This is a genomic window from Aquitalea sp. USM4 (genome assembly GCF_004328945.1).
GTDB lineage: Bacteria > Pseudomonadota > Gammaproteobacteria > Burkholderiales > Chromobacteriaceae > Aquitalea > Aquitalea pelogenes.
Genome location: NZ_CP029539.1, coordinates 286,843 through 344,513 on the forward strand (window position 1 = coordinate 286,843; position 57,671 = coordinate 344,513).

At 57.2% G+C, this 57,671-nt stretch carries 45 protein-coding genes, 6 tRNA genes and 1 riboswitch (2 of these 52 only partly in view); of the genes, 26 read left to right on the forward strand and 25 right to left on the reverse strand.

The annotated features are described in order from the left end of the window. The 4 genes from DKK66_RS01295 to hpnC all read right to left on the reverse strand — a co-directional run. Positions 1-671, reverse strand: the 5' portion of a protein-coding gene (locus tag DKK66_RS01295) for an SDR family oxidoreductase (protein WP_131354829.1). It extends 88 nt beyond the left edge of the window; the window shows 671 of its 759 coding nt (coding positions 1-671); the start codon lies at positions 669-671; its stop codon lies off the left edge, out of view. A 20-nt stretch (positions 672-691) separates the two neighbouring features. Continuing rightward, positions 692-1,996, reverse strand: a complete 1,305-nt coding sequence (hpnE, locus tag DKK66_RS01300; RefSeq protein ID WP_131354832.1) for a hydroxysqualene dehydroxylase HpnE — start codon at positions 1,994-1,996, stop codon at positions 692-694. A 7-nt stretch (positions 1,997-2,003) separates the two neighbouring features. Then, positions 2,004-2,849, reverse strand: a complete 846-nt coding sequence (gene hpnD / locus DKK66_RS01305) for a presqualene diphosphate synthase HpnD (protein ID WP_131354835.1) — start codon at positions 2,847-2,849, stop codon at positions 2,004-2,006. Positions 2,850-2,914: 65 nt separating this feature from the next. Beyond that, positions 2,915-3,727 (reverse strand): squalene synthase HpnC, encoded by an 813-nt coding sequence (gene hpnC / locus DKK66_RS01310; protein ID WP_131354838.1) that lies wholly within the window; start codon positions 3,725-3,727, stop codon positions 2,915-2,917. Between the two features lie 130 nt (positions 3,728-3,857). On the opposite strand from hpnC, the gene DKK66_RS01315 reads away from it, so the two are divergent. The 5 genes from DKK66_RS01315 (at position 3,858) to DKK66_RS01335 (ending at position 4,388) form a co-directional block, all read left to right on the forward strand. Continuing rightward, positions 3,858-3,933 (forward strand) — tRNA-Ala (locus tag DKK66_RS01315). A 25-nt stretch (positions 3,934-3,958) separates the two neighbouring features. Then, positions 3,959-4,034: transfer RNA gene (locus tag DKK66_RS01320), tRNA-Glu, on the forward strand. A gap of 21 nt (positions 4,035-4,055) precedes the next feature. Further along, positions 4,056-4,131: transfer RNA gene (locus tag DKK66_RS01325), tRNA-Ala, on the forward strand. A gap of 52 nt (positions 4,132-4,183) precedes the next feature. Beyond that, positions 4,184-4,259: transfer RNA gene (locus DKK66_RS01330), tRNA-Ala, on the forward strand. A 53-nt stretch (positions 4,260-4,312) separates the two neighbouring features. After that, positions 4,313-4,388 (forward strand) — tRNA-Ala (locus tag DKK66_RS01335). A 46-nt stretch (positions 4,389-4,434) separates the two neighbouring features. Here DKK66_RS01335 and DKK66_RS01340 read toward each other — a convergent pair. The 3 genes from DKK66_RS01340 to DKK66_RS01350 form a co-directional block, all read right to left on the reverse strand. Next, positions 4,435-5,097, reverse strand: coding sequence for a hypothetical protein (locus DKK66_RS01340; protein ID WP_131354841.1), 663 nt, complete (start codon positions 5,095-5,097; stop codon positions 4,435-4,437). A 175-nt stretch (positions 5,098-5,272) separates the two neighbouring features. Further along, entirely contained in the window at positions 5,273-5,896 is a 624-nt protein-coding gene (gene ribA, locus DKK66_RS01345; protein ID WP_045847162.1) for a GTP cyclohydrolase II, read from the reverse strand. Positions 5,897-5,979: 83 nt separating this feature from the next. Further along, positions 5,980-6,687, reverse strand: a complete 708-nt coding sequence (locus DKK66_RS01350) for a GAF domain-containing protein (RefSeq protein WP_062789677.1) — start codon at positions 6,685-6,687, stop codon at positions 5,980-5,982. 123 nt (positions 6,688-6,810) lie between these two features. Between DKK66_RS01350 and DKK66_RS01355 the strand changes: the two genes are divergently transcribed. Further along, positions 6,811-7,890 carry a hypothetical protein gene (locus DKK66_RS01355; protein WP_131354845.1) on the forward strand — a complete coding sequence of 360 codons (1,080 nt, stop codon included), beginning with the start codon at positions 6,811-6,813 and terminating at the stop codon, positions 7,888-7,890. Between the two features lie 71 nt (positions 7,891-7,961). On the opposite strand, the gene DKK66_RS01360 is transcribed toward DKK66_RS01355, so the two are convergent. From DKK66_RS01360 to DKK66_RS01375, 4 genes are all read right to left on the reverse strand, one after another. Next, positions 7,962-9,053 (reverse strand): polyamine ABC transporter substrate-binding protein, encoded by a 1,092-nt coding sequence (locus DKK66_RS01360; protein WP_131354848.1) that lies wholly within the window; start codon positions 9,051-9,053, stop codon positions 7,962-7,964. A 194-nt stretch (positions 9,054-9,247) separates the two neighbouring features. Then, positions 9,248-10,126, reverse strand: coding sequence for an Hsp33 family molecular chaperone HslO (hslO, locus tag DKK66_RS01365; RefSeq protein ID WP_045847158.1), 879 nt, complete (start codon positions 10,124-10,126; stop codon positions 9,248-9,250). Positions 10,127-10,128: 2 nt separating this feature from the next. After that, positions 10,129-10,716 carry an MFS transporter gene (locus DKK66_RS01370; RefSeq protein WP_045847157.1) on the reverse strand — a complete coding sequence of 196 codons (588 nt, stop codon included), beginning with the start codon at positions 10,714-10,716 and terminating at the stop codon, positions 10,129-10,131. Between the two features lie 126 nt (positions 10,717-10,842). Beyond that, a complete protein-coding gene (locus DKK66_RS01375; protein WP_239689536.1) occupies positions 10,843-11,673 on the reverse strand; it encodes a L,D-transpeptidase in 831 nt (276 codons plus the stop codon). Between the two features lie 213 nt (positions 11,674-11,886). Here DKK66_RS01375 and rlmD point away from each other — a divergent pair, with 213 nt between their 5' ends. Continuing rightward, entirely contained in the window at positions 11,887-13,473 is a 1,587-nt protein-coding gene (gene rlmD, locus DKK66_RS01380; RefSeq protein WP_131354851.1) for a 23S rRNA (uracil(1939)-C(5))-methyltransferase RlmD, read from the forward strand. A gap of 79 nt (positions 13,474-13,552) precedes the next feature. Then, positions 13,553-14,764 (forward strand): tyrosine-type recombinase/integrase, encoded by a 1,212-nt coding sequence (locus DKK66_RS01385; RefSeq protein WP_131354853.1) that lies wholly within the window; start codon positions 13,553-13,555, stop codon positions 14,762-14,764. Between the two features lie 103 nt (positions 14,765-14,867). Here the strand turns inward: DKK66_RS01385 and DKK66_RS01390 are convergent, their stop codons facing one another. Next, positions 14,868-16,487 (reverse strand): hypothetical protein, encoded by a 1,620-nt coding sequence (locus DKK66_RS01390; protein WP_131354856.1) that lies wholly within the window; start codon positions 16,485-16,487, stop codon positions 14,868-14,870. A 231-nt stretch (positions 16,488-16,718) separates the two neighbouring features. Between DKK66_RS01390 and DKK66_RS01395 the strand changes: the two genes are divergently transcribed. From DKK66_RS01395 to brxL, 11 genes are all read left to right on the forward strand, one after another. After that, positions 16,719-17,621 carry a WYL domain-containing protein gene (locus tag DKK66_RS01395; RefSeq protein ID WP_242673548.1) on the forward strand — a complete coding sequence of 301 codons (903 nt, stop codon included), beginning with the start codon at positions 16,719-16,721 and terminating at the stop codon, positions 17,619-17,621. Next, on the forward strand, positions 17,618-18,208 hold the full coding sequence (locus DKK66_RS01400) for a DUF1819 family protein (protein ID WP_131354859.1): 591 nt from the start codon (positions 17,618-17,620) through the stop codon (positions 18,206-18,208). Before DKK66_RS01395 ends, DKK66_RS01400 begins: the two co-directional genes overlap by 4 nt. Further along, positions 18,208-18,816, forward strand: coding sequence for a DUF1788 domain-containing protein (locus DKK66_RS01405; RefSeq protein WP_131354862.1), 609 nt, complete (start codon positions 18,208-18,210; stop codon positions 18,814-18,816). Before DKK66_RS01400 ends, DKK66_RS01405 begins: the two co-directional genes overlap by 1 nt. Positions 18,817-18,822: 6 nt before the next feature. Further along, complete coding sequence (brxC, locus tag DKK66_RS01410) at positions 18,823-22,497, forward strand: BREX system P-loop protein BrxC (RefSeq protein ID WP_131354865.1); 3,675 nt, start codon at positions 18,823-18,825, stop codon at positions 22,495-22,497. A 91-nt stretch (positions 22,498-22,588) separates the two neighbouring features. Continuing rightward, on the forward strand, positions 22,589-23,266 hold the full coding sequence (locus DKK66_RS01415) for a hypothetical protein (protein WP_131354868.1): 678 nt from the start codon (positions 22,589-22,591) through the stop codon (positions 23,264-23,266). 79 nt (positions 23,267-23,345) lie between these two features. Further along, positions 23,346-26,975: a BREX-1 system adenine-specific DNA-methyltransferase PglX gene (gene pglX / locus DKK66_RS01420; protein ID WP_131354871.1), complete on the forward strand. Its 3,630-nt coding sequence runs from the start codon at positions 23,346-23,348 to the stop codon at positions 26,973-26,975. A 40-nt stretch (positions 26,976-27,015) separates the two neighbouring features. Beyond that, positions 27,016-27,654, forward strand: coding sequence for a DUF3944 domain-containing protein (locus tag DKK66_RS01425; RefSeq protein ID WP_242673611.1), 639 nt, complete (start codon positions 27,016-27,018; stop codon positions 27,652-27,654). Positions 27,655-27,665: 11 nt separating this feature from the next. Continuing rightward, positions 27,666-28,517 carry a hypothetical protein gene (locus tag DKK66_RS01430; protein ID WP_131354877.1) on the forward strand — a complete coding sequence of 284 codons (852 nt, stop codon included), beginning with the start codon at positions 27,666-27,668 and terminating at the stop codon, positions 28,515-28,517. 43 nt (positions 28,518-28,560) lie between these two features. Then, the gene (gene pglZ / locus DKK66_RS01435; RefSeq protein WP_131354880.1) at positions 28,561-31,164 is read left to right on the forward strand and encodes a BREX-1 system phosphatase PglZ type A; all 2,604 of its coding nucleotides are present in this window, start codon (positions 28,561-28,563) and stop codon (positions 31,162-31,164) included. Positions 31,165-31,266: 102 nt separating this feature from the next. Further along, entirely contained in the window at positions 31,267-32,853 is a 1,587-nt protein-coding gene (locus DKK66_RS01440) for a Fic family protein (protein WP_131354883.1), read from the forward strand. After that, positions 32,846-34,870, forward strand: coding sequence for a protease Lon-related BREX system protein BrxL (brxL, locus tag DKK66_RS01445; RefSeq protein ID WP_131354886.1), 2,025 nt, complete (start codon positions 32,846-32,848; stop codon positions 34,868-34,870). Before DKK66_RS01440 ends, brxL begins: the two co-directional genes overlap by 8 nt. Before the next feature lie 1,751 nt (positions 34,871-36,621). Here the strand turns inward: brxL and DKK66_RS01450 are convergent. Further along, positions 36,622-37,041 carry a hypothetical protein gene (locus DKK66_RS01450; RefSeq protein ID WP_131354889.1) on the reverse strand — a complete coding sequence of 140 codons (420 nt, stop codon included), beginning with the start codon at positions 37,039-37,041 and terminating at the stop codon, positions 36,622-36,624. Positions 37,042-37,845: 804 nt separating this feature from the next. Then, positions 37,846-38,145 (reverse strand): hypothetical protein, encoded by a 300-nt coding sequence (locus tag DKK66_RS01455; protein ID WP_131354893.1) that lies wholly within the window; start codon positions 38,143-38,145, stop codon positions 37,846-37,848. Between the two features lie 483 nt (positions 38,146-38,628). Between DKK66_RS01455 and DKK66_RS01460 the strand changes: the two genes are divergently transcribed. The 6 genes from DKK66_RS01460 (at position 38,629) to DKK66_RS01485 (ending at position 45,491) form a co-directional block, all read left to right on the forward strand. Next, positions 38,629-39,270 carry a hypothetical protein gene (locus DKK66_RS01460; RefSeq protein ID WP_131354896.1) on the forward strand — a complete coding sequence of 214 codons (642 nt, stop codon included), beginning with the start codon at positions 38,629-38,631 and terminating at the stop codon, positions 39,268-39,270. Positions 39,271-39,397: 127 nt separating this feature from the next. Next, complete coding sequence (locus DKK66_RS01465; RefSeq protein ID WP_131354899.1) at positions 39,398-39,709, forward strand: hypothetical protein; 312 nt, start codon at positions 39,398-39,400, stop codon at positions 39,707-39,709. Positions 39,710-39,766: 57 nt separating this feature from the next. Continuing rightward, on the forward strand, positions 39,767-40,012 hold the full coding sequence (locus DKK66_RS01470; RefSeq protein ID WP_131354902.1) for a DUF4102 domain-containing protein: 246 nt from the start codon (positions 39,767-39,769) through the stop codon (positions 40,010-40,012). A gap of 102 nt (positions 40,013-40,114) precedes the next feature. Further along, on the forward strand, positions 40,115-41,701 hold the full coding sequence (locus DKK66_RS01475) for a Fic family protein (protein ID WP_131354904.1): 1,587 nt from the start codon (positions 40,115-40,117) through the stop codon (positions 41,699-41,701). Next, positions 41,694-41,834 (forward strand): anti-phage BREX system Lon protease BrxL, encoded by a 141-nt coding sequence (locus DKK66_RS01480; RefSeq protein ID WP_207389835.1) that lies wholly within the window; start codon positions 41,694-41,696, stop codon positions 41,832-41,834. Before DKK66_RS01475 ends, DKK66_RS01480 begins: the two co-directional genes overlap by 8 nt. Positions 41,835-42,028: 194 nt before the next feature. Then, a riboswitch (cyclic di-GMP riboswitch) is annotated at positions 42,029-42,118 on the forward strand. Between the two features lie 61 nt (positions 42,119-42,179). Continuing rightward, positions 42,180-45,491, forward strand: a complete 3,312-nt coding sequence (locus DKK66_RS01485; protein ID WP_131354907.1) for a putative Ig domain-containing protein — start codon at positions 42,180-42,182, stop codon at positions 45,489-45,491. Positions 45,492-45,562: 71 nt separating this feature from the next. On the opposite strand, the gene DKK66_RS01490 is transcribed toward DKK66_RS01485, so the two are convergent. Genes DKK66_RS01490 through DKK66_RS01500 form a run of 3 tightly spaced genes read right to left on the reverse strand, consistent with a single transcriptional unit; the run spans position 45,563 to position 50,063 of the window. After that, positions 45,563-46,927 carry a TolC family outer membrane protein gene (locus DKK66_RS01490; protein WP_131354910.1) on the reverse strand — a complete coding sequence of 455 codons (1,365 nt, stop codon included), beginning with the start codon at positions 46,925-46,927 and terminating at the stop codon, positions 45,563-45,565. After that, a complete protein-coding gene (locus DKK66_RS01495; RefSeq protein WP_131354913.1) occupies positions 46,927-48,312 on the reverse strand; it encodes an HlyD family type I secretion periplasmic adaptor subunit in 1,386 nt (461 codons plus the stop codon). Before DKK66_RS01495 ends, DKK66_RS01490 begins: the two co-directional genes overlap by 1 nt. Beyond that, positions 48,309-50,063, reverse strand: a complete 1,755-nt coding sequence (locus tag DKK66_RS01500) for a type I secretion system permease/ATPase (protein ID WP_131354916.1) — start codon at positions 50,061-50,063, stop codon at positions 48,309-48,311. The genes DKK66_RS01495 and DKK66_RS01500 overlap by 4 nt, the downstream gene beginning before the upstream one ends. A gap of 227 nt (positions 50,064-50,290) precedes the next feature. Here DKK66_RS01500 and DKK66_RS01505 point away from each other — a divergent pair, with 227 nt between their 5' ends. Beyond that, entirely contained in the window at positions 50,291-50,527 is a 237-nt protein-coding gene (locus tag DKK66_RS01505) for a hypothetical protein (protein ID WP_131354919.1), read from the forward strand. A gap of 60 nt (positions 50,528-50,587) precedes the next feature. Here DKK66_RS01505 and DKK66_RS01510 read toward each other — a convergent pair whose 3' ends face one another. The 8 genes from DKK66_RS01510 to DKK66_RS01545 all read right to left on the reverse strand — a co-directional run. After that, a complete protein-coding gene (locus DKK66_RS01510) occupies positions 50,588-52,024 on the reverse strand; it encodes a gamma-aminobutyraldehyde dehydrogenase (RefSeq protein ID WP_131354922.1) in 1,437 nt (478 codons plus the stop codon). A gap of 16 nt (positions 52,025-52,040) precedes the next feature. Further along, a complete protein-coding gene (locus DKK66_RS01515; RefSeq protein ID WP_089082719.1) occupies positions 52,041-52,856 on the reverse strand; it encodes an ABC transporter permease in 816 nt (271 codons plus the stop codon). Next, positions 52,846-53,805, reverse strand: a complete 960-nt coding sequence (locus DKK66_RS01520; protein WP_242673549.1) for an ABC transporter permease — start codon at positions 53,803-53,805, stop codon at positions 52,846-52,848. Before DKK66_RS01520 ends, DKK66_RS01515 begins: the two co-directional genes overlap by 11 nt. 7 nt (positions 53,806-53,812) lie before the next feature. Continuing rightward, the gene (locus DKK66_RS01525; protein ID WP_131354925.1) at positions 53,813-54,829 is read right to left on the reverse strand and encodes an ABC transporter ATP-binding protein; all 1,017 of its coding nucleotides are present in this window, start codon (positions 54,827-54,829) and stop codon (positions 53,813-53,815) included. 60 nt (positions 54,830-54,889) lie between these two features. Next, a complete protein-coding gene (locus tag DKK66_RS01530; RefSeq protein ID WP_131354928.1) occupies positions 54,890-56,044 on the reverse strand; it encodes an ABC transporter substrate-binding protein in 1,155 nt (384 codons plus the stop codon). Positions 56,045-56,310: 266 nt separating this feature from the next. Then, a complete protein-coding gene (locus DKK66_RS01535) occupies positions 56,311-57,243 on the reverse strand; it encodes a LysR family transcriptional regulator (protein WP_242673550.1) in 933 nt (310 codons plus the stop codon). A gap of 99 nt (positions 57,244-57,342) precedes the next feature. After that, a tRNA-Asn gene (locus tag DKK66_RS01540) sits at positions 57,343-57,418 on the reverse strand. Positions 57,419-57,504: 86 nt separating this feature from the next. Next, positions 57,505-57,671, reverse strand: partial view of an Rne/Rng family ribonuclease gene (locus tag DKK66_RS01545; protein WP_131354931.1) — the 3' portion only. Its footprint extends 2,917 nt past the window's final position; 167 of the gene's 3,084 nt are visible here — the last part of the coding sequence; the start codon falls outside the window, past its right edge; the stop codon is at positions 57,505-57,507.

Below are 57,671 nucleotides of genomic sequence, written 5' to 3' on the forward strand. Positions count from 1 at the left end.
GGCATCAGCGTGGCCAGGTCCGCCCGCTCGCTCTTGGCTTCACCCGGGTGGGTGCGATTGCGCTGCGGCGAATTCACCGGGCCCGGAATCAGCTGGTTGACGCGCAGGTTCGGGTAGACGTCCCATTCATCGGCGGCCACCTTGGTCAGATAGTTCAAACCGGCCTTGGACGCGCCAAAGCCACCCCAGTAAGCCGCAGGGTGCAAGGAATGGCTTTCGCCCATGAACAGTACCGATGCATCCGGTGATTCCTTCAGCAGCGGCAGGCAGGCGCGGCTCAGCGCAAACGGGGCCACGGTGTTGATGCGGTACTGGTTCATCCACTCGTCGATGCCCTGGTTGGACAGTGGCGACAAGGCGTAAAAATGCGATGCGCAATGCACGATGCCGTCCAGTCGGCCCAGCGTCTGCTTGATCTGGAAAGCGGCATTGCCCAGTTGTTCGTCAGTCGCGGTCAGCAAGTCCAGCGGTATGGCTGCCGGCTCCTTGCCGCCTGCGGCCACGATTTCATCGTAGACCTTCTCCAGCCCTTTTACGCTGCGCGCCAGCAATACGACATCCGCACCATGTGCAGCAAACGTCAGCGCGGCTTCCCGGCCCACCCCTTGCGTTGCGCCCGTCACCAGAATGACGCGGCCTTCCAGACAATTCTTGGCAAATGTTTGGTTCATTTTGTTTTTTCAGCTGTGAGTTACCTGCCGGCAACTCTTGATGATGGCAAATCCTGCATTAACTGGCGGGCCGCGGTAAGACCGCTGCGCACCGCACCTTCCAGCGTGGCGGGATATTCCGGGCACAGCCAGTCCCCCGCCAGATAAACCGATTGTACCCTGCTACGGCAGTGTGGTCTTGTCAGACCCACGCCAGAGGCAAAGGTGGCGCGCTTTTCCACGATCAGCTGCCGCTCCAGCGGCACCAGCCCGTTGAGCGCCGGCAACAGCACCTCGACATCCGCCTGCACCCGGTCCAGCAAGCTGGCACGATCCAGGTTGCGCACCGCGGGCGGTGGTGCGCTGATAACAGCGGCCAGCAAGCCTCGCTCACCCGACAGCGCCTGGCGGTCGAACAGCCAGTCCAGCGTGCCGCCCTGCAAACCCGTCATGGGGACCGGCATGTTGATGTCGGCATCGTAGCGCAGGTATGCGGTATATATCGGCCAATAATGAAATGCCTTGATCTGACTTTGCAGTTGCGGCTCCTGCAGCAGTTCGGCCGCATGATAAGGTGCCACCGCGACGATGGCAGCATCAAACCGCTCACCATCCACCACCACACCCTGCTCTGCCGGATAAATCTGTGCGACCCGTACGCCGGCACGCCATTGCAGGCCTTGTTCGCGCAGCCAGTCCAAGGCCGGGCCAGGAAACAAGGCAGTCAGATCACTGCGCGGCAACAGCAGGTCGCTATCGGCACGGCGACCGCCCAGGCTGTCGCGCAAGGTGGTGGCCAGAATCTGCATGGAAGCCAGCTCCAGCGGGGTATTGAGCGCCGACAGCACCATGGGACGCCAGAACTGCTCCACCAGATGGGCCGACTGCCTTTGTGCGGTCAGCCACTCGGCAACCGTGATGTCTTGCGCCAGGCGCCAGCCTTGCCAGCGCAAGCCCTGCAAGGCACGAGCCAGTTGCCATTTGTCCCGCCAGCCAATACCGCTTGCCGTCAGCAGGCCGGCCAGCACATGCAAGGGGGCAGGCCAGCGCGGGCATTGCATACGCATGCCGCCCTGGCGCTGCCAGAGCAGCGGCAGCCGCAGCATGGCCTTGGCATCGTCAACGCCCACCTTGCGCATCAGTTGCAGGCAATCGCGGTAGGCACCAATCAGGATGTGCTGCCCATTATCCAGCAGACTGCCAGCACTATTCAGGCGGCGGGCCCGGCCGCCAGGTTCGCGCCCGGCCTCGAACAAGGTCAGCTCGGCCTGACCGGCCAGCTCCACCGCGGCGGCAAGCCCGGCCCAGCCGGCACCGATAATGGCAATCCTCGGTCTGGCCTTCATCACAGCATCAGGCCTTGTAGCCCAGCGTCCAGGTGCGCCATGCCAGCCACAGTTTGCGTACTGGCGTCAGCGACAGGCGCTGGTTCAACACCTTGGCCGGGCCATCCAGCTGGATTTCTTCCAGCGTGGCGCGGTAGATGGCGGCCATCAGCAGGCCGGGACGCTGGCTCTTGCGGTCCACCACCGGCAGCAGCGCCCAGGCGCGGCGGTAATATTCACGCGCGCGTTCGATCTGGAAGGACATCAGCGCGGCAAATTCCGGACTTTCCTTGTAGCTCATCAGGTCGCTGGCCGGCACATTGAAACGCTGCAGCTCTTCTACCGGCAGGTAAATGCGGCCACGGCGCGCGTCTTCACCAACGTCGCGGATGATATTGGTCAGCTGGAAGGCAATGCCCAGTTCATGCGCGTATTTCAGCGTTTGCCGGTCCTGGTAGCCGAAAATCTGAGCTGCCAGCTGGCCCACCACCCCCGCCACGCGATGGCAGTACAACAGCAGGTCCTGGAAGCGGTCGTATCGGGCAAAGTCCAGGTCCATCTGCATGCCGTCGATGATTTCTTCCAGCAGGTTCTGCGGCAGGTCCAGCGCGCTGACATGCGGCTTGAGCGCCAGCATCACCGGATGTTCGGGCTGGCCGTGGTACAGCTTTTCCACTTCACCTCGCCACCAGGCCAGCTTGGCGCGGGCAACGTTTTCGTCGTGACATTCATCCACCACGTCGTCCACTTCGCGGCAAAAGGCATACAGCGCGGTAATGGCATCGCGGCGGTCTTCCGGCAAGAAGCGGAAGCTGTAGTAAAAGCTGGAGCCGCTGCTGGCGGCCTTGTCCTGACAATACTGCTGCGGCGTCACACGCCTCTCCTTTGTTGCCGACGGGTCAGCCTGCAGCTTCCCATCTGGGTAAGTATGGTTATCTGTTATTTGGCGCGCAGCGCACGCCACAGCATGTAAATCCAGTCGCGCCAGGTCAGTACCGGGCGCTGGCGGAACACGTCGCCGCCGCTGTCGTGCAGCTTTTTCAGGATGCGCTCGCCGCCCATGATGACAAGACGCAGCTCCAGCCCCAGGCGGCCCTTGAGCACCTTGCCCAGCGGCGCACCGGCTTGCAGCATCTTGCGGGTGCGTTCAATCTGCGCCAGCATCATCGGCCGCCACAGGCCGGTGGCATCGCGCCCGGCAATCTGCGCTTCGCGGATGCGGAATTTTTCCAGATCATCCAGCGGAATGTAGATGCGGCCCTTGTTCCAGTCCACGCCGACATCCTGCAGGAAGTTGATCAGTTGCAATGCCGTGCAGATGCCATCGGACATGGCCAGGCTGCGCGGGTCGTTTTCACCATACAGTGCCAGCATCAACCGCCCCACCGGATTGGCCGAGCGGCGACAGTAGTCCACCACTTCGGCAAAGCTCTGGTAGCGGGTTTTCACCACGTCCTGGCTGAAGGCCGACAGCAGGTCATAAAACGGCTGCAACGGCAGCTGGTGCTGGCTGATGACGGTAGCCAGGTTGCGCATCAGCGGCATGGCCGGAATACCGCCATCGCGGATGACATCCAGCTCGTCACGCAAATGCGCCAGTTCGCGCAGGCGTTCGTCAGGCAGCTTGTCACCTTCGTCCGCCACATCATCGGCATAGCGGGCAAAATGATAGATGACATGCACGGCGCGGCGCATGCGCCGTGGCAGCAAGATCGACCCGACCGGGAAGTTTTCGTAGTGACCAACCGACATCGGCAATCCAACCCTGTCATTGCAGAACCGGTGATTATAGCGCAGGGGCAGCGCTAAATTTTTTTTCGCAGATCCCTTTACAGCCGCGGACAGCCTGTCTATACTGCGCCCCACTGTGAACGACAGACACGGGGCTATAGCTCAGCTGGGAGAGCGCTTGCATGGCATGCAAGAGGTCAGCGGTTCGATCCCGCTTAGCTCCACCAAAGGTCTTCACAGGTTTTGCCTAGGGTCCCCATCGTCTAGAGGCCTAGGACATCGCCCTTTCACGGCGGTAACCGGGGTTCGAATCCCCGTGGGGACGCCAAGAATTCGATGTAGTACCCGTGGGGGTATAGCTCAGCTGGGAGAGCGCTTGCATGGCATGCAAGAGGTCAGCGGTTCGATCCCGCTTATCTCCACCACAATTCAGATACTGATGATATCGCCTGACGGGTTTCATCAGTCCAGCATTACGGGGGTATAGCTCAGCTGGGAGAGCGCTTGCATGGCATGCAAGAGGTCAGCGGTTCGATCCCGCTTATCTCCACCACTACACAGTCAGCTGACCGATGGCTCCAGACCATCAGACAGACAAAGCAATACGGGGGTATAGCTCAGCTGGGAGAGCGCTTGCATGGCATGCAAGAGGTCAGCGGTTCGATCCCGCTTATCTCCACCAACACAAAAGCCGGAATCACACGATTCCGGCTTTTTCTTTGCCTGCGTCACATGGCTGCCGTCCCCGGCGGCCCCAGCAGCGGCACCAGCTGTGCCAGCCTTGCCTGTACCTGCAACAGCAGCGGATGCTGCGCCATGCCAAAGCCCTCGCCCACCAGCGCCAGCACAAAGCGGATGCCGTGCAATACCAGCACGGCGGCTTCTTGCTCTTGTGGCAGCAAGACATTGTCACCAGGCCGTTGCCGTCGCCGCCGCTCCGCCACCCGCGGCGCAAACGCTGTGGATGGCAGTTCTCCGGCCTGCCTGCTGTACAAGCGATAGGGCAAGGGCCAGTCATCCACCACAACGGGCTGCCGCCCGGTCAGCTCCTGCAGCACCTGTCCCCATTCCTCAACCAGACGCACCAGGCGTTCCAGCCCGCTCCTGGCCTGTCCTCGGCCACCCTGCATCATCTGCTCGCGCAAATGCTGGACGCGCCGCAACAGAAAACGCAGCTTGGCCAGAGCCAGCTGACGCGCGTCTTCATCCCGTCCGCTACCGGCACGTCGTGCCAGATCATCCAGCATGGCCACCCAGTCCAGAAACTCTGCCAGGGCCACGCTTTCCTCTACGCCATCCCGGTCTGGCATGCGCCGTGGCAGTTTGCCACGCCGGGCCTGTGGTTCAGCCATGGTGTTGAACCAGACATTCTGCTTGGCGGTGATTTTCATCGCGATGCCTCACTCAGCGGACTGCCCACCACATTTTCAATAAATATTTGTTTTATTTTAAATCTATCGACCAGTATCGAGAATACTTGAATCGTTGAGCAGCAAACAGCGTAAGCAGCATGAAAAATGCCAGCGCATGGCGCTGGCATCGGGAAGTGCGGCAAAAACGGAATGATCAGGAAAACAGCATGTGGCCCAGCTTGGCGGCCTTGGTATCCAGGTAACGATCGTTATGCGGGTTGCGCCCCACCATCAGCGGCACCCGCTCCACCACGTCGATACCGGCGGTCTTGAGGGTTTCCAGCTTGCGCGGGTTGTTGGTCATCACCCGCACGCTCTTGATATTCAGCGCATCCAGCATGTGGCGCGCCACGCGGAAGTCACGCATGTCCGCCGGGAAGCCCAGTTGCTCGTTGGCTTCCACCGTGTCCGCCCCGCCATCCTGTAATTTGTAGGCGCGGATCTTGTTGATCAGACCGATACCACGACCTTCTTGCCGCAAATAGAGCAAGGCACCACGGCCTTCCTTGGCAATGGCTTCCAGCGCAGCTTCCAGCTGGAAACCGCAATCACAACGCAAGGAGAACAGTGCGTCACCAGTCAGGCATTCCGAATGCAGGCGTGCCAGCACCGGCTCACCATCGGCCACGTCGCCCATGGTGAGCACCACATGTTCGCGCCGGCTGTCCTGCTCCTCAAAGCCATGCATGGTGAACACCCCGAACGGCGTAGGCAGCTTGCAACTGGCCACGTAATCAACAACGGGTTCAATCTGCGGGTTGGGATATTGCGCGGCCATGCTTGCTCCGGAATCTGTTCGGGAAACTTCGCGCTTGCTACGCGAAGCCATGTGGTGGGGAATATTCCGTAACTGAGGGCAATTTACGCCTTTTCAAGCGGCGGCATGGCAGCAAACGGTGCTGCCAGCACAATGGCCAATGCCGCCAGCCATACCTGACGGCTGGCATCAAAGTAGCTCAGCTGACTGGATTCGGCATCCAGAATACCCAATACCCGGTCATGCTCATCCACGATGGGCAGGCAGACTTCGCTCTTCACCTTGGGGTCGCATTCGTAGTAGCCACCACCTTCGGCGCGCCAGGCGGCGACATCGTCAATCAGCACGCCCCAGCCGGTCAGGCCAACGCGGCTGTTATTGCTGCCTGCGGCAAATTCTTCGGTCAGCGGGAATTCAGCCCGGCTGGGCAGGCCCTGATAGGCCAGCTTTACCAGACGGGCATCCTTGCCCTCACCGGCGCGGCGATAAATGCCCAGCCAGTCTGCACCGATCTTCTGGTTGACCGAATCGACCAGTGCATTGAAATTGGTCAGCAAGCTGCGCGCAGCTTCGGTTTCGCCGCCAAACCATACCGACAGGTCGTACGGTTCATCAGCCAGCTCTTCTACCAGCGAGCAGGCACCGTCTTCGCTCAGCTCGGGCACCTGGTAGCGGAACAGATCGCGCTGCACCGGGGGTTTTTCCACATCCAGCACGGCCTGCAAGGTCATGACGGCAATTTGCAATTCGGTTCGATCTAGCTTCAGGCCCTGTTCACGCAGGTAGTCGGTCAGCTGGCGGGTCGGTATCATCAATACTCCTGGCATTGCTTGGAACACAGACAGCCAAACACGGCCAGGCTGTCTGATAAAACGCGTTAGCATACCAATACTGCCAACAAAAGTCGCCCTTCCCTCTGCCTGCATCGCTGCCTCATGACTGCCATCCATATTCCGTTTTCTCCGCTGCGCATCCGTGCGGGTCATCGCACCATCTCCCTGCTCCGACAACACGGCCTGCCAGCCGACCGGGTTGGCAGCCTGCCCGGTGCTGCCGGAGGCCCCAAGGCGATTGGCTTGTGCGGGCTGGATCAGGCGGTGTTCGGCTGGCTGGCCGACAGCCCGCGCCCGCGCGAGCTGGTGGGGGCATCCATCGGCAGCTGGCGCTTTGCCTGTGCCATGCAGGCAAAGCCGCAACAAGCGCTGGCCCGGCTGGCCGAACGCTATACCGCGGAATGCTATGCCGACGATGTCGACATCGCCGTCATTACCGCACAAACCCGGCAGATGCTGCAGGACATCCTCGGCCCGGACGGCCTGCAAGCCATCCTGCACCACCCGCATTACCGTTTGTCCTTGCTGCTGGTGGCATCGCACGGTTTGTTAAGGCATGAGGCACCGGCCTTGCTACTGCCCGGCCTGGCCTTTGGCGCCACGCTCAACGGCCTTCGCCGCAGCTTGCTGCGCCACTGTTTCAGCCGGGTGATTTGCCACGATGCCCGCAGCAGTCTGCATTTTGTTCCGCACGATGGCCTGCCCACCCGTTTGCTTGCGCTGGGTGAACATAATCTGGCTGCCGCGCTGATGGGCAGCGTGGCCATACCGGGGGTATTGCACGGGGTAAGCATGCCGGGCGCGCAAGCTGGCGTATACCGGGATGGCGGCTTGCTGGATTACCACCTGGACCTGCCCTTTGCCAGTCAGGATGACATCACGCTGTATCCGCATTTCGGCCCGCGCATCGTGCCGGGCTGGTTCGACAAATTCCTTCCCTGGCGTCAACACCAGCCGTCCAACCACAGCAATACCCTGCTGCTTTGCCCTTCCGCCGACTTTCTGGCGCGACTGCCTGGCGGCAAGCTGCCGGACCGCAGCGACTTCAAGCGCTTTCGCGGCCAGGACAAGCTGCGGCAGCAGCAGTGGCGCACCGCCTGTGCCGAAAGCCAGCGCCTGGGGGACGCCTGGCTGGAATGGCTGGCGCGCGGCTGCCCGCTGGATGTGGTGGAAGCGCTCTAGCGATTGCGGCTGGATGACCAAACAAAAAGCCCCCGAACGGGGGCTTTGGCTTGCAGATACGGCAATCAGGCTCAGCCGGCACGGCCCAGCTTGAAGTTCTGCCACAGGCGGGAATAGATGCGCAGGGTTTTCGGGTCTACCGACTTCATGATGAAGCCCTTCTTCACATCGTCAGCCGTCGGGAAAATGCTGCGGTCAGCCAGATACTTCTTGTCGATGAAAGGACGTGCAGCCAGGCTACCCGGTGCATAGGTCACCTTGTTGGCATTGGCTGCAGCAACATGCGGGTCCAGCGTGTAGTTGATGAAGGCCAGTGCGTTGGCAACATTGGCGGCATCCTTCGGAATGGTCATGCTGTCCACCCAGAAGGCAACACCGGACGACGGCATCAGTACCTTGATGTTGACGCCGCGCTTGGCTTCTTCGGCACGACGCTTGGCGATGTTCAGGTCGCCACCGTAACCCATGGCCAGGCAGACGTCGCCGTTGGCGATGTCATTGATGTAGCCGGAGGAAGAGAACTGGGTGATGCTGCTGCGGATGGCCGCCAGTTGCGGGGCAACGGCCTTGTAATCAGCCTCGTTGTTACTGCCCGGCTGTTTGCCGTAGTAATGCAGCACCTTTGGCAGTACGTCGGAGGCGGAATCCAGAATGCTCACGCCGCAGGACTTCAGCTTGGAAGCATATTCCGGCTTGAACAGCAGGTCCCATTCATTGGCCGGCAGCTTGCCACCCAGGGCCTTCTTCACCTTGTCTTCGTTGATACCCAGGGTAATCACACCCCAGAAGTAAGGCACGGCAAACTTGTTGCCCGGGTCGGATGCTTCCATCAGCTTGAGCAGGGCCGGGTCCAGGTTCTTGTAATTGGGGATCTTGCTCTTGTCCAGCGGCTGGAACAGACCACCCTTGATGCCTACTTCCAGCACATTGTTGGACGGCACGGTGATGTCGTAGCCGGAGTGACCGGTCACCAGCTTGGCATTCAGCGTTTCCATGCTGTCGTAAACGTCGTAACGCACCTTGATGCCGGTTTTCTTGCTGAAATCCGGTACGGTGGTCGGTGCAATGTAGTCAGACCAGTTATAGATGTTTACGACCGGTGCGCCGGCCTGAGCTGCCAGTGCAGTGGCGGCCAGCAGGCCACCGATAATCATTTTTTTCATTGTTTCCCAACTCCTTCGGTACAGGTTTGTTGCATCATGCCTGTTTAGCATATCAGTACATTTGTGATCAAATCTACCATTTCCTTAAACAGCCTTCATCCGCTGCTTGTGGAAAATGCCATGCAGAATGCAAAAAGCCGCCAAATATGGCGGCTTTCACGCGTACAGGCAAGTGTAGTCGGCCTGTGTTCAACTTAATGTCGCGCTTCGCGCACGGCGGCAACCAGGTCGTAATCGAACAGCTCGTTGGCGTCCTCTTCATCAAACACATAGTGCTGGTTGCAGTAGTCGCAGACAATTTCCACACTGCCCTGCTCCACCAGCACCTCACCCACCTCCTGACCGCCCAGCATCTTCAGCATATTGCCCACGCGCTCGCGGCTGCAATTGCAGGAAAAGCTGACGGCTTCGGGTTCGAACACCCGCACGGTTTCTTCATGGAACAGGCGGTGCAGGATGTCGGCTGCCGGCAGGGTCAGCAACTCGTCGGCTTGCAGTGTGCCACCCAGAATGCGGACGCGGTCCCAGCCTTCCGGCTCGCCATGGCCGTCGGGCAGGCGTTGCAGCAGCATGCCGGCTGCGGTGCTGTCATTGCTGGCCAGTACCAGACGGGTATCCAGCTGCTCGGAACGCAGCATGTAGTTTTCCAGCATCTGGCCGATGCTGTCGCCTTCCAGCGCCACAATGCCTTGCCAGGTTTGCGACTTGTCCAGCTTGGGTTCGAGCGTGATGACAAACTGTCCGGCACCACCCAGCAAATCCAGAATGGGAGCTTCGGGCAGGTCGCCATCCCACTTGGCAGTAGCGCGCACCGTGCGGTCATGGTTGCACTCCACCACGGCCAGGCGCAGCGGGCCGCTGCCATGCAATTGCAGGATGAGGGCACCGTCAAATTTCAGGTTGGCCGACATCAGCTGCGCAGCTGCCATCATCTGGCCCAGAATGTTCTTGAGCGGTGCGGGATAGGCACGGCGGGCCAGCACCTGTTGCCAGGCGCCATCCAGACGGACCAGTGCGCCGCGCACCGGTGCGCCATCAAACAGGAATCGTTGCAAAGTATCGTGTTGGCTCATGTTTATTCCTTGGCGGTGTCTTCTGCCACTTCTACGGTATAGACGGTCATCGGCAAGCAGGAATTGACGTCGAATTCACAACCGGCACGTACACCCAGCTCGGCAATTTCACGCGCGGTCAAATCCTGCTCGTAAGCGGCAAACATCGCGCCCATGGCGAATTTGCGTCCCGAGCCTATCGCCCAGAAACGCGAAAACTGGTAGATCTCGCGCATGGGGTAAACACCGAAAATACCGTGGGGATTGGCAATCACCACCATCATCTGGCTGGATTCATAAGGGTCTTCCTCGTCCTCTTCCGGACGCAGGTAAAACCCGTCTTTCAATTTGGGATGCAGCTTGCGAAAGGTATCGAAAATGCCTTTGCGGCTGGAGAAATCCTTTTTCTTCAGTTCCTTCAGCGCACCTTGCAGCACCAGGTCATGGGCGGCAGAACCGGAAATGGCAAGATAGCTGTCTCCATGCTGGAAAATCTTGTTATGGAAACAGTCGTAGTTGGCCAGTAGTTTCTGGTCGTCACCAAAGGTGGTCTGGCTGTCGGCGGCAATGGCAATCTGCCCGCCTTTTCTTACTGCCACAATGGTTGTCATTGCCGGATGCGCCTGCTTGCAAGGGAAGGGGCTAATATAGGGCCGCATGGCAAAAATGCAAGCCTGCCGCGCAACAGGCAACAAGCCGACTTGCGTCGGCCTGTAACCCTGACTGCCCAGCCCTGCTTACAGCACCACGGCGGGCTTTTTCACAGGCTTGAGCTTGTTACCGGCTGAATTATAGGACTGCGGATTCGTCACATTCTGCGGCTCGGCCTGCTGCTCCACTGGCATGCCCTCCTTGGGCGGCAGGGATAGCCAGCGCACGGCGGCCAGTTCACCCGGCACACCGGGCTGGTGCTTGCAGGTGAGGCACACCGGTTTGCCGCTGCGCTCTTTCAAGGCCTGATCCACCCGACGCCCCACCACGGCAACGCCGTGGGTGCGCTGCCACTCCAGCAGGCTGTCGGCCAGATGAGGGAAGGACGGGTCATCCTGCTTGTAATGGTTTTTATAGGCGGTGAGCCACAAATCGCCGGCCGGGTCCTGATTCAGCAATACCGTCTGATAGGCAATGGTGACCGCCGCGCCCTTTTGCACGGCATCGGCCAGGCTGAGAGCATCCGGGTTCTTCAGACGGATGCAGCCATGGCTGCGAAAACCGGGAACGGAAGCCGGCGCATTGGTACCGTGAAAACCCAGCCCCAGACGAGCCTCGCCAAAGCGGATGAACACCGGGCCCAGCGGATTATCCGGCCCCGGCGGCACCACGGTGAGCACCGGCTTGCCCTGGTTCTTCTGCTCTTCCTGAATGGATTTGGGCACATGCCAGCTGGGATCGCGGTACACCCCGGTAATGGCATAGCTGCCAATCGGGGTCTGGGTCAGCATCTTGCCGACCGCTACCGGATAAATCCTTTGCAACTGGCCGTCCTGATAAAAAAACAGGCGAGCCTGCGGCAGATTCACCACCAGATGCTGACCGGCCTGACTCAGCTGGATATCAGGCTCGGGCATGCTGGCAGCCATGATCGACGCAGAGGAGGACACCCAGACAGCAGCAGGAACAAGAAAGGAAAGCGACAACTTCATTGCGCACCAGACCCATGGTTTTTCACGAAAAACATGATAACAGAAATCAGCAAATCCCCGCCCCGGCAAAAACCCCTGCGCAGCAGCGCATATTTTGAGAAAATCCCGGTTTTACGCCTGATTTCCCACATCAATACAATGACTCAGCAACAGACCATTGCTCTGGTCGAATCCCTTGACCACGAAGGCCGCGGGGTCGCCCACGTCGACGGCAAGACCATTTTCATCGACGGTGCATTACCTTATGAAAAGGTAATATACAGCGCATACCGCAAAAAACCCACGTACGAAAACGCCGACACCACCAGCGTGCTGAAGGAAAGCTTCATGCGCACCACGCCGCGTTGCCCGCACTTCGGGACCTGTGGCGGCTGCTCGATGCAGCATGTGGAATTCACCGCCCAGGTGGCCATCAAGCAGCGCGTGCTGGAAGACAACCTCAAATTCATCGGCAAGGTTAAGGCTGAGCGCATTCTCACCCCGATTGCCGGCCCCACCTGGCATTACCGTCACCGCGCACGCCTGTCGGCCCGCATGGTGCCGAAGAAAGGCGGCGTGCTGGTGGGCTTCCACGAAAAGCATTCCAGCTATATCGCAGAAATGCGTGAATGCCATATTCTGCCGAAAAACATCTCCGACATGATCATGCCGCTGCGCGAGATGATCGCCAGACTGTCGATCAACAGCCGCATGCCGCAAGTGGAAGTGGCGGTGGGCGACAAGGTGGACATCCTGGTATTCCGCAATATGGATGCCATCAATGCCGCCGATGAAAAGCTGCTGCAACAGTTTGCCGACACCCATCGCCAGCCCGATCGTCCGGTACAGATCTGGCTGCAACCCGGTGGCCCGGACACCTGCTACCCCATCTACCCGCTGGATGCACCGCGCCTGACCTACAGCCTGCCGCAATACAGCGTGGAAATGCCGTACTACCCCACCGAATTCACCCAGGTGAACCCGCAAATCAACGCGGTGATGGTGTCACGCGCGCTGGGCTTCCTCGACCCGCAGCCGGGCGAACGCATTGCCGACATGTTCTGCGGCATCGGCAACTTCACCCTGCCCATTGCCCGCTCCGGTGCCACCGTGCACGGCATGGAAGGCAGCCAGGCACTGGTGAAGCGTGCGGTGGAAAACGCCACCCACAACGGCCTGCAGGACAAGGTGAGCTATGAAATGGCCAACCTGTTTGAAGTCACGCCGGAAAGCTTTGCCGCACTGGGCAAATTCGACAAGATGCTGGTCGACCCGCCACGCGACGGTGCCATCCAGCTGCTCAAGGCCATGACCGACGACACCGCGCCGCAGCGCATTGTCTATGTGTCCTGTAACCCGGCCACGCTGGCACGCGACGCTGGCGTACTGGTGCACACCAAGGGCTACACCCTCAAGGCGGCAGGCATCATTAACATGTTCCCGCACACCGCCCACGTGGAGTCCGTCGCCTGGTTCGAAAAAACCGGCCCGGCCAAGAGCCTGAAGGAAGTGGCTGACATGGAAGCCGCGGAAGAAGCCATCCGCGAAGCCAAACGTCAGGCCCGCAAGCAGCAGGAAGCCGAGGCAGAAGCCCGTAAACAGGCAGAACTGGCGGAAAAAGCCGCTGCCAAGGAAGCCCGCCGACAGCACTATCTGGCCAACAAGGACTACTACGACGCCCGTAGTGCTGCCCAGCAGCAGGCACGAGATGCCGCTGCCGCTGGTGAGGATGGTGGCGAGAAGTAAGGGGCAATAAGGGAGAAAAGAGCCGTTTTTTGTGTAACCAGTTACACAAAAGTTACACAAAAACGGAGCTGAAAACCCTATGCAATCGCCCCTTTCGGACGCATTCATCCAGCGGCTTACGCCCGCAGAAAACGGCCGACGTTACGAGGTCAGGGATACAAAATTCCCTGGCCTCGTTTTGCTGGTAGGCAGGCTCAAGCGCACCTTCTACCTGCATACAAAACTCAATGGCAAACAGGTCAAGATGCGCCTTGGTGAGTTCGGCGCCCTGACCGCAGGACAAGCAAGAATAGCCGCACAACAGGCGCTGGAACGCCTGAACGAAGAAACACTCCCCCGCTCTCATCCCCTCACCCTGCAAGCCATCTTCGATGAGTATCTGGCAGCACGCAGACTGCGGCAGGACTCAGTTGATTCCTACCGCAAGATTGCCAGGCTTTACCTTTCCGACCTGATGCCACTTGCCATCAACAAGATTACCCCTGGGATGTGTCTGGAACGCTATGTGAAGCTGCGCAATGACAAATCGCCATCGAAAGCCAATGATGCACTGCGTGTCCTGTCCATGCTGTTCAACTACGCGGCTGCCGTGCATGAAATGGTGCTACCCAACATCCGCAAACGCGTGGTGATTGCGGGCGCCTATCAAAAAACACCAGCCCGCTCCTCAATGCTGGATGAACGTAACTTGCGAGCCTGGTTTGATTCACTCAAACCCCGCCCATTGCATTACCGGGTCATGCTGTTTCTGGCGGTGACCACTGGGCTGCGCCGGGCTGAAATCGAACGGCTAAAATGGCGAGATATCGATACGAGAGAGGGCCTGATCATTGCCCGGGAAACCAAGAACCACCGAGACCACATACTTCCAATTGGCGAAGGACTGACTACCATTCTGCGCCGGTATTGGGAGGTGCAAAATCGGCCAAGTCCTGAAACAGCCGTATTTGGAGCACGACCAGATCGCTGGGCTGACCTTGCATCACGCAAAGGAGGGATCAAATTCTCCTTGCACGCACTGCGCAGGACTTTTGTCTCTTTAGGAGTCTTAGTGACCGGCAATATTTCATTGGTCAAACGCTTGGTGAACCATGCATCCAGCAATGTCACCGAGTTCCACTACGTCCGGTTTGTAGATCATGACCTCAGGAAAGCGATGCAGAAAATCGAAGCCCGCTTCCTTAGGCATGTAAATCTTGAGGAGCTTCTACCAGAGTTATTGCTAAACCTGATATCCAATCCCTGTCATCTGCAAGTTGATCACCCTCTTGTCGAAGATCTTACTTCCTGACTGGTTAATAAATGATGGCAGAAGATACACGCAGCCATTGAGCCTAGCCGCAATGCAAGTGGGAATAGCACGAGCAATTCCCACTGCTAGCCAGTCCAACCGACTAAGACAAAGACTCCGCCTTTATCAGTCGCACTCGGATTTCATTGATGATCTGACAAATGGCTTGAAGATGTATTTCCGCACCTGCGCCTTCAGCACTCTCCCATTTCAAAGCCCGTTGATGAATGAAGGCAGCAATACGCAGTGAGTCCAGATCCGCCAGTGGCAAGCCATGCCTTTGGATACGATCAGCGATCAAAAGGCAGTCTTCTATTGTTCGGAAACCGTCATAGCCGTCATAGGAAAGGCAGAATGGAAGCAACTCAGCCTCTTCGGTGGTGGCTTCAGGTAAATCTGCCAATCCCAGTTCACCGTTGGAGATCAATGGCCAACCGGTATCAGAGATGACCGGATTGCTGAATACATTGAAAGCTGGGGGCCAAGGTGTAACGCCGTCATCGGGGAAGCCATTCTGGTAAAAAGCCGGTAACTCCCCATGCTCGGCCCTGCCGAGCACATCGGTGAACCAGCCGGCATAAGCCCAGTCCTGCCCCTCGATACGGCCAGACAGCTCAGGAAAACGCTCCAGAACCTTGCGTGCAAGAGCACGTGCATCGTCGTGCTGGCAGTCATCCCAGCCAAAATAGGCCTGTCCTTGTGTGGACACATACTCGGGCCATATGCCATGCCCTCTCCAGCCATCAATACCAGTCGAGCTGGCTGGAAGCAGACGACAACGCCATTCCGAGCCATCCGCAGACCAGCCTGCACTGATTCGTAGTTGCTGATAGCCAGCCTTATGCAACTCATGAACTGCCGCCAGCAACCTCGCGCCGCGTCGAGCGACAGGCTCAGCAGGCGCAGCCTCTGATATCAGTCGCAAGCTGGCCTGATGTGCAGCATCACCAGACTCTGAAACTGCCTGGGCCTGTGAAAGGACAGCAGCGATAAGGGCAGACAACTTACGATGACCATCAAATGGGCTAGAGGATGAAATACCAGCGGCCATAGCCATAAACTGACTTGCTGACTGCTCACTTTGCAACAGCTTTGCAATCGACTGTGGGCTGATCACCATATGCTTTGCCGCCTGAATTGCCTGGAAGGTCGCCCATCCCTCTTCCACGTCGCTATTCAGTTGGTCAGCCATTCGGCTGAATGCTGTGGGTGAAAGGTATCCCGGTGGGGGCTCGACACGCCGCCTAACTCCTGATGACAGCTTAACCAAGCTCCAGATCGAATCATCTTCTGAGCAATTGTTAAATGCATCTGGCAGGTAACCCGACTCAAGTGACTGCTCCAGTGCATCCAGCCAACTGCCCATTTCTGGCGATACATCGCCCTCGCAAGCTTGCCTCAGCTCTTCAGGCACACTCGCCATAATCGCCATGGCCAGTTTCTTGACCGACACATTTTGGTGTAGATAGCCACCGCTATGATCAGCCAGAAAGCGAAAGCCATTGGCAGTGCTGTATCTATACAGAACCCAGCCCATGTCACCCTGTAAATGGTATTCACACCGCCAGTGACATCCAGATGGAGAGGCGTAAGGCAGAATCAGCAGCCGACCATAGCCATGACGAATCAGCCAGATGGCTACCTCAATCACTTTACGGGCAGCCTTCATGGTTTCACCCATTGGGAACGCCCGGTTTACTTCCAGCAACTCATCTTGTTTCATAACGCATCCGGTCAGCAGGCTCTTTGCCAGCAATTCACCCGGCACAGCAAACGGCCAGGCATGCTTGACGACAATCAACCGTGGTCAAATTATTCATATCAGATATTGCCATCATACTGCTTCAATGCGATCATTCCTACGACCTTAAAGTAAACTTTTTGATCTGCGCATTACGATCATTTTGATTACTTAAATGGTATCATCCACGCCCCACCCAACCCGGAGCCTACAGTGCCATCCTCATCCCGGCCCACCGCTGAGGCAGTGGAGATATCGACTGCACAGAAAGAGCGACTGGCTTATCTGGAGATCAAGGTTTTCTTCTGTGGCATCCTGCGCCGAGCGGACCTTGAATCACGGTTTGGCATTGGTTCTGCCGCAGCCACCAGAGACTTGGCGGTCTACCGCGAACTGGCTCCGGATAATCTGCAATACGACCACAACCAACGCGTATATCAGCCCGGAGCTGTGTTCCAGGCAGTTTTCCCGTTTAACAGTGAACGCATCCTCAGCTGGCTATTGCAGGGCTTTGGCGATGGGCTGAATGGCCCACGCAAATCCATCCCTTGTGAAGGCCCGAACAATCTGGTGGCTCCGGATCTGCACCAGCTTGCAGCCATCACCAGAGCCATCCATGCCGGCAAGGCCATAAAGGCAGACTACCTGTCACTCAGCACCGGCCCCAGCCAGCGCGAGCTGGTGCCGCTGGCCCTGGCCGACAACGGCCTGCGCTGGCACTTGCGCGCATACGACCGCAACAAAAACGCCTTTCAGGACTACGTGCTCACCAGGCTGTGCAATGTGGAGATGCTGGAGAGCAAAAGCAGCGAGGCAGAACAACTTGCTGCCGATGAGCAATGGCAGCGCATTGTCGATCTGGAGCTGGTGCCGCACCCAGCCATTCAATGGCAGCAGGCCGTTGCTGCTGATTACGGGATGGTTGATGGCCGTCTGCGCCTGAAAATCCGTGCGGCACTGGCAGGCTACGCTCTGCGTCGCTGGGCGGTGGATTGCACACCGGATGCCCGCCTATCCGCACTGGAGCACCACCTCTGGCTGAACAATCCGCAAACGCTTTACGGTGTGCGCAGTGCCAGCCTTGCCCCCGGATACCAGCCAGGGGGGCCGGTATGAGCCTATACAACGCCGAAGTGTCCGCCGGGTCACTGCTGCCCAATGAAAGCCGCAAGCTGGCAGAACTGCTGCTGACAGAGCCGGATAGTGCTACCTGGACGCATGCCATCAAGGTGGACAACATCCTGCAAAAAAACAGCCCGGCTACTGCCATGCGCATGGCTCGGCTGATCCGTAACCGACTGGAAACGCTGGATGCCAAGGGCTGGCTGATGATTGCTGATGGCACGCCAGAGCTGCGTCTGCAAATGCTGCTGGTGGCCGCCATTCGCCACAGCCGTCTGCTGGGCGACTTCATGATTGACGTCTATCGCAGCCGTCGCCGCCGCATGGAAACCGAACTCAGCCCAGGAGATTGGGACGCATTCCTGCATGAATGCATGCAGCGTGACCCATCGGTCGAAGAATGGAGCAGCAGCACGCAGATCAAGCTGCAACAAGTGGTGTTACGCATTCTGGCCGAAGCTCGCTACATCGACAGCACCCGCACGCTGCACCTGACGCCCCCTTTACTACATCCGCGTGTAATCAGTTATCTGGCAGCACAAAAAGACTACTACACGCGCGAAGCTATGGAACTTGCCTGATGACCGAACTGGAAAAGCAACGCTTTCATGACCGCCTGAACCAGATCCTGCCCAGGCTCACCTCGGACGACCTGCTGAAAAATCGTGGACTGGGCAATGAAATCGGCTTTCACGTATTCGATTACCCTGCCGAATGCGAAGAAGAAATGCGCGATTTTGTCAGCACGGTCATCGAGCCCAACCTTGCCAAACAGGGACTGCGTTTTCACACGGTCAATCTGTTCGACCTCAGCATCCAGTTGCTGCAAGAGCGCAAGCTGCTGGATAAGGCCATTACCATGCAGCGGGAAAAAGGCAACGACGCCGCCATGCCTGGCCTGCGTTCGGTGCTGAAAGAAGACAAGCTGGCTAAACATCTGACAGAGAAGATTGATGTCGGCCAGCAGGATCTGGTGCTGATGACGGGAGTTGGCGCTGCCTACCCCATGGTTCGACTGCATACCTTATTGAGCGCACTACATGCGCATATGAGCGATACCCCGCTGGTTATCTTCTATCCCGGTCGTTACGACGGGGTCAGCCTGCGTCTTTTTGGACTCTCCGCGGAACGCAATGACGCGAATGCCGCGTATTACCGTGCGTTCCAGCTACTCAAATCCGGAAACTAACTGATCATGATTATCCGCGAGCTTTTTGTAAAACAGATCGACCGTCCCATCAATGGCGTCATCAAGGCTGATGACCGCGAAAGCATCTGGCAGGAGCTGGATGAATACGTTGTCACTGGCCAGCTTACCGGCTACATGCGGCAATTTTTCGATGCCTATCTGGCAGGTATCGACAACCCCGGCAACCCGGTTATCGCCAGCCACATGGGGGTTTGGGTATCCGGCTTCTTTGGCTCCGGTAAGTCCCACTTCATCAAGATTTTGTCTTACCTGCTGGAAAACATTGAAGCGACTAACCCAGACACCGGAGAAACACGTCGTGCAGTCGGTTTCTTTGACCAGAGCAAGATTCCGGATGCCATGTTGCTGGCCGACATCCAGCGTGCCGTGCGCAACCCGGCCGATGTCATCCTGTTCAATATCGACGCCAAGGCCGACAGCAAATCCGACCGTGACGTGATCCTGCAAGTCTTCCTGCGCGTATTCAATGAAAAGCTCGGTTTCTCCGGCGATGCACCGCACATTGCCAATATGGAACGCCACTTGGTGGAGAAAGGTGCTTATGACACCTTCAAACAGGCCTTCCAGGACAGCTATGGCAGCCCGTGGGAGCAAGAGCGCGATGCCGTAGACTTCCTGCGCGACAATGTGGTGGAAGCCCTCTCCAAAGCGCTGGGCATGACCGAGGAGTCTGCCGGTGCCTGGTTCGACTCTGCCCGTGATACCTACCGCATCAACATCGAGAGCTTCGCCAAGCTGGTCAACGACTATCTGGCCACCAAGCCCGACAATCACCGCCTGATTTTCCTGGTGGACGAGGTGGGTCAGTTCATTGGTGACAACACCCAGCTCATGCTCAATCTGCAAACCATCACCGAACAGCTGGGCACGCTGTGTGGTGGCCGAGCATGGGTGGTGGTTACCAGCCAGGAAGACATCGACGCTGCCATCGGCGAAAACAACAAGTCCAAGACCCAGGACTTTTCCAAAATTCAGGGACGCTTCAAGACCCGCCTGTCGCTGGCCAGCTCCAATACCGATGAAGTAATTGGCAAGCGCTTGCTGGCCAAGACAGAAGCCGCCCACGTAGAGCTGCGCGATGTCTTTGCGGCAAAAGGCGACATCATCAATAACCAGCTGGCGTTTAGTGGTGACACCGTTTCACTGCGCCACTATCGCGATGCCGCTGACTACGTCAACAACTACCCCTTCCCACCCTACCAGTTCTTCATGCTGTCCAAGGTGTTTGAAGCCATTCGCCGTAACGGTGCTACCGGCAAGCACTTGTCCAAGGGTGAACGCTCCTTGCTGGATGCCTTCCAGAGTGCTGCCACGCACCTCGCCAACGAAGCCATTGACGCCCTGGTGCCGCTGTATGACTTTTACCCGTCGATCGAAAGCTTCCTCGACAGCACGGTGCGGCACAGCATCGACAATGCGGAAAAGGAAATTGGCGGCGCACTGGAAGCCTTTGACCACCAGCTCCTCAAAACCCTGTTCCTGATCCGTTACATTCCGGAAATCGTCAAGGGCAGCGTGGACAACCTCGCCACCCTGTGTGTGGACGAAATAGACTGCGACAAGCTGGCGCTCAAGCGGCGCATCCAGGAAAGCCTGGCACGGCTGGAAAAACAAAGCCTGGTCAGCCGCAATGGCGAAGAATGGATGTTCCTCACCAATGAGGAACAGGACATTGCCCGCGAAATCAGCAATGAAGCCGTCAGCCATGACGACATGAACCGCAAGCTGGGTGAGCTGGTCTTCGATCAGGTATGGCGTGGCAATACCAAGGTAAGACACCGCGAAAGCAAGGCCGATTACGAATTCAACCGCATGCTGGATGGGCGCTTGTATCGCAACACCAGCCACGAGCTGAGCCTGCAAGTCATCACCCCGCTGTTTGACGACTATAGCCTGTTCAATGACAGCAAATGCCGCCTGCTGACCGCCCAGCCCGGCCTGGCCATCATCCGGCTAAACGATGCAGATCGCCTGTATGCCGAGCTGCAAATGCTGAAAAAGATCGACAACTACATCGAGAGCAAATACGAGTCCGCCAGCCTGGCAGCCAAGAAGATTCTCGGCTTCAAGAAGGACGAAAACCGCACCCGCGAAGAGCGCCTGCGCGAACAGATCGACACCCTGCTGTGCGATGCCGTGTGCTATGCCATGGGCGAAGCCATTACCATCAAGGCAGGCAGTGCCGGCACGGTGCTGGATGAGGTCATCAATTATCTGGTAACCAACACCTACAACAAGCTCAACTTCCTGCAACCTTGCAACGATGCCTTCGAGCAGATCCGGGCAACCTTGCAGGCAGACTCGGTAGAACAGCAATCCTTGCTGTCCAGCACGGATGTGCCGAATGCAAAGGCACTTGAAGCCGTGCGTGAATTCCTGCTCATCAAGGCCAGCAGCACCCAGGTGATTCTGGAAGATGTGGTCACCCACTTCAGCGGCATCCCTTATGGCTGGAAACCGACCTGGGAAATCGTGTTGCTGATTGCCCGCCTGTTCATGGCCGGTGAAATCAAGCTGATGATGGATGGTGACGACCTGGAACCACGGCAGGCCGTTGAGCCACTGAGCAAGGCCATCCGCTTCAGGAATGTGTCCATTCTCAAGCGCAAGGTCACCGGTGCGCTGGAGTTGAAAAAAGCGCGTGACCTTTACAAGCAACTGTTCGCCCAACTGGCACGGGAGGACGAAGACGGCCTGGTGAGCGACTTCCGCACCCGCCTGCAAAACTGGGCAAGCGAGCTGGCCACTTATCAGATCCAGGCCAAGCAGCCTCACCATCCTGGCGCGGACGATATCGACAAACTACAGGCACAGATCAAGAAGCAACTGGCCATCCGTGATGCCTTTGCCTTTATCGAAGCGCTGAACGAGGACAAGAACAGCTGGCTGGATGCAGAAGAAGACCTGCGCGACCTGCAAGACTTCTACAAAGCCGATGGCCAGATCCAGACCTGGAGCAGACTGCTCAAGGGCTTGCGCGTCTTCGAACAGAACAGCGACAAGCTGCGCTCCGATGACAAGGCCAGCCCCGCACTATCCAAGCTGGAAAGCATCCGTAACAACACCCGCCCCTACGGTCAGATCAAGGATATTGATGCCCTGCTGGCCACCGTGGATGCCGTAAACCAGCAATTGATTGATGACAAGCGCCAGCATGCACTTGGCAAGATCGAAGAGCGTATCAACAGCGTGCAAGCGGATCTGGATGCCATCCATGCACCAGCTGATTTGTGCAACCGGGCGCTGTTGAAATTGCAAAAGCTGAAGGCCGAGGTGCAGGCAGAGACCGGTATTCCCAGAATTCTCTACCTGCAAGGCCAAGCCGCCACCTTGCAATCAGAAGCAATCGACCTGATTGCCAACCATCAGCAGCAACTGCAACGCCAGCAGCAGCAAGCACTTGAGCAAGAGAAAAAACGTGCGGCTGAAGCAGGCAGCAAGGCCGCCACGGCCAACACAGCCCCGACCGCAACGGTAGCGGAAGCTCCAGCACCCCAGACAGTGATCAAGATCGTGAAAACGGTGAAATCGGTGCATGCCGCCAGCCTGCTCAGCAGCGACTTCCTGGAAAGCGAAGCCGATGTCGATGCTTACCTGAGCAAGCTGCGCAGCGAACTGCTGAAGGTGGTGCAGTCCGGGCAACGCGCGCGGGTGGAATAAAGCAAAGTTAGCCGTTACTCCCCATGCCGCTGCCGCTGTCTGACAACCGGTATGGGGAGCACATGAAATCATTATTGGGAAAGAGTGTGTCATGACCGTGCAGATCATTATCGAAGACCATGTAGTTCCCCAGCTGTTCACCTCCGCCATCGAGGCTTACGAGTTTGAACACAAAACGCACAAACGCGTCAAAGGCAAAACCGGGCTGGAAACCTATGGCCTGCTGTGGGGCTATGTGCTGCCAGAACGTAATGGTCAGGCCACCCGCGTGGTGGCCACCCTAGCCACCATTGAAACATCTGCCCTGCGCCATGAAGACTCAGTAACACCGGATCTGGAGTCCCTGCGCATGAAGCGCGACTTCTTCCAGCAATACTGGCCGAATCTGGAGCTGGTAGGCACCTTCCACTCCCACCCTTATGACAACCTGCCGACGGTGCAGGAAATCAAAGGCTGGCGTGCCAGTGTGGGCGACAAAGAACACTGGCCTTGGGTTCACCAGGAGCTGGCACCGGAACTCCCCCACATGGCACACCTGATTGTCACCATCACCGGGCTGGAACGCCGTGGCCGTGCTGCCCCCAAGGAACTGGACAATGGCGAGGCCGGCACCGGCTTTGTGCTGTCGTCCGACTATCGCAAGTTCTGGATCAAAGGCTATGCCACCGAGGCTGTCATGGATGAAGACGCCGTAGAAGCTGACTACAGCTTCAACACCCTCGATGACATCCAGCTGGACATTCCTTCGCTGGTCAAACGCTTCCAGTAGGGCAATAGCCTGATCAGCCCCAAGCCGATTAACGAACTCTCAGGCCAGGCAACACGGCACTGGCCTGCAAGCAAATACCATGAACAAATCTGCTCTTAAAACCTACGCCCCTCAGGCCCGTCGTGACTTCATCGACATGGTGACCAGCCGTGCCGCCCAGCTTGGCCTGGCCGATCACAAAGGCGTGCTGATGGTAGACCCCTGCACCGTGCAGGGCGATGTCGCCATCATCGCTGGGCAAGCCTTTCCGGCCAAATACCATGGCCTCCGCCAGCAGCTGATCAACCGCCTGCAACGCGATGGCTTTGCGGCGACCATGGAGGCCATTGCCTACACCTGGTTCAACCGCATGGCCGCGCTGCGCTATATGGAGTTGCAGGATGGCTTCCTGCCCCACGGCGTGCGCGTGCTCAGCAGCAGCACCCCGGATGGCCTGCCGGACATCCTCAGCCACGCGCTGGAACTGGCTGGCAGCGGTGAGCTGCCCGGCATCAGTGCCGAACTGGTTGGCCAACTGAAGCTGGCCGGCAAGGATGGCGAACTCTACAAGCGCCTGCTGGTGGCACAGTGCAATGCGCTGTCCAGCGCCATCCCCTTCCTGTTTGAACGCATTGACGACGAAACCGAACTGCTGCTGCCGGACAACCTGCTGCGTAGCGACTCGGTAGTGCGCAAGCTGGTCAACAGCATTGAAGAAGCCGACTGGCAGCAGGTGGAAGTGATTGGCTGGCTCTACCAGTTCTACATCAGCGAAAAGAAAGACCAGGTCATCGGCAAGGTGGTGAAGAGCGAGGACATCCCCGCCGCCACCCAGCTGTTCACCCCCAACTGGATCGTCAAATACCTGGTGCAGAACAGCATCGGTCGCTTGTGGCTGCAAGCCAACCCCGGCTCGACACTGGCCAGCGAATGGGCCTATTACATCCAGCCCGCCGAACAAAGCCCGGAAGTGCAAGCCGAGCTGGAGCAACTGATCCAGACCCGCATCGCCGAAGACGGCGACACGCTGAACCCGGAATCTATCACCGTGCTGGACCCGGCCTGCGGCTCCGGCCACATCCTGGTGGAAGCCTACGACCTGCTCAAGGCCATCTATCAGGAACGCGGCTACCGCCTGCGTGACATCCCACGGCTGATTCTGGAGAAAAACCTTTACGGCCTGGACATCGACGACCGCGCCGCCCAGCTGGCTGGCTTTGCGCTGCTGATGAAAGCCCGCGCCGACGACCGCCGCCTGTTCGACGAAACACCCAAACTCAACGTCCATGCGCTGCAAGACAGCCACCAACTGGATACAGCTGCACTTGCCGACACCATCCTGGCCAGCGCCCTGCAACAGGTAGGCAGCAATGGTGGCGACCTGTTTGGTGGTGGCTCAAGCCAGCAACAGCACAGCAGCGGCATTACCAGCCACGACCTGCGTGAGCTGATCGACTTCTTTGCCTACGGCAAAACCTTCGGCTCCCTGCTGACCCTGCCTGCCGCCTTGGCAAACAAGCTGCCCAAACTGGCGGCCCTGTTGGAACAGGTAGCCCAAGACATCAATAGCACCGGTGGGAATAGCGCAGCGGAAGTAATCCAGCACTTTCTGCGCCCAGCCCAAGCACTGGCGGCACATTACGATGGGGTAATTGCAAATCCTCCGTATATGGGTGGCAAGGGTATGAATGCCCCAGTCAAAGAGTTCGCAAAAAAGAACTTCCCTGACAGCAAGTCCGATCTGTTTGCCATGTTCATTGAGCGCGGATTTGACTGGTGCAAATCATCCGGCTTTAACAGCATGGTTACGATGCAAAGTTGGATGTTCCTGTCGTCATATGAGGCTATGCGTGAAAAGCTACTGTCAGAACGCACTCTCTCGAATATGGTTCATATGGGTAATGGTGTGATGGGTATTGCCTTCGGCACCGCCGCATCCGTTTTCTGGGGTAAACACGTAAGGGATTACGAAGGTAGCTTCTCCTACTGTGAAAGCGACGACGTGAATGAGAACGGTGCACCGAGAGAGTTTCCGGCAAGAAATGAACGCCTTAAAAATGCCAAACCGGATGACTTCAAGAAAATTCCAGGAAATCCTATTGCATACTGGGCGGAGACGGGCATAAAAAATGCATTTTTCAAAAACATGAGCCTATCTACACAAGCGACCCCCAAGCAGGGCCTAGCCACAGGAGATAACAATAAATTTCTTAGAAACTGGAGCGAAGTTTCATTTCATAAAATAAATTTTAACATCTTAAGTTACAAAGAATCTATTTCCGAAAAAATAACATGGGTTCCATACAGCAAAGGCGGAGGCGAAAGAAAATGGTTTGGATTTAATGACCACATCGTGTTCTGGAAAAATGGAGGAGAGCAGATAAAAAATTTCAAAGACGAAAATGGCAATGAGAGATCTAGATTTCGGGGATACGATTATTACTTCCAAAATGCGGCCACTTGGGGATTAGTAACATCAGGAAATTTCTCTTGCCGCTACAGAAACAACGGCTTTGTTTTTGACATAGGAGGGATGTCACTCTTCTCCGAAAACAACCAAAGTCTATACTTCCTAATTGGCTTCTTAAATTCGAAGATAGCCTCAAAAATGCTAAAAATAATAAATCCAACATTAAATTTCCAAGCTGGGGACATAGGAAGACTACCGATCCCCAGCAAGACCAACAACAAGGAGCACATTGCGGCCCTGGTCGAAAAATGCATTGCAATTAGCAGACAAGACTGGGACTTATCTGAAACCTCATGGAATTTTAAATTCCACCCATTTATAGAACTAAAACGCAACAACATAAAATCATCATGGAACGAACACAACAAAGAACGTAAAAAATATCTTACAGAATTAAGACTACTAGAAGAGGAAATTAATCAGGAATTCATTGAATCATACGAACTACAAGATGAACTATCTCCAGAAGTGCCAGAAGAACAGATCATCCTCACTCGCGCCGACCGCGAAAAGGACATGCAACGCCTGGTGTCTTACGCCACCGGTTGCATGATGGGTCGCTACAGCCTGGACGAGCCGGGGCTGATCTACGCCCATTCCGGAAATGAAGGCTTTAACCCTGTGCGCTATGCCACCTTCCCTGCGGATTCTGACGGCATCGTGCCGGTGTCTGACATGGCCTGGTTTGCCGATGATGCCACCTCACGCGTGATCGAGTTTGTCGAGACAGTATGGGGCAAGGAAACCTTGGCAGAGAACCTGGCCTGGCTGGCGGAGAGCCTGGGGCAGAAAGCTGACGAAAGCCCGGAAGAGGCCTTGCGCCGCTACATCGCCGGCAGCTTCTTCAAGGATCACTGCCAGACCTACAAGAAGCGCCCGATTTACTGGCTGTTCTCCAGTGGCAAGCAAAAGGCTTTCGAGGCTCTGGTCTACCTGCATCGTTACAACGAGGGCACGCTGTCGCGCATGCGCGCCGAATACGTGGTGCCGCTGACCGGCAAGATGGCCGAGCGCATCAAGCTGCTGGAAGATGATGCCGACAAGGCCAGCTCCGCCCCAGCGCGTAAGGCGATCGACAAGGAAATCACCAAGCTGAAAAAGAAGCTGGAAGAACTGCGCCTATACGACGAAAAACTGCGCCACTACGCCGACATGCGCATCAGCCTGGATCTGGACGACGGCGTAAAGGTGAACTACGGCAAGTTTGGTGACTTGCTGGATGGGGTAAAAGCCATTACTGGCGGTAACGGAGACGAGTGAGACCCAGACCATGAAACTAAGCAATTTTGGATTGAGCGATATGGAAATCAAGTTCCGGGAAGACGCGGATCTTAATGTGCTGCAACATGCCAGCAATGCAGACTTGCGCACCCTGGTGAAGTATCTGACGCGGGACAAGGATGGCGCTCTGCGCACATCCCAGCAGCTGTTGGACCAGCCTCGCTTCAAGGCTGCGGGGGAGAAGCTGAATCAGGTGTGGGACCTGATTGCAGCCGAACTGCAACTGTATGGCGGCAACACGGTGACCAATCTGTTCCGCAGGACGGGTGTGACTTACCGTGAAATTTTGCTGGATGTATGCGAAAGCCAGTCCATCAAAATCAAACCCAGCGAATCCATTTTTGATATGGAATCACAGCTGATCGAAGGGCTGATTGGCAAGCTGTGGGACAAGCTGAGCCCGGAACAGCGCAAAGAATTTTTCGATACCATTGCGTCGAATATCGCCAATAAGGATCAGTCACTGGCAGACCGAATCATCCAGGCCATCAAGCTGAACCCAACGATTGTCTACACTACGGCAGCCTTGATTGCAGGCCCATCTGGTTGGGCAATGCTATTGCAATCAATTGCCGGTCCTGCATACGAGGTGACCACACCCTGCGTGGTTCACATTGCCTACATCCGCAGAACCCTGACTGAAGTCAACCGCTACTGAGAGCGCGCACAATGGAAACACTGTTCCGAATTGTTACCGAAAAAGTAAATCCCGAAGTGCTAGCAGGCCTTGAATCAGGGAAAATGAGACTTTCAGTCTCGCGTGGACTTGCCTACTGGGCCAAGGGGTCGGGGCATACTGGCGTTGTTCAGCAATTGCCGTTTGAACCGGTCAGCATGCAGGACCCCAGCAATCTGCTGCAATCCGCCCAAGCGCTACAGCAGGGGGCCGTGATGGCCACGGCGATTGGCACCGGGGTTATCCTGGCGGCCATAGTCATTCAGACCGCCTATCTCGCCAAAAAACTGAACAAGCTGCAAAGCACGGTTGACCGTATCTCGCAGGATGTTCATGCGCAGAACATCATCTTCTACATGGAGAAGATTACGCATTACTTCGGTCAGGTAGAGGCTGCACGTGATTATCTGGCATCGCCGGATGCACACGAAGAAGTCAGGGATATCGCTCCAGTCATCCTTGCCAATCTGGCCACCGAGCGTGCCCAGTTGATGCTGTTCATCAACAACATCATGGAATTGGCCAAGAATTCGGATCACATCAGCCAGGAGCATTACACGCTGATCATCGACTTCGTTGCCATGGCTATGGACTTGATCCCCAAGGGCTTGTTCATCGAGAAAGAGCTGTATGTCTATGTGGAAAAATTTGTGCTCGCCGAGCAAATTTCTACTCAAGGCATCAAGCGTTACATGGCCCTGATCCAGGAATACAAGGACTGGTGCAACAACCAGTTCCGCCTGGCATTGAAGGGGGACAAGCGCGCAGCGCTGCTGACCGAGCGGGATCAAACCCTGAAAGCCCTGTTCCAGTCAGAAGAAAACCGCTTGTTGCTGTCCGTCTGACTAATTGTTCCAACCCCGTAACACCAGCCTGAATCCACCAGCCATGACCTCAAAAGTTAGCATTTCACTGGAATCACAATTCCGCGCCACCCGATTCGTGTTCTGGCATGACACCGAATCTCACTACACGGATGAGGTTGAGCAATTTCAACTGCCGGGCGTGCAACTGCTGCGCGTGGATGAGATGCCCGCGCTTGAAATCAAGCGGTTGGTGGAACAGGCCCCGGCTGACAGCAAGTGGCTTTTCTACAGCACCCAGCCCGAACCAATGCCGGAGCATGACTGGCTGCTGGACGTGCGCATGCGCAGTCGCTCCTTCCATGCCGACAGCTTGTCGATTCTGATTGCAGACTGGGGCTTGTCCCCCGCCCTGCGCCCACACCTGCAACAGCGCAGCAAATACCTGGCTGCCAAGGAGAGAGTGGCACGCCTGGGCAAGTTGGTGCTGCCCGGGGACAGTGCCGCAGATCTGGATCGCAAGATGATTGCCGCCTCGGTGCGGGCGGATCAGCCGGACTTCTCCTCCATCCTGCTGCGCTTGCTGACTGCGCTGGAACAGGACGGCAAGGTGGATCTGCAAGCCAGCAGCCGCGGCTGGGACGAGTTGGTCGCCATGGAGCTGGCGCCGGCCTTCTGGCAGCTGGTGGAAGCGGAAACGGGCTACCGTGAAGAAGCGCCGAGCTTGCGCAGCCTGATCATGCACATGCTGGTAAGCGACCTGGCACGCGGCATCCGGGGTGAGCTGCCCTTGTCCTTGCAGCACTTCATGTTGCCGGACCCGGTGAAGGCGGCCACGGTATCAGTGTTCATCAGCCAGTGGCGTGCCAATATCGGCCATTTCGACAGCTACAACGCCATCAGTGCCGAGGTGGCCGAACAGCTGCAACTGGGCCAGGCACTATCAGGCCTGAACACCGAGGCCCTGCTGGATGCCATGACCTTTGCCGAGGTGGAAAAGCTGATCATTGTCGATTTGCGCAACCGCATTCTGTCCGGGGCGGGTGCCGCGCTGGATACGGTGCGCAATGCCTTTACCCGCCGCCGTGACGGCCATTGGGCCAACCCCAAGCTGGCTGCCAACAGCACGATTACCCGCGCTCTTGTAGCCTGTTACGAGGCACTGGAGGCTGCTGCCGACCTGTTTGATCTGCAAGCCCTGCACAAGGGCGGTTTCAGCTTTGCCGATGCCAGCACGGCAGCCAATGCTTACCAGCAACAGCTCTTCCGCTTTGACCAGGACTATCGCCACTTCCATTTTGCCGCGAGTCAGGTGGACACCATGGGCTGGCAGCTGCTGCACACCTTGCGCGACCGGGTGGAAGGCCTTTACTCCGATTGGTTCATTCCGCAGCTGTCCACCGCCTGGGGCAAGGTGCTGGAAGGCGATAGCGGCCTGCTGCAACGCTGGCAGATTCCCGGCAAGGTGAATCAGGAGCAGTTCTTCCAGCGCGAGGTGCAGTCGCTGCTGGAGGGCAGTATCAAGCGGGTGTTTGTGGTGATTTCCGATGCCTTCCGCTACGAGGCGGCTGAGGAGCTGTGCCGCAACATTACCAGCCGTAATCGCTTCAAGGCCTCGCTGGACAGCATGCTGGGGGTATTACCCAGCTACACCTCGCTGGGCATGGCTGCCTTGCTGCCGCACACGGCGCTGTCCTACAAGCACAACGAGCAGCTGGACGTGCTGGTGGATGGCAAACCCACCAGCACGCTGGAGCAGCGTAGTGCCATTCTTGCCGCACGTGACGGACTGGCCATCAAGTGGGAATCGCTGATTGAACTGGGCAAGGAAAAAGGCCGCGAGCTGGTGCGTGACTACCGCGTGGTGTATGTCTACCACGACCGTATCGACATGCTGGGTGACAAGGCGGCGTCCGAATCCAAGACCTTTGAAGCCGTGCGTGACACGGTGCAGGAGCTGGATGAGCTGATTGCTTCGCTGATCAATAATCTGAACGCGTCCACGGTGCTGGTAACGGCGGACCATGGCTTTCTGTATCAGCAATCCAGTGTTGATGCTGCCGACAAGTCCACGCTGGAGGTCAAGCCGGACGGCATCGTCAAATCGAAAAAGCGCTATCTGCTGGGCCACAACCTGGGCAAGACCGACAAGGCCTGGTGCGGCAATACGCAGGTGACTGCCAACACCACCACCGAGGGCAGCGTTGACTTCTGGGTGCCCAAGGGTGCCATCCGCTTCCATTTCGCGGGCGGTGCCCAGTTTGTGCATGGCAGCGCCATGCCGCAGGAGGTGCTGGTGCCCCTGCTGACGGTTAAGGTGAGTGATTCAGAAAAGGCCAAGACCTCGCAAGTGGGTTTTGCACCGCTGATGCTGACGCAGAAGGTGGTAACCAACATCCAGAAGTTTGAATTCATCCAGACCGAGCCGGTAACCGACAAGGTGCTGGCCCGCACCGTGCGTATTTCCTTGCGGGATGGCAATACCCTGATCAGCAATGAGCAGACCGTTACCTTTGATAGTGCCTCCACCTCGATGGAGGATCGCAAGAAAACGGTCATCCTTACCGTGCAGGCAGGTAGCTATGACAAGCTGAAGGATTACTATCTGGTAGGGATGGATCAGGACGGCAAGAGCGAGGTGATCCGCATTGCCTTGAAGATTGACCTAGCGCTGGCCAATGAATTCTGAGCAAGTTTCGGGTGATGATTGCAGCGGCCAAGCGTCGCTGTAATCATTTTTCCGGTTTTGATCTAGAATCTAAGCGTTTATTCGACGGCGTAAGCGAAAATCATGCCCCACATCGGCTATCAATGGTTGGCCAAACACTATGGGATCACTCCGGTGCATCCCTTTGCCGTGCATAGCGAGATTGGTCGCACACGCAGCACCATGGTGACCGATGGCGTGCGCCGTGAAGTATATACCGAGCATTACCGGCCACAGGCCAATCTGGCAGATCAGCTGACCTTCGCCTTCAAATATGAAGGCATCCATCTGGAGTTTCTCGCCCGGCTTGCACAGCTGCCAGGCGTCAAACAGGCACTGGAAGAATGGATCGCGCGTGAGCCAACCGGTGCCTACGCGCGCCGTGCCGGTTTTTACTACGAATGGCTGACGGGTGAGCAGCTGGCCTTTGCCGGGGTCAGCAAAGGCAATTATGTTGACGCCCTTGATGCCGAGCTGTTTGTTACCGGCAGCCCGGTAAATAACGCCCGCTGGCGTGTGCGTGACAATCTGCCGGGCAACCGGGACTTCTGCCCCATCATCTGGCGCAGCCCTGCCGTGCGTGCCGCGGAAAGCTACGACATTCCTCAGCATCTGGCCGCGCTGGAGGCTGATTACGGCATCGACCTGGTGCTGCGCAGCACGGTCTGGCTGACAGTCAAGGAAAGCCGAGCCAGTTTTCTGATCGAGCGGGAGCAAGAACAGGAAGACCGCATCCGGCGCTTTGCTGCGGTGATGGAGACCGAGTGCGGCATACACCCCCAACCACTTGCACCAGACACGCTATCGGCCCTGCAACGAGCCATTCTGGGGGATGCCGCCCTGCGCTACGGGCTGCGCCGTTCTCCCGTATTTGTTGGCCATACCGCACGCTATCAGCAGGTGGTGGACTACATCGGACCGCACTGGGATGAAACCATCCCGATGCTGCAAGGCCTGGCGCAGTTTCTGGACAAAACCAGGACAACATCTGCGCTGGTGCGCGCGGCAGTGGCATCCTTCGGCTTTGTTTACATTCACCCCATGGCGGATGGGAATGGGCGGATCTCGCGCTTCCTGATCAATGATGTGCTGCGGCGCGATGGCATCCTGCCACCACCACTGATCCTGCCCGTTTCGGCCACCATCACGCATAGCACCTACAACCGTGCCGATTACGACCGTGTGCTGGAAAAATTCTCTCGCCCGCTGATGCAACGATATGCCAGCCATTACCGTTTTGCCGAGGCGGTGCAGGCGGAAGACGGTGTGGAATACAACTTCCACTTTGATGCCTACCAGGACGCCCTGCCCGCCTGGCGTTACCCGGACCTGACGCCCCATGTGGCCTATCTGGCAGATATTGTTGACCAGACCCTGACACGGGAAATGCGGCAGGAAGCGCAATTCCTGCATGCCAACGAACAGGCACGCCAAGGCATCAAACAAGTGCTGGAAGCACCGGATGCCGAGCTGGACGTCATCATCCGCAGTGTGCGGGAAAGTGGCAACCGCATCTCCGGCAAGCTGGGCAAACGCTATCCGCTGCTGGCAGAAAAACCTGCGCTGGCAGCACGAATCATCGACGCCATCTCCCGCGCCTTTGGCGATGACACTGCCGAACAGGCCGGAGACGAGCATGCAAGAACAACTGAAGACAACAATCATGACTGAATCCAACGCTGATCTGGACACCCTGCTCAACCAACAATTTGCCGGCAAGGTGGTGCGCAAAGACCTGACCAAGATGATCAAGGAAGGTGCCAACGTCCCGGTTTACGTGCTGGAGTATCTGCTGGGCATGTATTGCTCGTCGGATGATCCGCAGATCATCGAAACCGGTCTGGGCAATGTAAAGCGCATCCTGGCTGAGAATTATGTGCGGCCCGATGAGGCCGAGAAGATCAAGATGAAGATCCGCGAGAGTGGCACCTACAAGGTCATCGACAAGGTGACCGTCAAGCTCAACGAAAAGCGAAATGTCTATGAGGCCCTGTTGTCCAACCTGGGCGTCAAGAATGCCGAAATTCCGGATGGCTTCGTCCGCCAGTTTGAAAAGCTGCTGGTGGGTGGCATCTGGTGCATCATCACCTTGCAATTCCATCACGAAGAGAACCAGAAGGGCTCGCCCTTCATCGTGACCGACCTCAAGCCCATCCAGATGCCCAATATGGACATGCAAGGGCTGTTTGAGGGACGCAAGGCATTCAGTGAGGAACAATGGATTGATGCCCTGATCCGGGCCACCGGCATGGAGCCAACCTGCTTCAAGGAACGGGCAAAGTGGCACCTGCTGGCGCGTATGATTCCGCTGGTGGAGAACAACTACAACTTCTGTGAACTGGGGCCACGCGGCACCGGCAAGAGCCATATCTACAAGGAAATCAGCCCCAACAGCATTCTGGTTTCCGGTGGACAGACAACCGTGGCCAACCTGTTCTACAACATGAGCAGCCGCAAGGTAGGCCTGGTGGGCCTGTGGGATGTGGTGGCCTTCGACGAGGTGGCCGGCATCAACTTCAAGGATCATGACGGCGTCCAGATCATGAAGGACTACATGGCCTCCGGCTCCTTCAGCCGCGGTCGTGACTCAATCAACGCCAGCGCGTCCATGGTGTTTGTCGGCAACATCAACCAGTCAGTGGAGTCACTGGTCAAAACCAGCCACCTGCTGGCTCCCTTTCCCGAAGTGATGATCGACTCGGCTTTCTTCGACCGCTTCCACGCCTATGTGCCCGGTTGGGAAATCCCCAAGATGCGGCCGGAGTTCTTCACCAATCAATACGGCATGATTGTTGACTACCTGGCCGAGTTTCTTCGTGAAATGCGCAAACGCAACTTTGCCGACGCCATCGACAAGTGGTTCCGCCTGGGTAACAACCTCAATCAGCGCGATACCATTGCCGTTCGACGCACCACGTCCGGCCTGCTGAAGCTGATTGCACCGCATGGCGAATACAGCAAGGAAACCGTGCGCCAATGCCTGGAATACGCACTGGAAACCCGCCGTCGGGTGAAGGAGCAACTGAAGAAGATAGGCGGCATGGAGTTCTACGATGTCCATTTCAGCTACATTGACCTGGAAGATGGACAGGAACGCTTTGTCACCGTGCCGGAGCAATCCGGTGGTGCTCTGATTCCGGAAGGTCGCCTGAACCCGGGCACACTGCATACCATCAGCATGGGCAAGAGTGAAATGCCGGGGAGCTATCGCCTGGAAATCCAGACCATGGCTGGTGGTGGCAAGCTATCCGTATCCGGCGCGGCACCAAGAGAGCCGGTCAAGATCGCCTTTGACTACTTCAAGGCCAATGCCTCGCGTGTCAGTGCCGGGATCAGGGCGGGAGAAACCGATTTCCACCTGCATCTGGTAGAGCTTCAACATACCGGCGACCCGGAAACGCTCACCCTGGCCAGTTTTATTGCCTTGTGCTCCGCCGCGCTGGGGAAACCGATCCAGCCGCAGATGGTTGTGCTTGGCGACATGAGCCTGGGGGGAACCGTTGTGCAAGTGAGAAACCTGGCAGAAACCCTGCAAGTGGCTTTCGATGCAGGTGGCAAACGCATCCTGTTACCGATGTCCAGCGTGGTTGATATCCCCAGCGTGCCCGGTGAGTTGTTTGCCAAATTCCAGACCAGCTTCTATTCAGATCCGGTAGATGCAACCTTTAAAGCGTTAGGAATTGAGTAGTTTGTTTCCAACTATAAGGATGAAACCTTGATGTTGAAAAAAATTATCGACACGACCTCCTTACAAGTTTATTTTTTTTCTAAGACTATTGAACCTCCTACAATAGGTTTACATGAATTAATATTTTTATATTAATTCATAATATTAAAAGCCTTCTCTTGGTGAGCTCAACACTCTCCCTAACCCTGCTTTAAGTTAACAGGGTTAGGGGAATGCTCTCACCATACCTTCTCTATGGTTCCATCTCTTGGTTAGTGCATTCTGTTAGGTGTGATCAGGTCCCAAGAGTCAGCACGACTTGATCATCCCCACCGACTACGGCTGCACTGCCTGTTTTCAGGCCACTCTACCGTTTGGGCTTATGTCGGTATCCATCTCAGCCCCGCTACAAAATTGGTTGTAGCTTTACAAATGCACCGACCGTTCAGAGTCCCCGTAGATGCATAGGGCTTTATCAGCAGCCATTAGTATAGACAGGAAATTCTTAATCAGCCGTTTCTAGCTTACTGCACACATCGACACCCCCACATCAAATGTCATTGTGAATGCGGGAGGCTTTCTTGCGATCCGATATGATGTCATGTCATATCACATCATCTGACATCACAGGCTTCGCTCGGAGGGCTTTCTGAGGGCTTTTCTATGCAGTCGTTCGGGCCTGGTGCCGGCCTGTTTGTTGCCTCGTTCAGCTCAGTTGGATTGAGGTAGTGCTTCGGTTGAAAAACTTCGGGTTTTAATCGACTTTTAAAGCCTTATAAATCAATGGCTTATCTGAGGATTTTCAACATGCAAAAAAATCCTCGCACAAGGCGGGGCAAAGAAGGGATGGTTTACCATGATGATGCACTCAGAAATGAGCATCCCAAGTGGTGCATCCGACACCACTCAGGCTGATCACTTGCTATCGGGAATGCGACCGTCACGTAACAGACCGTATAGGATTTGATTCGCTTTTCTGTTTGTCATACTTGATTCTCCGCGTTGTTCACTTCGTCTTGTTGATGGCGGGTGGCCGTTAGGGAGGTGGCATATCGCATTCCTTTCGTCAAAATAATTTAAATACTAAAAATTAAATCTCGCTTCTATCAAATAAAACTATCAACCAAGCAATGAATTACTCGCAACTGATGTTTACTGATAAATCAAATCAGCACATCAAAAACAATAGCAATATTAATCTGGAAAACTGAAATTATGTTATACAACAGAGAACGATTACAAAAATCGTTTGCTCAAATATTAATTTAATTGAGATCATCAAAATAATTGATCAATAGTCAGTAACAGCCAATGCCTGAACGACTCCGGCGCATTCCGTTGGCTGGTGGTGATTTTTACGGTTCAGGAAGGGCGATTTTCACCCTGTTTTTACCCGATCATGCGTAAGCGGGCGCTTTCTTGACCCTCAAACACCCGATTCCCGCCCAGGAAACGGCCCTTGCAGCGATTTTCAGGGGTTTGGATGACCTGTGGTAGCACCCAGCACTGAAAAATCGCTCAAAACGGCTTAAAACGGCTTGCTGGTCTTTGCGGGGTGGTGGTGATGGATGGTGTGCCTGGTGATGGGTTGCCATTCCGGCGTGTCCTGGTCGGATGCCTGACCAGGATGGACTGATTGCCAGACCCTCCCGGAAGCCTTGCCCGGAAGAACCCCGGAAGCCTGATGCAGATGGACTGGTCAAAGCCTGGTTGCCAAGGACTGTGCCTGATGCAAAAAGACGGGCGCTCAGGCCCGTCTGCTTGGTAGGTGGTCAGAAGAAGGTCGAGTTCGACCAGGCGGGCGTCACCGCGTCGCCCTTCCCGCTCTCGAAGTAGTTGATACCGCGCAGCAGGCAGGGCAGCGCGTCTTCGATCGTTGCAAACAGACCGTCATCGACGAATTCACCGTCAGCATTCAGCACGACAGCGAACGGCAGATCAGGGTCTTCGCTCTCCCAGGCGCAGGTCACGTCGATGCTCACGCCGCTGGGCAGCACTTCCACGTATTGCAGCTCGATGCTCACGCCCAGCATTTCATCAGGCCCAGCATTCTCGGGAACACCGGCAGGGGTAAGCGCGCTGACGAGGTCACCAATGAGCTGGGCAGGCGCAGTGCCGGCGGCATCAGCAATCTTCACGGTGAAGGCGTCGGTGCTCGGGTCGTATGCGGTGATGGTCAGTGTGCGGCTCATGGTGCGCTCCCTTCGTTGGTCATGTGTTGTCGATAGGGTGATTGTAGGGACGCAGCCCAGGACTTCCCTCCCGCACAGAAAACTACCTTACCCGACCAGGAAACCGGCGCTCCTCTGTCACGCGCGCGCACGCGTAAGAAACAAACTTGAAGTTAAAAATAGGGTTTTAAAGTTATATATATAAAGGGGATTCAAAAACTACCTTACTTTTTTCCTTACTCCCCTATCCACTGACAGGTGAAAGGAGGCGCCGGAATGGGAAAATTTCTTTCCATTTCAATCATTTATCTTCCACAACGATTTTTTCCTTACTTTTGGGGCTTGACAAACCTTATGACAACATGAAAAATCTGCTACGCAGATTTTTTTACAGTTCCAGGTTCTGCGTCCTCTCCAGCCCCTTCAAAACTACCTTACTTTTCGCCTTACTTACCGACCCCCAAAAACTACCTTACTGGTGTCCAAAATCTTCCTTACTGAACCACCAAACTTCCTTACCATCCCCGGAATAAAACCTTTCCTTGACACCGGTTAGAAAAAATCGACGGCAACCAAGGCATGAACTCACGCACCAACGTTTAATTTTCGTTGTTAATAATGTTCTGGAAGAGTGGCAGATTCCGACCTAGGTAAGATCTGAACAAGTCTCGACATCAAAATACCGGGGCAATAAAATCAATGCGTTACGATGCGCCAAAACTGAAATCTGCCACTTAATCAGACCATCCCTAGATGCATCATGACACATTGATTGTATTTGACCGATGTTTTGACATCATAACTTGTTCAGACCTTCCCTACCGACTAAGGCAATCTTATTTTTACACGAACTCCTTTATACAGAATATTTTTGTCAAAATGCAGACTATCTAGCTTTCCATTAGCCTCTATCGACCATTGGCCTGACACAGCCCAGCTCTTGGCGACATAAGAAGATATATTTACATCCAGCTTCGAAATTCCAAGAACTGTTGTGCTATTTTTTCTAGCCTTACGCCGCATAGCCTTATTACGAATTGAGAATACAGATATTGGTATCAAGAGGATTACCGCCATGCCAAACAACAAGATTCCGAGAAAAACATGAGCTGGAATGCCAATCATTCACTCCCCCCTTCATTGTTAGCAACACAATACGAGACAAAAAACCTACCTTAGAAGTGGCAGAAAACCTTACAAAATTAGCCATAATTTAAACCAAAATTCAATATGACCAAACAATATATATAAAACAGACCATTATCGCTTTGGTTGTCACGTAGCCAATAATCCCCACCTCCTTTTGTATTCTTTTGCATTATCTACTTATAACAAATGCACACTACCGTGCGTCTGAATCATTTTCATCATTCAATACTTAATAATTTATTCTTAAATAAAATTCAAGAAATACTTCAAGCATTCCAGCATTCATAGTAAACCACTATGCGCCCATCCCGCCGAACAAGCTTTTCCTAGCTATACTATTGCTTGCGGGATAGTAAAGAGTAACGCACCGCCCACTAAAGATAAAATTTTTCAATGGAAAAATCTAACAAATTGAAAAAATAAACGACATAAAGAGAGACTACCTAGCGGAGAGTTCATATGCTTATATCAGAACTTAACTTTGAAAATTGCGCACCGATACTTGCGAAATCCAAGATATGGAACCGGAGAGTGGCAAGCATAAAAAATTTAGACTTGAACTTATTCCTTTATTGTCATCGAAATAAAATTTCCGCTGCAATAAAAGAAATTCAGCTTCTGATAAAGCTTGTATGGCATGCAATCCTTGAGGGGAAATGTCAAATTACAGAGATAATGTATTTCAATTTTCCTCAACAGAGAATGTCCATAGAAGATCTCCGACTATGGCTTACAAGAATTGATAGTCACACCCGTCGCAAGGCACTACTATTTGGCTTGGAAATGAACTTATCCTCTGAAGCAATAGTTGAACTGGAGTGGCACCACCTACCAAAGCTATCACTAACGCCATTTGCCAAATCTTTACTTCAATGGCACCCACGCCACTTCAAGCTGCCATATGTATTCTGGGAGGTTTCATCTGGCGGAAAGGTGATCGCACCTGTTTTGGGACTTGCTGACGACGTGTGGAGAGCGACTGATGGGATTGGCTACGACCAGCTGCTGAAGCTCTACCAAGACATGGTGCCGATTGATTCGGAGCTTGATCTGACCGATTTCAGCCTGCATATTGGACAGGTAGCTGCAGGCCACTGCTAGCACTACGCGAGGAGCTGCTTGACCAGAAAATGGTCAAGCAGTTACACAAAACGGTTACACAAACGGCTAAATAACCAAATTTTCCTTTATCGTTCATGGTGTTGAGGCTCAACCAAACATCATTAACATGTTCCCGCACACTGCCCACGTCGAGTCCGTCGCCTGGTTCGAAAAAACCGGCCCGGCCAAGAGCCTGAAGGAAGTGGCAGACATGGAAGCGGCGGAAGAAGCCATCCGCGAAGCCAAGCGTCAGGCCCGCAAGCAGCAGGAAGCCGAGGCAGAAGCCCGTAAACAGGCGGAACTGGCCGAAAAAGCCGCTGCCAAGGAAGCCCGCCGTCAGCACTATCTGGCCAACAAGGACTACTACGACGCCCGTAGTGCTGCCCAGCAGCAGGCACGCGATGCCGCCGCTGGCGAGGAATCTGCCGCGAAGGAATAAGCTGTTTTAGGTGTTTGCCTGTAGCGTTGGACCCCAGTTGTCACCCCGGAGCGAACCATGCAGGCGCACCTGACCGACAGCTATATAGCCAGAATCAAGACCCCGGATTCACGTGTTGAACTCAAGGACACGCGGATACCGGGGTTTACTTTGCGCGTAGGAAAGCGCGCCAAGGTGTGGTACTTCCGCAGCACAGTAGGCAGCGAACGGATAAGTAGCGCACCAAGCACATGGCCACATGACACGAGCGAGGTGATCCGCATTGCCTTGAAGATTGACCTGGCGCTGGCCAATGAACTCTGAACAAGTATCGGGTATTGATTGAAGCGGCCAAGCGTCGCTGTAATCATTTTTCTGGTTTTGATCTAGAATCTAAGCGTTTATTCAGCGTAGTAAGCGAAAATCATGCCCCACATCGGCTATCAATGGTTGGCCAAACACTATGGGATCACCCCGGTGCATCCCTTTGCCGTGCATAGCGAGATTGGTCGCACACGCAGCACCGTGGTGGCCGATGGCGTGCGCAGTGAAGTATATACCGAGCATTACCGGCCACAGGCCAATCTGGCAGATCAGCTGACCTTCGCCTTCAAGTATGAAGGCATCCATCTGGAGTTTCTCGCCCGGCTGGCACCGTTGCCAGGCGTCAAACAGGCGTTGGAAGAATGGATAGCACGTGAGCCAACCGGTGCCTACGCGCGCCGCGCCGGTTTTTACTACGAATGGCTGACGGGTGAGCAACTGGCCTTTGCCGGGGTCAGCAAAGGCAATTATGTTGACGCCCTTGATGCCGAGCTGTTTGTGACCGGAAGCCCGGTGAATAACGCCCGCTGGCGTGTGCGTGACAATCTGCCGGGCAACAGGGACTTCTGCCCCATCATCTGGCGCAGCCCTGCCGTGCGTGCCGCGGAAAGCTACGACATTCCACAGCATCTGGCCGCGCTGGAGGCTGATTACGGCATCGACCTAGTGCTGCGAAGCACGGTCTGGCTGACAGTCAAGGAAAGCCGAGCCAGTTTTCTGATCGAGCGGGAGCAAGAACAGGAAGACCGCATCCGGCGCTTTGCCGCGGTGATGGAGACCGAGTGCGGCATACACCCGCAACCACTTGCGCCAGACACACTCTCGGCCCTGCAACGAGCCATTCTGGGGGATGCTGCCCTGCGCTACGGGCTGCGCCGTTCTCCCGTATTTGTTGGCCATACCGCACGCTATCAGCAGGTAGTGGACTACATCGGCCCGCACTGGGATGAAACCATCCCGATGCTGCAAGGCCTGCCGCAGTTTCTGGACAAAACCAGAACAACATCTGCGCTGGTGCGCGCGGCCGTGGCATCCTTCGGCTTTGTCTACATTCACCCCATGGCGGATGGGAATGGGCGGATCTCGCGCTTCCTGATTAATGACGTGCTGCGGCGCGATGGCATCCTGCCACCACCACTGATCCTGCCCGTTTCGGCCACCATCACGCATAGCACCTATAACCGTGCCGATTACGACCGGGTGCTGGAAAAATTCTCCCGTCCGCTTATGCAACGCTATGCCAGCCATTACCGTTTTGCCGAGGCGGTGCAGGCGGAAGACGGCGTGGAATACAACTTCCACTTTGATGCTTACCAGGACGCCCTGCCCGCCTGGCGTTACCCGGACCTGACGCCCCATGTCGCCTATCTGGCAGATATTGTTGACCAGACCCTGACACGGGAAATGCGGCAGGAAGCGCAATTCCTGCATGCCAACGAACAGGCACGCCAAGGCATCAAGCAAGTGCTGGAAGCACCGGATGCCGAGCTGGACGTCATCATCCGCAGTGTGCGGGAAAGTGGCAACCGCATCTCCGGCAAGCTGGGCAAACGCTATCCACTGCTGGCAGAAAAACCTGCGCTGGCAGCACGAATCATCGACGCCATCTCCCGCGCCTTTGGCGATGACACTGCCGAACAGGCCGGAGACGAGCATGCAAGAACAACTGAAGACAACAATCATGACTGAATCCAACGCTGATCTGGACACCCTGCTCAACCAACAGTTTGCCGGCAAGGTGGTGCGCAAAGACCTGACGAAGATGATCAAGGAAGGTGCCAACGTCCCGGTTTACGTGCTGGAGTATCTGCTGGGAATGTAAAGCGCATCCTGGCTGAGAATTATGTGCGGCGAGACCAAGCCAAGCAGATCAATGGGAGTAGCAATAGCTTGTGATTTGCTCTGTATCGGGCATGGCCTGATAGCATTCATAAACAACCCTATAAAATATTTGGTTTATCAACGACATCCCGCAAATTAACAATTGTAAATAAAGAAAAATCCCCTCTAGAATTCGCTCATTACAGGCAAAGCCGGTGAAAGCCGGTGACGCAAAACTAAAGGGACTACCGGAGGCCTTGCCCCCCATGTCAGCCAGTTGCCCGCCACGCGATGCGTGGCTGCATGTGCACCTTTGGGTTTGTCGGATACTACTGAAGGAAAGCACATGAGCGCCTCCAATACCCTCTCTCGTCAGTCGAACAACCCGCTGGACAATGCCTCCGGTTCGCAGACTGCCGAAACGATATTGACGGGCTTTGCCAACAACGTGTTGCACGATGTTGCCGTACCCCTGCAAGGTGCCATGCTGCGTTCGGCGCTGCCCTTTGTCAGTGCAGCAAGCGTAAGCACCACAACCACGGCATCCACTGCCGCCCTGGCCACCTCCACCACGACCAGCACCACCACGGTAAAAACCGGCAGCACCACCGCCCCCAGCTGGATTGCCACGCTGACCGATGCCGCCCTGAAAGCCGACATGAACGCCATGTCCGGTAACGTGACTGAAGCTGGCCTAGCCAAAATGGTGACCGACCTGGCTGCCGAACTGACCAGCAGCAAGAGCACGCTGTCCACCAGCCAGTTCAACGACCTGAAAACCATTGTCACCAACCTGAATGTAGGTGAAACGGCCTCGTCCTATTCCCAGTACACCCTGAATGCGCTGGTAAACGGCAATGCTGCCAACAGCAGCTGGACCGGTGGCGCGGCCAGTTCCAGTTCGCTGGGCAATCTGGCTGTCGGCTCCAGCGCAGCCCAACTGAGCAATCTGAACGGCAAATGGCTGCAAGGCACTGACCTGCCTACCTCAACCGTCACCGTCAGCGGCTCCACCTCCAAGATTACCTACGCCACCAGCACTGCTTCCCTGTTTGGCAGCAGCGGCCCGCTGGCCAGCGACATCAATCAGGGCAAACTGGGTGACTGCTATTTCCTGGCGTCGATTGCCGAGGTGGCAGTCAAAAACGCCGGCATCATCAAGAACATGATTACCGATAACGGTAATGGCACTTACGGGGTGGCCTTCCACGTCAAGGGCGCGACAGAATACGTTACCGTCAACAATGTGCTGCAAACCGGTTGCAACTCCGGGCCCAATATGTGGGCCACCCTGCTGGAAAAAGCCTACGCCCAGTTGCAGGCCATCAATGTCACCACCGGTAACAGCTATACCGGCAACAGCTTTACCGCCATCGGCAACGGCGGCCTGCCGGAATATGCACTGGAATCCATCACCGGTGCTTCGCAAATCACCGACTACAGCGGCAGCGGCACCAGCTGGCTGTGCCGTACCTATAACTCGTCCTTGTCCGGTACCGGCTCGCAAAGCGGACTGAGCAATGCCACGGTATTGAGTTCGCTCAAAACCCATCTGGCTGCCGGTGATGATGTAGTGCTGTCGTCCTACACCTGGAGCTATGACGCCGCGGGCAAGGTGCAACTGGTGGCCGGCCATGCCATGTCGGTTTACGGCATTGATGCAGCCAACGATTATTTGCAGATTCGTAACCCCTGGGGCAGCCAGACCGGCCAGTACTGGAACACCACTTTTGAAGTCAGCCTCGCTACCCTGCTGGCCGCTGGTGACACCATCACCGTGGACAATGCCGGTGGCTCGGTCCCCGTCACCCCGAAAGCACCGGTAATCAGCGCCCAGACCGCCAATCAGACGGTTGCCGCCAACCACGCCTTCTCGGTGTCGCTGGGCAATGTGTTTACCGACCCGCAAAACCAGACGCTGAGCTATAAGGTGACCCAGGCCAATGGCCAGGCCTTGCCGTCGTGGATGACTTACAACGCCAGCACCAACACCCTGTCCGGCACCACACCGGTGACCAGCAGCAGCACCCAGATTCTGGTAACAGCCACCGACACCTCCGGCCTGTCCGCCAGCGAAACCTTTTCCATCACGGATACCGCACTGGCACCGACCTTGGCCAAGGCGACCGCCACCCAGGTGGTGACACCGGGCCGTACTTTCAGCTTTGCCCTGCCCGCCGGCACCTTCACCGACCCGCAAGGCGAAACGCTGAGCTATACCGCCAAGCTGGCCAGCGGGGCTGCGCTGCCGTCCTGGCTCAGCTTCAATGCCCAGACCCAAACCTTCAGCGGTACCGCACCCACGGCCAATACATCGGTAGCCGTGCAAGTGGTGGCCACCAATCAGGCAGGCCTCACGGCATCGGAAAGCTTCACCGTCAACGATGCCTATGTCGCCCCTACCCTGAAGGCGCAAACCGCCAACCAGACGCTTGCCGCCAACCATGCCTTCTCGGTATCGCTGGCCAATGTCTTCAGCGACCCGCAAGGGCTGGCTCTGAGCTACAAGGTGACCCAGGCCAATGGCCAGGCGCTGCCGTCGTGGATGACTTACAACGCCAGCACCAACACCCTGTCCGGCACCACGCCGTTTGGCAGCAGCAGTACCCAGGTGATGGTAAAGGTGACAGACACCGCCGGCCTGTCCTCTTCGGAAACCTTCACCATCAGCGATACCGCCTACGCACCGACGCTGAGCAAGGCCACCGCCACTCAGCTGGTAACCCCGGGCCATACTTTCAGCATTGCACTGCCGGCCGGCACCTTTACCGACCCGCAAGGCGAAACGCTGAGCTACACCGCCAAGCTGGCCAGCGGTGCTGCGCTGCCGTCCTGGCTCAGCTTCAATGCCCAGACCCAGACCTTCAGCGGCACCGCCCCGACGGCCAGTACTTCGTTGTCGCTGCAAGTGACCGCCAGCAACCAGGCGGGTTTGTCCACCTCGGAAACCTTCACCCTGAACGATGCTTACGTGGCCCCGACGCTGAACCAGCAAACCGCCACGCAAACCATCAATGCCGGCAAGGCCTTCAGCTTTACCCTGCCGTCCACCACTTTTATCGACCCGCAAGGGCTGGCGCTCACCTACAAGGCTGCGCTGGCCAATGGTCAGGCTTTGCCCAGCTGGCTGAACTTCAATGCCCAGACCGAAACCTTCTCCGGCACCGCACCCACCACGGCAGGCAGTTTCTCGGTCAAGCTTACCGCGACCGACAGCGCTGGCTTGTCCACCTCGGAAACCTTCTCCATCAACGATATCGCCACGGCACTGAAAGCACCGGTGGTGAATCCGTTGCCGCTGATGATCGGCTTCAATGCCAATGGCACGCTGAATATCAGCGTACCGCAAGGCACCTTTACTGACCCGCAAGGCCTGGCACTGACCTACGGTGCAAGCCAGTCCAACGGCCAGGCATTGCCGAGCTGGATCACCTTCAACGCCCAGAACGACAGTTTTACCGCCACCCTGGGTCACCAGACCGAATCGGCCATCATCACGGTGAAAGCCACCGATACGGCAGGCCTGTCCGCCAGCGAAACGTTCTCGCTGACGCTGGGTGCCGTGGCCGCCACCCATGGAGTTGTTGGTGAGGCAGCGCCCACCATCTCGCTGGTTGGCGTACAGCAACTGGCACCAACTGATCTGCACGCAGCCTGAGCCAGTCAGCAACAAAAACGGCCTGCTGTCCCTGGATAGCAGGCCGTTTTGTTTTGGTCCCTGCCCTGCCGTCAGGGTGAGGGCTGCGGCTTGCCCTGCAGGAAGTGGCGGTCCAGCAGGGCAAGGTCCGTCTGTTCGATGGCACCGCTGGCAGCACGCAGTGCAATCCAGCTCACCAGCTGGTTGTACTGGGCCAGCAGCAAATCACGCCGCGCCTGATACAGCTGCTCCTCGCTATTGAGGATGTCGGTCAGCGTCTTCACCCCGGCCACCAGACCAAGCTTGCTGGCCTTTACCGTCTCGGCGCTGGAGAACACTGCTTTTTGCAGCGAGGCCACCTTGCGCGCGCCGGTGCTTACGCCGTAATACTGCCGGCTGACTTCCAGCTCCACCTGGGCGCGGGCATTGTCCAGTTCCGCCTGCGCCTGTCGATACTGTGCCGCGCTCTGCGCCAGCTGGGCGCTATTGTAGCCACCGTTGAACAGCGGCAGGCTCACCTCCACGCCAATCACGTTCTGGCTGATGCGCTGGTTGATGGTGGAGACCGAACTGGCACTGGAACGGTCCTTGCTGGCGACCAGATCCAGCGTCGGATAATTGCCGGCGCGGCTACGCTTGACCTCTTGTTCGGCAATGCGCAGGTTCTGTTGTGCCGCCTGAATGTCCGGGCTGCTGGCCAGGGCCTTGTCGCGCCACTGTGCCAGCTCGCCCTCCGGTCCCAGATAGCGGCCGATGTCTTCCTGTGGTTCGGCCAGTTCGCTGCTACGCTGGCCGGTGGTGGTTTGCAAGGTACGTTCGGCAATCTGCTGCATGCTGCGCGCTTCCAGCAATTCCGCCTCGGCCATGGCCATGCGGGCTTCTGCATCATGAATGTCGGTCACCGGGCCATCACCCTGATCAAACAGCTTCTGTGCCTGGGTACGTGCGGCTTGCAGCGCATGCAGCTTGGCTTCGCTCAGCGCCAGGTTTTTCTGTGACAGCAACACCCCCAGATAGGCCGACAGATAGCGCAACACCAGCTCGTTTTCCTTGCGGGCAAACAGCGCGTGGCTGTAGTCCACCCGCGCCAGGCCCTGCTGGTACAGCGCCCAGCGTTGCAGGTTGAACAATGGCTGACGCAGCTGGATGGCGGCGTCCTGACTCATGTAATTGAGCGGCGAGGTGGAGATGGCACCGTTAAAATCCGGTGCGGTATCGCTGCCGGTGACCTTGCTGCGGTTAAAGCTGGCATTGACGGTGGGCAGCAATTGCGCGCGGCCCATCGGGCCATTGGCTTCGCCGGCTTCGCGCTCGGCGGTAGCCGCCTGATATTGCGCATCGTAGGCGCGGGCCAGTTGCAGGCCTTCCAGCAAGCCATAGCCCGCAGACAGGGCAGGCATCGCCAACAGACAGGCCGCAGCCAGCAGCGCGGGGCGAAACAGCGGACGGTCGGTCATCAGCTTTCCTTGAAGGCCAGATTCATGCGATCGAGCACCGGCTTGAGCAGATAACGCAGCATGGTGCGCTCGCCACTCTTGATGACAATGCTGGCCGGCATGCCGGGCTTGACCTGCTGATCTCCCAGCAAGCGCATGCCGGCCGGGGTCACCTTCACTTGTGCCAGGTAGTAAGGCATGCCGGTTTTGGCATCCAGCAAGCGGTCGGCCGAGAAGGTGGCCACCTCGCCGGGAATCACCGGGGTGGTTTGCTGGTTGAGCGCCGGGAAGCTGACATCTACCGGCAGGCCGGGGCGTACCTTGGCACTCATGGCCGGATCCACCATGGCTTCAATCAGCAGGGGCTGGTTCTCCGGCACCACTTCCATCAATGGCTGTCCCGCCTGCACCACCCCGCCCACAGTATGTATCTTCAAGCCCAGCACCCGGCCTGCCAGCGGTGCGCGGATGGTGCTGTTGCGCAGCACATAGCGCTGTGCCGCCAGCCGGTCCCGCAGGGTGGCGGTTTCTTTCTGGATGTCGGTAAGCTGCGATTCCACTTCTTTCTGGTAATCCTGCTTGCGCGCCAGTTGGCGCAACCGGGTTTCGGCAATGCCGTCCTGCACCCGGCCAATGCTGGAGATGGTGTCGGCCAACTGGCCACGGATTTCTGCCGCGCCACGCTCCAGCTGGTACAGGCGGTTCTTGGGCACATAGCCACCGGCTGCCAGGTCGCGAATGCCTTCCAGTTCCTTGTCCTGCCATTTGCTTTGTTCGGCACGGGCGGCCTTCATGCCTTGCAGGCCGCGTAATTGTTCCTGCAGGCCCTTGATGTTTTCATCCTGCGCCTGCAGTTCGTCACGCAGGCCGTCGCGCCGGGTATGAAACAACTGGGTTTGCAGCTGCTTGGCCTGCTGCACGCGGGTTTCATTGCCCGGCAGTTCCTGACCCAGCTGATCCAGCTCGGCAGAAAAGCGCAGGCTGGCACTGCCCTCGCGCTCGGCCAGCAAGCGGTCTTCAATGGCACGGGCGGTGATGAACTGCGCCAGGATGCTGCCCATCTGCGCCCGCACTTCGGTATCGTTCAGTGTCAGCAGGGCCTGGCCTTTGCGCACCACATCGCCTTCGTTCACCAGCAGTTTTTCCACGCTGCCACCAGTCAGGTGCTGCACGGTCTGACGGTTGCTGGCGACGATCACGCTGCCATTGGCGGTCACGCCCTCGTCCAGCGGAGCCAGTGCCGCCCACAGCACAAAGCCGCCGAAACCGATCAACAACACTTTCAGTCCCCAGCGCCCCACGCGTTTGTCGTCGGTATCCACCCGGCCAAAGGGTTCAATCGCAGACGGGGCAGCAGGCGTAGCCTGATCCCGGCGCAATGCAGTCAGTTTGCGGAACAGATTCATGCCACGCTTTCATCCGGATTCTTGCCTGCCTGCTGCTGCATGGCGGCTTGTTGTTGCAAGGCCTGCTGGGTGGCCTGGTTCAGGGCATACAGCACCTGGTCGCGCGGGCCGAACAGATGCAGCTGACCGTCGCGCATCACCAGCAGCTTGTCCACGGCATTGAGGATGCTGGTGCGATGGGTAATCAGCACCACGGTGCAACCGTGTGCCTTGAGGTCCATCACGGTATGGATCAGGGCTTGCTCGCCCACGTCATCCAGATTGGAATTGGGTTCGTCCAGCACCACAAAGGCCGGGCTGGCATAGATGGCACGCGCCAGACCAATGCGCTGTTTCTGGCCACCGGACAGCATGTTGCCGCCATCGCCCAGACGGGTATCGTAGCCTTGCGGGAAGCGCAGAATCATTTCGTGCACCCCGGCACGGGTGGCGGCTTCAATCACCAGCGCCGAGTCCACCTTGCCAAAACGGGCAATGTTTTCGGCAATGCTGCCTTCAAACAACTCGATATCCTGCGGCAGATAGCCGACATGGGGGCCCAGTTCGTCCTTGTTCCACTGGAACACATCCGCCCCGTCCAGCCGCACCTTGCCCGACTGCGTCGGCCAGATGCCCACCAGCAGGCGCGCCAGCGTGGATTTGCCCGCGGCACTGGGGCCGACAATGCCCACTACGTCTGCATGCTGCATGGCAAAGCTGATGTTTTTCAGGATGGGCAAGGCGCTGCCGGGCGCAGCCGCCACCAGGCCTTCCACCTGTACATTGCCCTGCGGGCGCGGCAGGCTCATGCCGCTGATACGGGCAGGATATTCGGTCAGCAAGTCATCCAGCCGCTGGTAAGCCGCACGTGCCGAAATCAGCTGCTTCCAGGTGGCGATGGCCATTTCCACCGGCTGCAAGGCGCGGCCCATCAGGATGGAACCGGCAATCATCATGCCGGGAGAAATTTCATTCTGAATGGCCAGCACCGCACCCACCGCCAGCACCAGAGATTGCAAGGCCAGCCGGATCAGCTTGGAAACCGCACCGATGCGGGCGGCACGGTCCGAGGCTTCCGTCTGTTTTTCCAGCACCCGGCTTTGCAGCAGGAACCAGCGCTCGCGCAGCGCCGGCAGCATACCCATGGCCTCAATCACCTCGGCATTGCGCAGATTGTTGTTGGCATAGTTACTGGCGGCAATGGCCGCCTGATTGGCTTCACCCAGCGGTTTGCGCGTGGATAGCTCGGTCAGCCAGGCCAGCGCACACAAGATCAGCATGCCAGCCAGCACGAACAGCCCCAGTATCCAGTGGAACATGAAGGTCACCACCAGATAAATCGGTGCCCAGGGCGCATCGAAAAAGGCAAACAGGCCATTGCCGGTGAGAAACTGGCGCAGCGTGGTGAGGTCGTGCAGCGCCTGGCTGGCATTGCCGTTGTTGCGGCGCAGATTGCGTTCGAAGGCCGCGGTGAACACGCGGAAGTTAAGCTGCATGTCCAGCCGGTTACCCACGCGAATCAGCACCGACGAGCGCACCATCTCCAGTACCGACATCAGCCCGTACAGGCCCACCACCATCAGGGTCAGCATCAGCAGTGTGGTTTCATTACGGCTGTGCAGTACCCGGTCGTAAATCTGCAGCATGTAGATGGAAGGCAGCAGCATCAGCAGATTGATGACTGCACTGAAACCAGCCAGCTGATAAAAAGCCTGCCGGAACAGCAGCATGACCTGTGCCAGTTCGGAGCGCGACTGCAAAAGACGTTTCATTGGATGCTGTCTCGGAATGGCATGCGTGGCACAGTCAGGCTGCGCGGCCTGCTGGGCGTGTTAAAAAATGCAAGCAATCTTACCATTGGCATGTTTCTCCCCCTACCCCCATTTTAGTGGCAGGGTTTATGCTTTGCCGCGCCATGTCATCCACCAGGCTTGTTGGCGGGACGTTCTGTACTGGGGTATGGTAGGCCGCGTATTTGCCATCAGTGAAAGAACACATCATGTTTGTCCAGGACAGCAGCAGCATTGTCTATCGTCAACTCAGCACTGCGGATGGCAAGGTGTTTTCAGTGCCGGAGTTCATCCTGCGCATGGATGAGGCCAACTTCCATGGCTGGCAGCTGCGCTATGGTGAATGGACCGACTTTGCCGACCTGCCCGGTGCCGATGGCAGCGCCCATGCGCTGCAACGCGCAGTGGAAGAAATGCTGGAACGGGTGGAATACCGGGGTAAATGAAACAGCCCGGTCGTTTCAACGGAAACGTACCGGGCGGGCTGGGATGGTGGCCTGACGGTTTTAGTGCTTCAGCATGATATGGCGTACGCAGCTGTAATCTTCCAGTGCGTACATCGACATATCCTTGCCATAGCCGGAGCGCTTCATGCCGCCGTGCGGCATTTCACTCACCAGCATGAAGTGGGTATTGACCCAGGTGCAGCCGTATTGCAGCCTGGCGCTCACCTGCATTGCCCGGCCCACGTCTGCCGTCCACACCGAGCTGGCCAGGCCGTAGTCGGAATCATTGGCCCACTGGATCACCTGCTCGGCATCATCAAACGGGGTGATGGAGACTACCGGGCCAAATACTTCACGCTGCACGATTTCATCCTGCTGCCGTGCGCCAGCAATCACGGTGGGCTGATAAAAGAAGCCCGGCCCCTCGCCCAGCTTGCCGCCGGTCAGCACTTCCACATGTGATTGTTGCTGGGCGCGTTCGACAAAGCTGGCCACCCGGTTGCGTTGGCGCTCGGAAATCAGCGGCCCCATTTCCACGCCTTCCAGATGCTGGTGGCCCACCTTGATGCTGCCTACCGCGCTGGCCAGATCGGCGGCAAAGCGTTCGTAAACACCTTTTTGCACATACAGGCGGCAGGCGGCAGTGCAATCCTGGCCGGCATTGTAGTAACCGAAGGCGCGGATGCCCTCCACGGCAGCGGTGAGGTCTGCATCATCAAAGATGATGACCGGCGCCTTGCCACCCAATTCAAGATGGGTACGCTTGACCGAACGTGCGGCGGTTTCCAGTACGCGCTGGCCGGTGGACACATCGCCAGTGATGGAGATCATCCGTACTTGCGGCTGGGAGATCAGCGGGCTGCCCACGCTTTCTCCCCGGCCCAGCACCAGATTGAACACGCCGGCCGGGAACAGGACAGCCACCAGCTCAGCCAGCTTCAGCGTGGAAAGCGGCGTCTGCTCGGACGGCTTGAGGACCACAGTATTGCCAGCCGCCAGCGCAGGAGCGATTTTCCAGGCCGCCATCATCAGCGGGTAGTTCCACGGCGCAATCGAGGCCACTACTCCCAACGGGTCGCGGCGGATCATGCTGGTATGGCCAGGCAGGTATTCACCTGCCAGCATGCCGGTCTGGGCGCGCACCGCACCGGCAAAGAAGCGGAACACATCTACCACGGCGGGAATTTCATCATTCAAGGCCAGATGATAGGGTTTGCCGCAATTGAGCGATTCCAGCCGGGCGAATTCCGGCCCGCGCGCCTCGATGGCATCGGCCAATTGCAACAACCTTTCTGCACGCTCGCGCGGGGTGGTGGCGGCCCAGGCCGGGAATGCCGACTGGGCGGCAGCAACCGCTGCCTGTACCTGTTCCAGTGATGCTTCGTTGATCTTTACGATCAGCTCACCGCTGGCCGGGTTGAGAATGGCTTCCGCATCGCCCTCCCCGGCTACGAATTCACCATTGATCAGCATTTTGCATTGCAGAGTCTTGTCCATGCTCAGTCCTCGTCGTCTATTTGCCGCTGCCGGCAATGTCTTCCGTGCCACGGGTAAGGGTATAAGCAGCCAGAATGGGCAGTGCTGTCATCAGCATCACGCACAGGGCCACCACATTGGTAATGGGTACATCGCGCGGCCGGGTAAGCTGGTTCAGCATCCAGATGGGCAGCGTCACTTCATTGCCGGCGGTAAAGGTGGTAACGATGATCTCGTCAAAACTCAAGGCAAAGGCCAGCATGCCGCCCGCCAGCAGCGCGGTGGCAATCTGCGGCAGGATGACATAGCGAAAGCTCTGCCACATATCGGCCCCCAGGTCTTGCGAGGCCTCCAGCAAACTGGTGCTGATGCGGCGAAAGCGGGCAATCACGTTGTTGTACACCACCACCACGCAGAAGGTGGCGTGGCCGATGGCGATGGTCCAGAAACCCGGCGTGATGTCCGCCAGCCGGAAGGCCGACAGCAAGGCAATGCCGGTGATGATGCCAGGCAGTGCAATCGGCAGGATCAACATCATGGTGATGGCGTCCTTGCCCAGAAAGTCTCGCCGGTACAGCGCCGCGGCGGCCAGTGTGCCCAGCAGCAGCGCCAGCACCGTGGCCAGTGCTGCCAACCGCAAGGACAGGCCGATGGCAGCCAGCACATCATCGCGGGCAAAGGCAGCAGCAAACCAGCCCAGGGTGAAGCCCTGTGGCGGAAAGCTGTAACCCGAACTTTCCGCATTGAAGGCATACAGCACGATCACCGCAATGGGCAAAAACAGGAAACCGATGCCGCCAAAGGCCAGCAGGCGCAGCCACCACGGGGCGCGGTCGGATTGATCAGAGTGCATCGAACGCTCCCAGCTTGCGGGCACCGAGCAGGTACAGGCCGATGATGCACACCGGCACCACGGTAAAGGCGGCCGCCAGCGGCATATTGCCGATGGAACCCTGCATGGTGTACACCATCGAGCCGATAAACAGGCCGGAAGGGCCAATCAATTGCGGGATGATGTAGTCGCCCAAGGTCAATGAAAACGTGAAGATGGAACCGGCCACCACACCAGGGAAAGCCAGCGGCAGAATCACATGGCGGAAGGTTTGTGTACCGCTGGCACCCAGATCGCTACTGGCCTGCAGCAGATTGGCCGGTACGCGCTCCAGTGCCGCCTGGATGGGCAGGATCATGAAAGGCAGCCAGATATAGGTAAACACGGTAAAGCGCCCCAGATTGGAGGTGGTGAGCGAATTGCCCCCCAGCAGCGGCAGTGTCATCAACCAGTCGACAATGCCCTGCAAGCCCAGCGACTGATAGGCCCAGTACACGATGCCACCCTTGGCCAGCAACACCGTCCAGGCATACACCTTGACGATATAGCTGGCCCACATCGGCAGCATCACCGCTACATAAAAGAAGCCCTTCTGCCAGCCACGGGCATAACGCACCATGTAATAGGCCAGCGGAAAAGCCAGCACTGCCGAAGCCAGCGACACCAGCGTGGCCATGCTGAGGGTGCGCAACACCACATCCAGATTGGCCGGCGACAGCAGTTGGCGGTAGTTATCCAGCGTCAGTTCCCGGCTGACCGACATGGTGAAGTCGTCAAAAGTGAACACACTTTGAGCCAGCAAGGTACACAGCGAACCGAGATACACCAGCACAAACCACAGCAGCGGCAGCGCCAGCAGCAACAGCAGTTGCAAACCGGGGTGACGGTAGAGAGTGATGCCCAGGCGTATCAGCAATCCCTGCCGGGCTGGCGCAATCTGCCCCTGGGGCAGCGAAGCAGTCATCATCATGTCCTCCTCAACCGGCCAAGGCATGCATGGCCTGTGCCGGCAGCCATACCGTAAGGGCCTGGCCCGGTGTCAGCGCCATCGTGGCCGCAGCATCGTCATTGGGCAGCACCATGCTGATGATGCGTTCCGGGCCGGCTTCCAGCTCGTAGCGGCTGACCGCGCCCAGATACTGCACATCCAGCAGACGGGTAGGCAGGCGGATGCCATCACCATCCTGGCCGTCTTGTACCGGACGTATGCGCTCAGGCCGCACGGCAAAAGCCTGCTGCTGGCCGGTCAGGCTGGCGGCCCAAGCAGCATCGAACACATTGGAAGTACCGACGAAGTCGGCCACAAAAGCGGTGGCCGGACGGGTATAGAGTTCTTGCGGAGCCGCAATCTGTTCGATACGGCCCTTGTTGAACACCGCCACCCGGTCTGACATCGACAGCGCCTCGCCCTGATCATGGGTGACATAGATGAAGGTAATGCCCAGCTTGCGCTGCAGGGCTTTCAGCTCGGTCTGCATCTGTTCGCGCAGTTTCAGGTCCAGCGCGCCCAGCGGTTCATCCAGCAGCAGGACACGCGGCTGAAGGATCAGTGCCCGGGCCAGTGCCACGCGCTGGCGCTGGCCACCGGACAGGGCCGACGGGCGGCGGCTGCCGTACTGCCCCAGCTTGACCATCTCCAGCATGGCTTCGGCACGGCGATGACGCTCGGCACGAGCCACGCCCTTGATCATCAGCCCGTAGGCCACATTGTCCAGCACGCTCATGTGCGGAAACAGCGCATAGTCCTGAAACACGGTGTTGACGTCACGCAGATTGGGCGGCAGGCCGGCGGCTTCACGGCCGAAAATCTGGATGGAACCACTGCTGGGCTGCTCGAAACCGGCAATCAGCCGCAGACTGGTGGTTTTGCCGGAACCGGACGGCCCCAGCATGGAAAAGAATTCGCCCTCGGCAATGGCAAGGTCGATCTGGTCAACCGCGCGCACGGCATCGTAATGGCGACTGACCTGTTGGAAACGAACGGCAAGGCTCATGAACAAAGCTCCCCGCTGCCCACCAGTACCACACCGGCAGGCAGCATGTTCTGCATGCGGTCAGCGACCGCCCATGATGGCAATGTAATCGGCAGTCCAGCGGCTGTAGGGCACGCAGCTACCCTGGCTGCACTTGGCCACCGGCGTACGCCAGAAGCGGATCTGGCCGAAGCGGTCAAAACCGTTGCTCTGGCAGAAATTGCTGCCACCAGGAGCCTTGGTCTTGCAGGCGTCCGCCACCACAGGATTGGAACCGAACCATTCGGCCAGTGCGGATTGCAGATTCTTGTTGAGCGACCATTCCATCCACTTGTATGCACAAACCGGGTGTTGGGCCTGGGCATGCAGCATGGTGGTATCGGCCCAGCCGGTGGCCCCTTCTTGAGGAATGGTGCCGGCCACCGGGAATTTCTCTGCTTGCAGGGTGTTGATGGTGTACCCCCAGGCACTGGAAACCGCCACGCCTTCTTTCTTGAAGTCGTTCATCTGTACCGTGACATCGTGCCAGTAACGATGGGTCAGGCTCTTTTGCTGGCGCAGCAATTGCAGCACGGCAGCGTACTGGGCCTCGTTCAGTTCATACGGGTCCTTGATGCCCAGCTTGGGGTTCTTGTGCATCAGGTAAAGCGCAGCGTCGGCAATATAGATGGCACCGTCGTAAGCTTGCACCCGGCCCTTGTTGGGCTTGCCGTCCGGCAGATTGCCCGGCTCAAACACCACCGACCAGCTGCCAGGCGCTTTGGGGAAGATCTTGCTGTTGTACATCAGGAAGTTGGCTCCCCACTGGTAGGGCACACCATAGGGCTTACCGGCCACGGTGAACCAGTTGCCGTTCTTCACGCGCGGGTCCAGCGTCTTCCAGCTGGGAATCAGGGCCGGATTGATTTCCTGCACCTTCTTGCCATAAATCAGCCGCAGCGAGGCATCGCCCGATGCCGTCACCAGGTCGTAATTGGGCGAATTCATCAGCGACACCATTTCATCCGAGGTGGCGGCGGTCTTGACGTTTACCTGGCAACCGGTGGCTTTTTCAAAGCCGGTCACCCAATCGTAGTTCTTGTCGCTTTGGCCTCGTTCGATATAGCCCGGCCAGGCAATGATATTGAGCTTGCCTTCCGGCTTGCCCAGGCTGGTCAGCGGTGCGGCCAGCACGGCAGGGGCAATCAGGCTGGAACTGACCAGGGCGGCGGTCAGGCGAATCAGGCTGCTTTGCATCACGTTTCTCCTTCTCCAAGGACTGCGCATTGTGCGTCTGGGAATGTGTGAGCCGATTCTAGGCAGTGTTCGCCACGGCCCCTAGCCAGTGTGGCCAATGACAGTCATTGGAAAAACAGATAGCTCATGCCGGAGGCAGGCAAATGGGAATAATGCAGACCGCAGAGACAACAGCTGAACGCCGTGCAGGCCAGGTCTACCACATGACATTGGGTAGTTTATCGGAAATTCAGATCAGCAATACGTGATTATCTTTTAAACAGATATCAGGAGAAGGTCTGTTTGTGGCTGCGACTGTACTCTCTGGCCAGGGTAAGGAAGTTATGGGTGTTGTCAGAAACCTGCATGCCGCGCCGCCATACCACCCCGACTTCCAGCGTCGGCGTTGCCTCCTGCAAAGGCAGCACCTCCAGCCTATCCCCCTCCAGCGACCAGGGGCGATACAGCACATCCGGCATGATGGCCAGCCCAGCACCAGTCGCCACCAGGCTACGCATGGCCTCCACCGACGCAGTACGCACCGCCAGTTGCGGCTTGCGGCCAATCTGCCGCCATAGCGCGGTCGCCACGTCTTCCAGCTCGTCCAGCTTCAGCGCCACCAATGGCTGGTCGGCCAGATCCGACAGCGTCACCACACCACCATCCAGCAAGCGATGACCGGAAGGCAGCCACAGGCGATAGCTCGATTGTTGCAATACCTCGGTATGCAAGGCCTGACGGTTCTGCACATTGGAAACAATGAGGACCGCGGCATCCAGTTCGCCATTGACCAGCAGGTGCTCGATGTAGTCGCGCTGATCTTCCACCACCCGCACCTCTACCTGCGGGAAAGTGCTGCGAAACCGCTCCAACAGATAGGGCAGGAAGTATCCACACACCAGACTGGTGACACCGATATTAAGCTGGCCGGTGACGGCATCCGGCCGGGTAGACAGGGCTTCTCGGGCATGGCGCACCGAGGACAGAATCTGGTGGGCGTGACGCAGAAACTGATAACCGGCATGGGTCAGACTCATGCCACGGGCATGGCGGGTAAACAGCTGCACCCCCAGGTCGTCCTCCAGTGAACGGATAGCCTCGGTCACCACCGATTGCGAAACATTCAGGTCCTGTACGGCTCGAGAAATGGATTCCATCTCGGCCACGGCAACAAAATAGCGCACGTTTTTCAGCGTGATCGACACCCCAACCCCTTTCAACTACCAGTCCTTGTTATCTGGCAGATTGTGCCCGAGCGCAGCCAGGACGGACAGCACAATGCAAAAAGCCCAGTCATTGCTGACTGGGCTTCAAATGCTTGGCTCCCCGAGCAGGGCTCGAACCTGCGACCTGCGGATTAACAGTCCGTCGCTCTACCGACTGAGCTATCAGGGAATCGCCTAAAGAGAAAGCTATTTTATAAACTCATTGCGAAACCGTCAAGCCCCTGCACGTAGTTTTTGCAGGGGCCATGCACGACATCAGCTGTTGCGGGTTTCCACCTGCTTGAGTTCAATCGCTACCGGCTGCTCTTCAGTCTGACGTACCACATCACGACGACGCGGACCGGCAGGTACTTCAACCTGCGGCACAACGACTTCAGACACCGCCTTGGTGGCAACCATGACCAGACCACCCAGATCAGCCG

Bases quoted from the DNA above. Each gene is read 5' to 3' on its own strand.
- DKK66_RS01515 (WP_089082719.1), bottom strand. From the start codon at position 52,856: ATGCACTCTGATCAATCCGACCGCGCCCCGTGGTGGCTGCGCCTGCTG.
- DKK66_RS01460 (WP_131354896.1), top strand. From the start codon at position 38,629: ATGCTTATATCAGAACTTAACTTTGAAAATTGCGCACCGATACTTGCG.
- DKK66_RS01405 (WP_131354862.1), top strand. From the start codon at position 18,208: ATGACCGAACTGGAAAAGCAACGCTTTCATGACCGCCTGAACCAGATC.
- DKK66_RS01470 (WP_131354902.1), top strand. From the start codon at position 39,767: ATGCAGGCGCACCTGACCGACAGCTATATAGCCAGAATCAAGACCCCG.
- DKK66_RS01465 (WP_131354899.1), top strand. From the start codon at position 39,398: ATGTTCCCGCACACTGCCCACGTCGAGTCCGTCGCCTGGTTCGAAAAA.
- DKK66_RS01370 (WP_045847157.1), bottom strand. From the start codon at position 10,716: ATGACAACCATTGTGGCAGTAAGAAAAGGCGGGCAGATTGCCATTGCC.
- DKK66_RS01520 (WP_242673549.1), bottom strand. From the start codon at position 53,805: ATGATGATGACTGCTTCGCTGCCCCAGGGGCAGATTGCGCCAGCCCGG.
- brxC (WP_131354865.1), top strand. From the start codon at position 18,823: ATGATTATCCGCGAGCTTTTTGTAAAACAGATCGACCGTCCCATCAAT.
- DKK66_RS01525 (WP_131354925.1), bottom strand. From the start codon at position 54,829: ATGAGCCTTGCCGTTCGTTTCCAACAGGTCAGTCGCCATTACGATGCC.
- hslO (WP_045847158.1), bottom strand. From the start codon at position 10,126: ATGAGCCAACACGATACTTTGCAACGATTCCTGTTTGATGGCGCACCG.
- DKK66_RS01415 (WP_131354868.1), top strand. From the start codon at position 22,589: ATGACCGTGCAGATCATTATCGAAGACCATGTAGTTCCCCAGCTGTTC.
- ribA (WP_045847162.1), bottom strand. From the start codon at position 5,896: ATGGCCGCGCAATATCCCAACCCGCAGATTGAACCCGTTGTTGATTAC.
- DKK66_RS01480 (WP_207389835.1), top strand. From the start codon at position 41,694: ATGACTGAATCCAACGCTGATCTGGACACCCTGCTCAACCAACAGTTT.
- DKK66_RS01385 (WP_131354853.1), top strand. From the start codon at position 13,553: ATGCAATCGCCCCTTTCGGACGCATTCATCCAGCGGCTTACGCCCGCA.
- DKK66_RS01340 (WP_131354841.1), bottom strand. From the start codon at position 5,097: ATGAAAATCACCGCCAAGCAGAATGTCTGGTTCAACACCATGGCTGAA.
- DKK66_RS01400 (WP_131354859.1), top strand. From the start codon at position 17,618: ATGAGCCTATACAACGCCGAAGTGTCCGCCGGGTCACTGCTGCCCAAT.
- DKK66_RS01375 (WP_239689536.1), bottom strand. From the start codon at position 11,673: ATGCCCGAGCCTGATATCCAGCTGAGTCAGGCCGGTCAGCATCTGGTG.
- pglZ (WP_131354880.1), top strand. From the start codon at position 28,561: ATGACCTCAAAAGTTAGCATTTCACTGGAATCACAATTCCGCGCCACC.
- DKK66_RS01430 (WP_131354877.1), top strand. From the start codon at position 27,666: ATGGAAACACTGTTCCGAATTGTTACCGAAAAAGTAAATCCCGAAGTG.
- DKK66_RS01455 (WP_131354893.1), bottom strand. From the start codon at position 38,145: ATGATTGGCATTCCAGCTCATGTTTTTCTCGGAATCTTGTTGTTTGGC.
- hpnE (WP_131354832.1), bottom strand. From the start codon at position 1,996: ATGAAGGCCAGACCGAGGATTGCCATTATCGGTGCCGGCTGGGCCGGG.
- DKK66_RS01530 (WP_131354928.1), bottom strand. From the start codon at position 56,044: ATGCAAAGCAGCCTGATTCGCCTGACCGCCGCCCTGGTCAGTTCCAGC.
- rlmD (WP_131354851.1), top strand. From the start codon at position 11,887: ATGACTCAGCAACAGACCATTGCTCTGGTCGAATCCCTTGACCACGAA.
- DKK66_RS01505 (WP_131354919.1), top strand. From the start codon at position 50,291: ATGTTTGTCCAGGACAGCAGCAGCATTGTCTATCGTCAACTCAGCACT.
- pglX (WP_131354871.1), top strand. From the start codon at position 23,346: ATGAACAAATCTGCTCTTAAAACCTACGCCCCTCAGGCCCGTCGTGAC.
- DKK66_RS01350 (WP_062789677.1), bottom strand. From the start codon at position 6,687: ATGATACCGACCCGCCAGCTGACCGACTACCTGCGTGAACAGGGCCTG.
- DKK66_RS01490 (WP_131354910.1), bottom strand. From the start codon at position 46,927: ATGACCGACCGTCCGCTGTTTCGCCCCGCGCTGCTGGCTGCGGCCTGT.
- DKK66_RS01495 (WP_131354913.1), bottom strand. From the start codon at position 48,312: ATGAATCTGTTCCGCAAACTGACTGCATTGCGCCGGGATCAGGCTACG.
- DKK66_RS01360 (WP_131354848.1), bottom strand. From the start codon at position 9,053: ATGAAAAAAATGATTATCGGTGGCCTGCTGGCCGCCACTGCACTGGCA.
- hpnC (WP_131354838.1), bottom strand. From the start codon at position 3,727: ATGTCGGTTGGTCACTACGAAAACTTCCCGGTCGGGTCGATCTTGCTG.
- DKK66_RS01425 (WP_242673611.1), top strand. From the start codon at position 27,016: ATGGAAATCAAGTTCCGGGAAGACGCGGATCTTAATGTGCTGCAACAT.
- DKK66_RS01450 (WP_131354889.1), bottom strand. From the start codon at position 37,041: ATGAGCCGCACACTGACCATCACCGCATACGACCCGAGCACCGACGCC.
- DKK66_RS01390 (WP_131354856.1), bottom strand. From the start codon at position 16,487: ATGAAACAAGATGAGTTGCTGGAAGTAAACCGGGCGTTCCCAATGGGT.
- DKK66_RS01475 (WP_131354904.1), top strand. From the start codon at position 40,115: ATGCCCCACATCGGCTATCAATGGTTGGCCAAACACTATGGGATCACC.
- brxL (WP_131354886.1), top strand. From the start codon at position 32,846: ATGACTGAATCCAACGCTGATCTGGACACCCTGCTCAACCAACAATTT.
- DKK66_RS01440 (WP_131354883.1), top strand. From the start codon at position 31,267: ATGCCCCACATCGGCTATCAATGGTTGGCCAAACACTATGGGATCACT.
- DKK66_RS01500 (WP_131354916.1), bottom strand. From the start codon at position 50,063: ATGAAACGTCTTTTGCAGTCGCGCTCCGAACTGGCACAGGTCATGCTG.
- DKK66_RS01510 (WP_131354922.1), bottom strand. From the start codon at position 52,024: ATGGACAAGACTCTGCAATGCAAAATGCTGATCAATGGTGAATTCGTA.
- DKK66_RS01485 (WP_131354907.1), top strand. From the start codon at position 42,180: ATGAGCGCCTCCAATACCCTCTCTCGTCAGTCGAACAACCCGCTGGAC.
- DKK66_RS01355 (WP_131354845.1), top strand. From the start codon at position 6,811: ATGACTGCCATCCATATTCCGTTTTCTCCGCTGCGCATCCGTGCGGGT.